The 57,671-nt window shown below is 71.2% G+C and carries 47 protein-coding genes and 2 pseudogenes (2 of these 49 running past the window's edge); 29 read left to right on the top strand and 20 right to left on the bottom strand.

Features of this window, described 5'->3' with window-relative positions; genetic code table 11:
* Together ACFWWR_RS03745 and ACFWWR_RS03750 are read right to left on the bottom strand one after the other, a co-directional pair.
* Nucleotides 1-1,281 carry the 5' portion of a glycoside hydrolase family 3 N-terminal domain-containing protein gene (locus ACFWWR_RS03745; protein WP_383857429.1) on the bottom strand. 969 nt of this gene lie to the left of the window's left edge, so the window shows 1,281 of its 2,250 coding nt (coding positions 1-1,281); the start codon lies at nt 1,279-1,281; its stop codon lies off the left edge, out of view.
* Nucleotides 1,278-2,444 (bottom strand): BadF/BadG/BcrA/BcrD ATPase family protein, encoded by a 1,167-nt coding sequence (locus ACFWWR_RS03750; RefSeq protein ID WP_384301769.1) that lies wholly within the window; start codon nt 2,442-2,444, stop codon nt 1,278-1,280. Before ACFWWR_RS03750 ends, ACFWWR_RS03745 begins: the two co-directional genes overlap by 4 nt.
* An 8-nt stretch (nt 2,445-2,452) precedes the next feature.
* Here ACFWWR_RS03750 and ACFWWR_RS03755 point away from each other — a divergent pair.
* A pseudogene (locus ACFWWR_RS03755) lies at nt 2,453-3,722 on the top strand (glycosyl hydrolase).
* A gap of 8 nt (nt 3,723-3,730) precedes the next feature.
* Here the strand turns inward: ACFWWR_RS03755 and ACFWWR_RS03760 are convergent.
* Both ACFWWR_RS03760 and ACFWWR_RS03765 read right to left on the bottom strand, forming a co-directional pair.
* A complete protein-coding gene (locus ACFWWR_RS03760) occupies nt 3,731-4,549 on the bottom strand; it encodes an IS5 family transposase (protein WP_384301771.1) in 819 nt (272 codons plus the stop codon).
* A 161-nt stretch (nt 4,550-4,710) separates the two neighbouring features.
* A complete protein-coding gene (locus ACFWWR_RS03765) occupies nt 4,711-6,186 on the bottom strand; it encodes a glycoside hydrolase family 3 N-terminal domain-containing protein (RefSeq protein ID WP_384301774.1) in 1,476 nt (491 codons plus the stop codon).
* Between the two features lie 306 nt (nt 6,187-6,492).
* On the opposite strand from ACFWWR_RS03765, the gene ACFWWR_RS03770 reads away from it, so the two are divergent.
* A complete protein-coding gene (locus ACFWWR_RS03770; protein WP_384301776.1) occupies nt 6,493-7,488 on the top strand; it encodes a YbhN family protein in 996 nt (331 codons plus the stop codon).
* A gap of 155 nt (nt 7,489-7,643) precedes the next feature.
* On the opposite strand, the gene ACFWWR_RS03775 is transcribed toward ACFWWR_RS03770, so the two are convergent.
* Nucleotides 7,644-8,705 (bottom strand): glycoside hydrolase family 5 protein, encoded by a 1,062-nt coding sequence (locus ACFWWR_RS03775; RefSeq protein ID WP_383857442.1) that lies wholly within the window; start codon nt 8,703-8,705, stop codon nt 7,644-7,646.
* Between the two features lie 210 nt (nt 8,706-8,915).
* On the opposite strand from ACFWWR_RS03775, the gene ACFWWR_RS03780 reads away from it, so the two are divergent.
* On the top strand, nt 8,916-9,959 hold the full coding sequence (locus ACFWWR_RS03780; RefSeq protein WP_384301778.1) for a LacI family DNA-binding transcriptional regulator: 1,044 nt from the start codon (nt 8,916-8,918) through the stop codon (nt 9,957-9,959).
* Nucleotides 9,960-9,967: 8 nt separating this feature from the next.
* On the opposite strand, the gene msrB is transcribed toward ACFWWR_RS03780, so the two are convergent.
* The 4 genes from msrB to ACFWWR_RS03800 form a co-directional block, all read right to left on the bottom strand.
* Nucleotides 9,968-10,375, bottom strand: coding sequence for a peptide-methionine (R)-S-oxide reductase MsrB (msrB, locus tag ACFWWR_RS03785; protein ID WP_383857448.1), 408 nt, complete (start codon nt 10,373-10,375; stop codon nt 9,968-9,970).
* Nucleotides 10,376-10,389: 14 nt separating this feature from the next.
* On the bottom strand, nt 10,390-11,781 hold the full coding sequence (gene murC, locus ACFWWR_RS03790) for a UDP-N-acetylmuramate--L-alanine ligase (protein ID WP_384301780.1): 1,392 nt from the start codon (nt 11,779-11,781) through the stop codon (nt 10,390-10,392).
* 79 nt (nt 11,782-11,860) lie between these two features.
* Nucleotides 11,861-12,334, bottom strand: a complete 474-nt coding sequence (locus ACFWWR_RS03795; RefSeq protein ID WP_383857454.1) for an indole-3-glycerol phosphate synthase — start codon at nt 12,332-12,334, stop codon at nt 11,861-11,863.
* Between the two features lie 198 nt (nt 12,335-12,532).
* A complete protein-coding gene (locus tag ACFWWR_RS03800) occupies nt 12,533-13,426 on the bottom strand; it encodes a pyrimidine reductase family protein (protein WP_384301782.1) in 894 nt (297 codons plus the stop codon).
* Between the two features lie 174 nt (nt 13,427-13,600).
* Here ACFWWR_RS03800 and zapE point away from each other — a divergent pair, with 174 nt between their 5' ends.
* The 9 genes from zapE to ACFWWR_RS03845 all read left to right on the top strand — a co-directional run bounded on the left by zapE (nt 13,601) and on the right by ACFWWR_RS03845 (nt 23,304).
* The gene (gene zapE / locus ACFWWR_RS03805) at nt 13,601-14,713 is read left to right on the top strand and encodes a cell division protein ZapE (RefSeq protein ID WP_383857459.1); all 1,113 of its coding nucleotides are present in this window, start codon (nt 13,601-13,603) and stop codon (nt 14,711-14,713) included.
* Between the two features lie 195 nt (nt 14,714-14,908).
* Nucleotides 14,909-15,301, top strand: coding sequence for a hypothetical protein (locus ACFWWR_RS03810; RefSeq protein ID WP_383857462.1), 393 nt, complete (start codon nt 14,909-14,911; stop codon nt 15,299-15,301).
* An 81-nt stretch (nt 15,302-15,382) separates the two neighbouring features.
* Nucleotides 15,383-15,961 carry a carbonic anhydrase gene (locus tag ACFWWR_RS03815; protein ID WP_383857465.1) on the top strand — a complete coding sequence of 193 codons (579 nt, stop codon included), beginning with the start codon at nt 15,383-15,385 and terminating at the stop codon, nt 15,959-15,961.
* An 8-nt stretch (nt 15,962-15,969) separates the two neighbouring features.
* The gene (locus ACFWWR_RS03820; protein ID WP_383857467.1) at nt 15,970-17,457 is read left to right on the top strand and encodes a SulP family inorganic anion transporter; all 1,488 of its coding nucleotides are present in this window, start codon (nt 15,970-15,972) and stop codon (nt 17,455-17,457) included.
* 103 nt (nt 17,458-17,560) lie between these two features.
* The gene (locus ACFWWR_RS03825) at nt 17,561-18,361 is read left to right on the top strand and encodes a slipin family protein (protein WP_384301784.1); all 801 of its coding nucleotides are present in this window, start codon (nt 17,561-17,563) and stop codon (nt 18,359-18,361) included.
* A gap of 94 nt (nt 18,362-18,455) precedes the next feature.
* Complete coding sequence (locus ACFWWR_RS03830; RefSeq protein WP_384301786.1) at nt 18,456-19,841, top strand: PhoX family protein; 1,386 nt, start codon at nt 18,456-18,458, stop codon at nt 19,839-19,841.
* Nucleotides 19,842-19,862: 21 nt separating this feature from the next.
* Nucleotides 19,863-20,780, top strand: coding sequence for a PPK2 family polyphosphate kinase (locus ACFWWR_RS03835; protein WP_383857475.1), 918 nt, complete (start codon nt 19,863-19,865; stop codon nt 20,778-20,780).
* A gap of 28 nt (nt 20,781-20,808) precedes the next feature.
* Nucleotides 20,809-22,323, top strand: coding sequence for an FAD-dependent oxidoreductase (locus ACFWWR_RS03840; protein ID WP_383857478.1), 1,515 nt, complete (start codon nt 20,809-20,811; stop codon nt 22,321-22,323).
* Between the two features lie 84 nt (nt 22,324-22,407).
* Complete coding sequence (locus ACFWWR_RS03845) at nt 22,408-23,304, top strand: polysaccharide deacetylase family protein (protein ID WP_384301788.1); 897 nt, start codon at nt 22,408-22,410, stop codon at nt 23,302-23,304.
* On the opposite strand, the gene ACFWWR_RS03850 is transcribed toward ACFWWR_RS03845, so the two are convergent.
* Complete coding sequence (locus tag ACFWWR_RS03850) at nt 23,246-23,425, bottom strand: hypothetical protein (protein ID WP_383857484.1); 180 nt, start codon at nt 23,423-23,425, stop codon at nt 23,246-23,248. The genes ACFWWR_RS03845 and ACFWWR_RS03850 overlap by 59 nt on opposite strands.
* A 44-nt stretch (nt 23,426-23,469) precedes the next feature.
* On the opposite strand from ACFWWR_RS03850, the gene ACFWWR_RS03855 reads away from it, so the two are divergent.
* The 5 genes from ACFWWR_RS03855 (at nt 23,470) to ACFWWR_RS03875 (ending at nt 29,591) form a co-directional block, all read left to right on the top strand.
* The gene (locus ACFWWR_RS03855; RefSeq protein ID WP_383857487.1) at nt 23,470-24,198 is read left to right on the top strand and encodes a peptidyl-tRNA hydrolase; all 729 of its coding nucleotides are present in this window, start codon (nt 23,470-23,472) and stop codon (nt 24,196-24,198) included.
* Between the two features lie 263 nt (nt 24,199-24,461).
* Entirely contained in the window at nt 24,462-25,769 is a 1,308-nt protein-coding gene (locus ACFWWR_RS03860) for a DUF692 domain-containing protein (RefSeq protein ID WP_384301790.1), read from the top strand.
* Between the two features lie 430 nt (nt 25,770-26,199).
* Nucleotides 26,200-26,982: a DUF4142 domain-containing protein gene (locus tag ACFWWR_RS03865; RefSeq protein WP_383857493.1), complete on the top strand. Its 783-nt coding sequence runs from the start codon at nt 26,200-26,202 to the stop codon at nt 26,980-26,982.
* A 96-nt stretch (nt 26,983-27,078) separates the two neighbouring features.
* Nucleotides 27,079-27,852, top strand: a complete 774-nt coding sequence (locus ACFWWR_RS03870; protein ID WP_384301792.1) for a TIGR04222 domain-containing membrane protein — start codon at nt 27,079-27,081, stop codon at nt 27,850-27,852.
* Between the two features lie 119 nt (nt 27,853-27,971).
* Nucleotides 27,972-29,591 (top strand): alpha/beta hydrolase, encoded by a 1,620-nt coding sequence (locus ACFWWR_RS03875; protein WP_384301794.1) that lies wholly within the window; start codon nt 27,972-27,974, stop codon nt 29,589-29,591.
* A gap of 20 nt (nt 29,592-29,611) precedes the next feature.
* Here the strand turns inward: ACFWWR_RS03875 and hemQ are convergent, their stop codons facing one another.
* Nucleotides 29,612-30,343, bottom strand: a complete 732-nt coding sequence (gene hemQ / locus ACFWWR_RS03880) for a hydrogen peroxide-dependent heme synthase (RefSeq protein WP_383857502.1) — start codon at nt 30,341-30,343, stop codon at nt 29,612-29,614.
* 5 nt (nt 30,344-30,348) lie between these two features.
* Complete coding sequence (gene hemG, locus ACFWWR_RS03885; RefSeq protein WP_384301796.1) at nt 30,349-31,950, bottom strand: protoporphyrinogen oxidase; 1,602 nt, start codon at nt 31,948-31,950, stop codon at nt 30,349-30,351.
* A 156-nt stretch (nt 31,951-32,106) separates the two neighbouring features.
* On the opposite strand from hemG, the gene ACFWWR_RS03890 reads away from it, so the two are divergent.
* Together ACFWWR_RS03890 and ACFWWR_RS03895 are read left to right on the top strand one after the other, a co-directional pair.
* Nucleotides 32,107-33,111: a DUF4349 domain-containing protein gene (locus ACFWWR_RS03890; RefSeq protein WP_384301799.1), complete on the top strand. Its 1,005-nt coding sequence runs from the start codon at nt 32,107-32,109 to the stop codon at nt 33,109-33,111.
* A gap of 57 nt (nt 33,112-33,168) precedes the next feature.
* Nucleotides 33,169-34,575 (top strand): annotated as a pseudogene (locus ACFWWR_RS03895) (FAD-dependent oxidoreductase).
* Between the two features lie 22 nt (nt 34,576-34,597).
* On the opposite strand, the gene ACFWWR_RS03900 reads toward ACFWWR_RS03895, so the two are convergent.
* Nucleotides 34,598-34,921, bottom strand: a complete 324-nt coding sequence (locus ACFWWR_RS03900) for a hypothetical protein (RefSeq protein ID WP_383857514.1) — start codon at nt 34,919-34,921, stop codon at nt 34,598-34,600.
* 124 nt (nt 34,922-35,045) lie between these two features.
* On the opposite strand from ACFWWR_RS03900, the gene ACFWWR_RS03905 reads away from it, so the two are divergent.
* Nucleotides 35,046-35,870 carry a rhomboid family intramembrane serine protease gene (locus tag ACFWWR_RS03905; protein WP_383857517.1) on the top strand — a complete coding sequence of 275 codons (825 nt, stop codon included), beginning with the start codon at nt 35,046-35,048 and terminating at the stop codon, nt 35,868-35,870.
* A gap of 12 nt (nt 35,871-35,882) precedes the next feature.
* Here ACFWWR_RS03905 and hemE read toward each other — a convergent pair whose 3' ends face one another.
* On the bottom strand, nt 35,883-36,953 hold the full coding sequence (gene hemE / locus ACFWWR_RS03910) for a uroporphyrinogen decarboxylase (RefSeq protein WP_384301801.1): 1,071 nt from the start codon (nt 36,951-36,953) through the stop codon (nt 35,883-35,885).
* A gap of 107 nt (nt 36,954-37,060) precedes the next feature.
* Here hemE and ACFWWR_RS03915 point away from each other — a divergent pair, with 107 nt between their 5' ends.
* The 3 genes from ACFWWR_RS03915 to ACFWWR_RS03925 all read left to right on the top strand — a co-directional run bounded on the left by ACFWWR_RS03915 (nt 37,061) and on the right by ACFWWR_RS03925 (nt 40,172).
* Nucleotides 37,061-37,729 (top strand): DUF3000 domain-containing protein, encoded by a 669-nt coding sequence (locus ACFWWR_RS03915; protein WP_384301803.1) that lies wholly within the window; start codon nt 37,061-37,063, stop codon nt 37,727-37,729.
* 296 nt (nt 37,730-38,025) lie between these two features.
* Nucleotides 38,026-38,688 (top strand): LuxR C-terminal-related transcriptional regulator, encoded by a 663-nt coding sequence (locus ACFWWR_RS03920; protein WP_383857525.1) that lies wholly within the window; start codon nt 38,026-38,028, stop codon nt 38,686-38,688.
* A gap of 167 nt (nt 38,689-38,855) precedes the next feature.
* A complete protein-coding gene (locus ACFWWR_RS03925; protein ID WP_383857528.1) occupies nt 38,856-40,172 on the top strand; it encodes an HRDC domain-containing protein in 1,317 nt (438 codons plus the stop codon).
* Nucleotides 40,173-40,200: 28 nt separating this feature from the next.
* Here the strand turns inward: ACFWWR_RS03925 and ACFWWR_RS03930 are convergent, their stop codons facing one another.
* From ACFWWR_RS03930 to ACFWWR_RS03940, 3 genes are read right to left on the bottom strand one after another with little or no spacing between them, the layout of a single operon-like run.
* On the bottom strand, nt 40,201-41,031 hold the full coding sequence (locus tag ACFWWR_RS03930; protein ID WP_383857531.1) for a carbohydrate ABC transporter permease: 831 nt from the start codon (nt 41,029-41,031) through the stop codon (nt 40,201-40,203).
* Nucleotides 41,028-41,981, bottom strand: coding sequence for a carbohydrate ABC transporter permease (locus ACFWWR_RS03935; RefSeq protein WP_383857534.1), 954 nt, complete (start codon nt 41,979-41,981; stop codon nt 41,028-41,030). Before ACFWWR_RS03935 ends, ACFWWR_RS03930 begins: the two co-directional genes overlap by 4 nt.
* Complete coding sequence (locus ACFWWR_RS03940; RefSeq protein ID WP_383857537.1) at nt 41,981-43,294, bottom strand: ABC transporter substrate-binding protein; 1,314 nt, start codon at nt 43,292-43,294, stop codon at nt 41,981-41,983. Before ACFWWR_RS03940 ends, ACFWWR_RS03935 begins: the two co-directional genes overlap by 1 nt.
* Nucleotides 43,295-43,463: 169 nt before the next feature.
* On the opposite strand from ACFWWR_RS03940, the gene ACFWWR_RS03945 reads away from it, so the two are divergent.
* The 6 genes from ACFWWR_RS03945 to ACFWWR_RS03970 all read left to right on the top strand — a co-directional run bounded on the left by ACFWWR_RS03945 (nt 43,464) and on the right by ACFWWR_RS03970 (nt 53,403).
* Nucleotides 43,464-45,833, top strand: a complete 2,370-nt coding sequence (locus tag ACFWWR_RS03945) for a glycoside hydrolase family 2 protein (protein WP_384301805.1) — start codon at nt 43,464-43,466, stop codon at nt 45,831-45,833.
* Nucleotides 45,830-46,867 carry a LacI family DNA-binding transcriptional regulator gene (locus tag ACFWWR_RS03950; RefSeq protein WP_383857543.1) on the top strand — a complete coding sequence of 346 codons (1,038 nt, stop codon included), beginning with the start codon at nt 45,830-45,832 and terminating at the stop codon, nt 46,865-46,867. The genes ACFWWR_RS03945 and ACFWWR_RS03950 overlap by 4 nt, the downstream gene beginning before the upstream one ends.
* Before the next feature lie 121 nt (nt 46,868-46,988).
* Complete coding sequence (locus ACFWWR_RS03955; RefSeq protein WP_383857546.1) at nt 46,989-48,215, top strand: thiolase family protein; 1,227 nt, start codon at nt 46,989-46,991, stop codon at nt 48,213-48,215.
* Nucleotides 48,212-50,347 (top strand): 3-hydroxyacyl-CoA dehydrogenase NAD-binding domain-containing protein, encoded by a 2,136-nt coding sequence (locus ACFWWR_RS03960; RefSeq protein ID WP_383857549.1) that lies wholly within the window; start codon nt 48,212-48,214, stop codon nt 50,345-50,347. Before ACFWWR_RS03955 ends, ACFWWR_RS03960 begins: the two co-directional genes overlap by 4 nt.
* A gap of 165 nt (nt 50,348-50,512) precedes the next feature.
* Complete coding sequence (locus ACFWWR_RS03965; protein WP_383857551.1) at nt 50,513-51,949, top strand: cellulose binding domain-containing protein; 1,437 nt, start codon at nt 50,513-50,515, stop codon at nt 51,947-51,949.
* Nucleotides 51,946-53,403, top strand: a complete 1,458-nt coding sequence (locus tag ACFWWR_RS03970; protein WP_383857554.1) for a polysaccharide deacetylase family protein — start codon at nt 51,946-51,948, stop codon at nt 53,401-53,403. The genes ACFWWR_RS03965 and ACFWWR_RS03970 overlap by 4 nt, the downstream gene beginning before the upstream one ends.
* 73 nt (nt 53,404-53,476) lie before the next feature.
* Here ACFWWR_RS03970 and ACFWWR_RS03975 read toward each other — a convergent pair whose 3' ends face one another.
* The 3 genes from ACFWWR_RS03975 to ACFWWR_RS03985 all read right to left on the bottom strand — a co-directional run.
* Nucleotides 53,477-55,207: a glycosyltransferase gene (locus ACFWWR_RS03975; RefSeq protein WP_384301807.1), complete on the bottom strand. Its 1,731-nt coding sequence runs from the start codon at nt 55,205-55,207 to the stop codon at nt 53,477-53,479.
* Nucleotides 55,204-56,475, bottom strand: coding sequence for a nucleotide sugar dehydrogenase (locus ACFWWR_RS03980; protein ID WP_383857559.1), 1,272 nt, complete (start codon nt 56,473-56,475; stop codon nt 55,204-55,206). Before ACFWWR_RS03980 ends, ACFWWR_RS03975 begins: the two co-directional genes overlap by 4 nt.
* A 235-nt stretch (nt 56,476-56,710) precedes the next feature.
* Nucleotides 56,711-57,671, bottom strand: the 3' portion of a protein-coding gene (locus ACFWWR_RS03985) for a hypothetical protein (protein WP_383857561.1). 56 nt of this gene lie beyond the right edge of the window; 961 of the gene's 1,017 nt are visible here — the last part of the coding sequence; the start codon falls outside the window, past its right edge — the gene reads right to left on this strand; its stop codon occupies nt 56,711-56,713.

The raw sequence follows: 57,671 nt of genomic DNA on the forward strand, positions 1-57,671 counted from the left end.
CTGGTGGGCGGTGGTGGCGGATTGGGGTCCGAGGACGGCGATACGGGAGACGTCCGCCGCGACGGGCAGGACACCGCCGTCGTTGTGGAGGAGGGTGACCGCGGCCCCGGCGAGCGTTGTGCTCACCTCCCTGCCGTGGGCCGGGAACTCCGTCGTCCCACCGTCCGGTTCGAACAGCCCCAGACGGAACTTCAGCCGCAGGACGCGTGCGACGGCGGTGTCGAGGACCTCCTCGCTCACCAGCCCCCGCTCGACCGCCTCCTCCAGGTGCGTGAACCCGTCGTCCCACAGGCTCAGGTCCACGCCGGAGTCGAGGGCGAGCGCGCCCGCGGACACGGTGTCGCCGGTGATGCGGGCCAGCCGGTCCACGGCCAGGCCGTCCGCCATGACCAGCCCGTCGAAGCCCCAGCGCTCCCGCAACAGCCCGGTGAGCAGGGCCCGGTTGCCGGAGCAGGGCATGCCGTCGACCTCGTTGTAGGCGGCCATGACGGCGGCGGCCCCGGCGCGGATGCCGGCCCGGGCGGCGGGGAGGTGGATCTCGTGGAGCTCACGGGGACCGAGTTCGGACTCGGCGGAGTTGCGGCCGCCGACGGTGGCCCCCTGTCCGGCGAAGTGCTTGAGGACGACGGGGGCCCGGTCGGCGGCGAAGTACTCGGCTGACTCGCCCTGCATGCCGCGCACGAGGGCCTCCGTGAGGCAGGCCGCCAGGTACGGGTCCTCGCCGAAACACTCCTCGGTGCGGCCCCAGCGCGGGTCCCGGGCGATGTCGAGGGCCGAGACCAGGGCGACGTGCCCGCCACGGGCGCGCAGCTCGGCCGCGGCGTGGGCGGCGACGTGCTCGTACAGCTGGGGGTCCCAGGTGGCGCCGACGGCCAGGTTGACGGGGAGGACCGTGCCGTCGAGCGCCATGTGGCCGTGCGGCATCTCCTCGACGAACAGCGTGGGGATGCCGAGCCGGCTGCGCTCGACGACGTGCCGCTGCACCAGCTCGGCAAGGGCGGCGCCGTCCTCGGCACCGGGTCCGTCGGTGTGGTCGACACCGGACCAGGAGTCGGCGCGCTGGAGCCCGTACAGGGCGCCGAGTCCGGCGAAGCGCTCGGTCTCGGCGTACAGGGCGTCGGTCAGTTCGAAGCCGCCGCCGGGAGTACGGCGGTAGGCGTCCCAGCCGTACATCCGCTGGTTGAGCTGGCCGGCCTTCTCGCGCAGGGTCATCCGGGAGAGCAGGTCGCGGACGCGGGCGTCGACGGGGGCGGCGGGGTCGCGGTAGACCATGTCGTTCATCCGCCGCCGCCACCCTGCACGAGCCGAGCGAGGGCCACGGCACCCCGACAGCCGTCGGCCACCCAGTCGAGCGTCAGACCGAGGGGGGCGAGGCGGCCGGTGAGGAGGGTGGTCAGGGGGCCGTCGGGGCCGAGCAGGCCGCCGGTGGCGACGAGCGGTTCGCCCGGCTGCGGATGCAACGCCCTTACCGTCACGGTCAGTTGGTCGGCCGCCTCGCCGAGGATCGCCTCGGCGACCGCGTCCTTGTCGCGCGCCGCCTCGGCCACCAGCGGGGCCAGCCGGGCGAGCCGGATCGGGGGCTGGGCCATGACGGCCGGGAGCAGGTGCATGCGGTAGGCCTCGCGCTGCGGGCGACTCCAGCCGGCCTCACCACCGAACGGCAGTGGGCCGTCCGGCCCACCGTCGTGAGGCGGGACACGGCCCGGCCCGCCGTCGTGCAGCGGGACACGGCCCGGCCCACCGTCGTGAGGCAGGGCACTGCCCGGCCCGCCACCGTGGGGCAGAACACGGCCCGCCGCGCTGCTGTACGGCAGGACGCCGTCCGGCAGTCCCAGCTTCCGCCCCACGGAGCCGGCCAGAGCCGTCGCGGGCCCCCGCCCGTCCGCCATGCGCAGCGCGGCCCGTACCGCCGTACGCCCGATCCAGAAGCCGCTGCCGTCGTCGCCGAGCAGCCAGCCGTCGCCGTCCACGGTGACCGTGCACCGGCGGTCGGTGATGCGCATCGCGACAGCGCCGGTGCCGGCCACCAGGGCGAGACCGTCGGCCGGGGTGCCGGGTGCGGCGGCGAAGGCGGCCTCGATGTCGCTGCAGATGGTGACCGATGCGGCCGGGATGCCGAGCCGCTGCAGGGCCGCGGTGAGGGCGGTCCGGGCGTTGACGTGCCCCGGGTCGTCCGGGGAGGCCGCGGTAGCGCCCGCGAAACCACCGGCGACGGACACGACCCGGGCGCGCGCCTCCTCCGGCACCGCCCGGGCGACGGCTTCGGCGAGGTGGTCGGTGAGCTGCGGCATCGGGACGGTCAGGGCGTTGCCCGGCCCGGCGGCGCCCTCGCCCAGTGGGCGGCCGTCGGCCGCAGCGGCGAGCACGGCACGCGTGCGGGTGCCACCCGCGTCGAGGCCCACGACGAGTTCGGCGTCCCACTTCTGGTTCAAATCATTGCCCATCACTGACTATGGTGGTTGATACATTCGCGCAGGACAAGCCCCGGACCCGAGGAGGATCCCATCCGTACACTCCGCTTCGGCGTCAACTACACTCCCCGCCGCGGCTGGTTCCACTCGTGGCACGACTTCGACGCCGTGCACACCCGCGAGGACCTGGACCAGATAGCCGGGCTCGGCCTCGACCACGTTCGCGTCTTCCACCTCTGGCCGCTCCTGCAGCCCAACCGCACGCTCATCCGCGGTGCCGCCGTCGACCAGCTGGCGCGGCTCGTCGACCTGGCGGCCGAGGCGGGCCTCGACGTCCTCGTGGACGGCGTCCAGGGCCACTTGTCCAGCTTCGACTTCTACCCGGAGTGGACCCGCAGCTGGCACCACCGCAACGTGTTCACGGACCCGGAGACCATCGAGGCACAGGCCGGACTCCTGCGCACACTGGGCCGCGCCCTGGCCGACCGCCCCAACCTGATCGGCCTCCAGCTCGGCAACGAGCTCAACAACCTGGTCGAGCACAACCCGGTGACGGTGGCGGAGGTCGACCACTACCTCGACACCCTGCTGGCCGCGGCCCGCAAGAGCGTGCGCCCCGGTCACCTGGTCACGCACTCCGCGTACGACGCCGCCTGGTACGGCGACGGCCACCCCTTCACGCCCGAGGCGTCGGCCCACAAGGGGGACCTGACCACCGTCCACCCCTGGGTGTTCTCCGGCGACTGCGCCCGCCGCTACGGCGCCCGCTCGCCGCAGGTGCGGTACCTCGCCGAGTACGGCACGGAACTCGCCACGGCCTACGCCGAGGACTGGACCCGGCCCGTCTGGGTCCAGGAGACGGGCGCGCCCGAGCCGCACATCCCGGCCGCCGACGCCCCGGGGTTCGCGCGGGCGACCGTACGGAACGCTGCCGAGTGCGCGACCCTGTGGGGCGTCACGTGGTGGTGCTCCCACGACGTGGACCGCTCGTTGGCCGACTATCCGGAGCTCGAGTACACCCTGGGGCTGTTCGACTCGGCCGGCCGCCCCAAGCCGATCGCGGACGCCCTCGCCGCCACGGTCGCCGAGCTGCGCGCGCAGCCGCCGTCACCCCGGCCGCGTGAGACGGCCCTGGTCCTGGACTGCACACCGGCCACCCGCTCCGTGTCCGGTCCGGGAGGCGCGTACTTCGAGGCGTGGATGCGGCTGCGTGCGGAGGGGGTGCGCCCGGCGGTGGTGCTGGAGGCGCGGGCGGACGATGCGGAGTACCTGGCGGCGCGGGGGATCAAGGAGGCCGTACGGCTGCCTTAGGGGTCCTTTCAGAATGCTGGGTCCTTGCGGGCGAGGGTCATGCAGTGGGCGAGTTGGAGGAACGCGTCGTGCATGTCGTCTCGGGTTTCCCAGCGGGTTCGTAAGCGGCGGGGGCCGTGGAGCCAGGCGATGGCGGACTCGGCAACCCATCGCACACGGCCCAGGCCAGAGCCGTGTGGCTGACCGCGCCGGGCGATCTTCGGGACGATGCCACGCTCACGCAGACGGCGGCGGTAGATGTCGTGGTCGTAGCCGCGGTCTGCATACAAGGTGCGGGGTTTGCGCCGGGGCCGGCCCCGCTTGCCCCGTACCGGCGGCAGGCCGTCGACCAGCGGCAGGAGCTGGGTGACGTCGTTGCGGTGCCCGCCGGTGTGCGACACCCGCAGCGGGGTGCCGTGCGCGTCGGTCAGCACGTGGTGTTTCGAGCCCGGCCGTGCACGGTCAACCGGACTCGGACCGACTTTTGGGCTGCTTCGCCCCCGCTTGGCTTGCACGTGCGAGGCGTCAACGGTGACGCGGGAGAAGTCCAGGCGGTCCGCCGCCCGCAGCCGGTCGAGCAGCACGCGTTGGAGTTCTTCCCACACCCCGGCCTGCTGCCATTCGGCCAGCCGACGCCAGCAGGTAGGACCGGAACCGAACCCCAACTCCTGCGGCAGGTACTCCCATTGGATTCCGGTATAGAGGACGAACAGCACACCCTGCAGTGTCTTGCGGTCATCGATCCGCTTGCGCCCCGGGTGCCGGAACCGCCGCTCATGCTTCGGCAGCAGCGGCTCGATCACCGCCCACAGCTCGTCACTGACCTCCCACGGCTTCCGCCGTGCCATGGTCACCCCCAAGCAGCACGGGAATACATACCTCTCCACCGTGCCACAAGAAGATCATTCTGCAAGGAACCCTTAGACGTGCCTTGGACGATGTCCTCGTGATGGTCCTGGATGGTTCTCAGGTGAGGACATCGTCCTGGTTCGTACGGCTGTCACGGGCTTCACACCCCCGCCAGCGCCTCCGCGACCGCCCGCAGGTTCACCTTCCCGCGCCCGTACGAGCACAGGGCGTCGCCCTCCGGCAGCCCGGTGGCCACGCGCAGCGCGTCCGGCCGCCGGGTCAGCAGGGCGTCCCGCAGGGCCGCCTGCCAGGGGTGCAGCCCGGCGTCACAGGTGGCGACGGCCAGGGGCAGGTTTCGGGCCAGGCGCACGATCCCGTCGACGAGGGCCGCCGGGTCCGCGGGCTCCCCGGTGACGCACGTGCCCGTGGCGGTCGGGTCGACGGCGCGCAGCTCGGTCAGCAGGTCCTCGCCGCCCCAGTTGAGCGCCGGATGCGGCGGCGGGAACAGGTCGACGACATGCGCGCCACGCACGGGCGCCGGCCCGTTCCGGCTCCGTACGGCCCGGCGTGCCGCCTCCAGCCCCGCCTCCGTGTCCCACCCGGCGACCGCGGTCGCGGGAGCGGCGTACCGCTCGGCGAGCCGGCGCACCCGCCCGGCGGCCTCCCCGACCCGTTCCTCCGCCAGGGTCCCGTCGCCCAGCGCTCCGAGCACGGCGTCCCGGCAGCCCAGCGTGACCTCCAGGTCCGGTACGGCGACGATGACCTGGTCCGCCCCCGCCGCGAGCGCGATCCGCGCCCCGGCCGCCTCGCCGTACCGGTCGGCTATCGCCTTCATCTCCAGCGCGTCGCTGACCAGGACGCCCTCGAAGGCGAGTTCGTGCCGGAGCAGGTCGCCCAGGATGCGGCGGCTGAGGGTGGCGGGGCGGTTGGCGTCCAGCTCCGGGAAGACGACATGCGCGCTCATCAGCATCGGCACCCCGGCGGCGATGGCGGCCCGGAAGGGCGCGAGGTCGAGTTCCTCGCACGGCCGCGGGTCCACGGCCAGGTCGTGGTGGCTGTCGGTCACCGTGCCGCCGTGCCCGGGGAAGTGCTTGGCGCAGGAGGCGATGCCGCGCGCCTCGGTGGCGGCGATCCAGGCCGCCGTGTGGCGGGACACCAGCTCCGGGTCGGTGCCGAAGGCGCGGGTCCGCACGATCGGGTTGTCCGGCAGGCGCTGGACGTCGGCGACGGGCGCGTAGGAGGCGGTGATGCCGAGCGTGGCCAGGTGCCCGGCGAGCGCGTCGGCGCACCGGGCGGTCAGCCCGACGTCGTCGGCGACACCGAGGGCGAAGGAGCCGGGGACCTCGGGGGCGCCGGCGCTCACCAGGTGACCGATGCCGCCGCCCTCGTTGTCGATACCCACGAGGACGTCGGGGCGCAGGGCCCGCAGGGTGTCGGTGAGCCGCCGCACCTGCTCCGCGTCACGCACGTTGCGGGTGAACAGGATGACCCCGCCGAGGCCGCGGTCCACAAGCCGTTTCAGGGTGTCGGGGACGGCCGTGGTGCCGTCGAATCCGGCGACCAGGCAGCGGTGGGCCGCTTCGTCCAGGTCGGCGGGGAGAGCGGTACTGAGGGTCACGCCTTGGGTGGGGCTCACCCAGGAAATCCTCTGGCTCATTCAGCCAAAAGTCAACAGTTGTGCGGCTCATCGATTCAACGTCCCGAGGTGCGGGACTGAGACCCGGACCCACTGGGCAAACTCCCTTCCGACGACCGCAGGCCCACGCCCCTCGGCTCCCGGTCACCACGGCGACACACCGAACGGCAACGTCTCAGCGGTCCCCACGTGCTCGCGCTCTGCTGCTGTCCTGCTCTGCTGCTGTCCCGCCCCTGCATTCGCCTCGGATCCGTCACGCCGCGCGCCGCACCGCGCCGCGCCTGAAGCGGAAGGACGACGTGCGCCGTGTCCCTGCTCCCGCTCGACGGTCCCCCCGGAACGCGCCCCGCGCCCAGCCGCTCCCCCGCCGCCGCGCGCCTCTTCTCCAGGGCCCTGAGCCTGCTCCCGCTCCTGCTGATCGGGGCGTGGGCGGCGTTCGACTGGCCCACCGTGTACGACGGCGCCGCCCGACTGGCCACCGCCGACCCCTGGTGGCTGCTGGCGGCGGTGTTCTTCACCTGCCTCGGCTGGGTGGCCGCCGCGTGCGTACGGCAGGGCGCCCTGCCCGACCGGCTTCCGCCGGGGCTGCTGCTCGCGTCGCAGTTCGCCGCCGGCGCCGCGAACCACGTGCTCCCGGCGAGCGTCGGCGCCCACGCGGTCACCCTGCGTTTCCTGCTGGGCCGGGGCATCCCCCTCCCCCGGGCCGCCGCCTCCCTCGCCCTCTACGCCCTGGTCAGACCGATCGCGAAGACGCTGGTCCTCCTCGCCTTCCTCGCGGCCTCCCCCGATCTGCTGCCGTTGGACCAGCTAGCCCCCGACAAAGGAACGTTGCTGCTGGCCGCCGGGGCCGCGACCCTCGGCCTCGCGGCCCCGGCCCTGCTCGTGGTGGCCGTACCCCAGCTGCGTCGCCCCGCCCTGACCTTCGTCCGCACCGCCCTGACCGACGCGAGGCTCCTCCACACCCGCCCCGCCCGCGTCCTGGCCCTCTGGGGAGGGGCCGCCGCCGCCCCGCTCCTCCAGGCAGGCGTGATCGCCTCGGTCGGCGCCGCCCTCGGCCTGCCGCTGACCTGGACGCAGATCACCCTGGCGTTCCTCGCCGCCGGCGCGGTCGCCGGGGCCGTCCCCGCGCCGGGCGGCATCGGCCCCGTGGACGCGACCCTGGTCTTCGCCATGGCCGCACTCGGAGCACCCCTGAGCCTGGCCACGGCGACCGTCATCGGCTATCGCGTGGTGACGATCTGGCTGCCGCTGATCCCGGGCGCGCTCGTCCTGTCGGCGCTCGTGCATCGCAAGGTCCTGTGAAGCACCCGGGAGCCGGCGAAGCGGCCCGTTGCTCCTGCAGTGTGGCGTCCTGCCGGCGGCCATCTTCTCGACGGGGACCGTGCCGTACTCCCATGAACCGCAGGTGACCCCCGCGGCAGGGTCGCGGGGGTCACCGAGAGCGGGGTCCGGCCCGGTCAGGGCTGCTGGACCGGCTTGCCGCGGCCCCAGGCCCAGGCGAGGCGGTCGGCGCCGGACTGGTTGGTAGTGGCCAGCCAGGGGCGGGCGGGGTCGCCGGTCAGGGTCTGCAGCGAGTAGGTGTCGTCGGTGCGCAGGCCCGGCCAGTAGACGGAGCCCATCTTGAGCTCGCGGAAGGTGTCGGTGACGGCCTGGAGGTAGTTGATGAAGTTGTTGTCCGGAGTCGGCACGTTGTAGTTCAGGCCGGTGGTCATCGGGGATCCGAACTCGTCCGCGACGGTCCGGTTCGCGCAGTCGCCGATGCGCACCTTGAGGTCGGCCACCCACTGGTCGTAGGTCGCGTAGTCCTTCCAGAACCCGTAGTGGTGCAGCGACAGGTAGGTGCCCTTCAGGCGCGGGTCGGCGCACACCGAGGTGACGTGGTCGTTGTAGCCGGCGCCGCTGACGAAGACCCGGTTGCGAGGGACCGACGGGTAGGTCGACAGCCACTTCGCGGCTATGTCGGCCCACTCTGTATCGGTGTAGCCGTGCGGCTCGTTCATCGGCTCGAAGTAGACGCGGCTGTCGTTCTTGTAGGCCTTGACGACGGTGTTCCACATGGGCCAGTAGGTGGCCTCGTCGTCGATGAAGCCGTCCTTCTGGGCGCCCGTGCCCTCCCAGTAGGAGACGATGACCTTGAAGCCCTTGTCCGACGCCGCGTCGATGACTCCGCGATACGACTTCCAGTAGGAGCCGTTGACCGTGTACGGGTTGATGGGCAGCCGCACGGTGTTGGCACCGAGGTTCGCGCGGAACGCGGAGATGATCCGGCTCGCCTTGGTGTAGGTCTGGGCGTACGTGTCGGAGAGCGACAGACCGGACAGGACGACCGGGTCGTCGGCGAAGTTGTCGCGGGGGTCGGCCCAGTTCACGCCCTTGAACTGGGTCGTGTCGGTCTTCGGCGCGGCGGCGGAGGCGGGGCTTCCGGCGAGGGTGGTGCCGCTGATCGCGGCGATGGCGACCGCGACGAAGGCGGTACGCAGCCGGGGCGTGAAGCGAGCTCTGGTGGGGGTCTTGCGCATCGACGTGCCCTTTCAGGATCACAGAAGTTTACGTAAACATGCACGGCAACAATGGGGGGCCGACTCTCGGGGTGGGGGATCCCGGGGCGATGTTTACGTAAACTTGGCGGCGCCGGAATCGTGACATCCACCCCAGCGGCCGTCAAGGTTTCCCACACGTAACATCCGATGCGTCGGGCAACAGGCGGACCCGCGTCGAAGGAGGCACCAGTGGTGGAACGGGGCGGCTCGGGCGTGCCCGGCGGGCGCCGCAAGCAGCGCGTCTCCATGGCCGATGTCGCCAAGCTGGCGGGCGTCTCCTCCCAGACGGTCTCGCGGGTCTCCAACGGCCATCCCGGAGTGATCCCCTCGACCCGGGAGCAGGTGCTCGCCGCGATGCGCGAGCTGGGCTACCGGCCCAACAGCGCCGCACGCGCCCTGCGCTACGGCCAGTTCAACACCATCGGCGTGATCCTCTTCAGCCTGTCCTCGACGGGCAACAGCCGTACCGTGGAGGCGATCGCCACACACGCCGCGGCGGAGGGCTACGCGATCACCCTGATACCCATCGACGTGCCGACCCAGGACAACGTGCTGGGCGCCTTCACGCGCATGGGCGAGCTGGCCGTCGACGCCGTCGTCGTCATCATGGAGATCCATCTGCTCGACGCCGCCACCGTCCAACTCCCGCCCGGCGTCCATGTCGTGGTCGTGGACTCGGACGCCGGGGACCGCTACGGCGTGGTCGACACGGACCAGGCCGACGGCGCGCGGAAAGCCGTGCGGCACCTGCTGGAGCTGGGTCATCGGACCGTATGGCATGTGACGGGCCCCGAGACCTCGTTCGCGGGCCAGCGCCGGAGCCAGGCCTGGCGCACCGTCCTGGAGGAGGCCGGGCGCCCGGTGCCGCCGCCCCTGCACGGCGACTGGACGGCCGAGTCCGGCTACACGGCCGGTCTCGTGCTCGCCGAAGAACCCGACTGCACCGCGGTGTTCGCCGCCAACGACCAGATGGCCCTGGGTCTGCTGCGCGCCTTCCACGAACGCGGCCGCTCCGTCCCCGAGGACGTCAGCGTCGTCGGCTTCGACGACATCCCCGACGCGGCGTTCTTCGTCCCGCCCCTCACCACCGTCCACCAGGACTTCGCCGAGGTGGGCCGCCGCTGCGTGCAGGGCGTCCTCCGCCAGATCCGCACGCACGGCGACCCGGAGGCCGGAACCGACCTCGTCCCGACGAGTCTGGTCGTCAGGAGCAGCACGGCAGCGCCGCGCTGACCGTCAGGTCACTCCCCCTCGGGGGTCAGCCGCAGCGAGATCGAGTTGATGCAGTACCGCTGGTCGGTGGGGGTCGGGTAGCCCTCCCCCTCGAACACGTGCCCGAGATGCGAGCCGCACCGCGCACACCGCACCTCGGTCCGCACCATCCCGTGGGACCGGTCCTGGACGAGCTCCACCGCGTCCGAGTCGCGCGGGTCGTAGAAGCTCGGCCAGCCGCAGTGCGACTCGAACTTCGTGGTGGAGGTGAAGAGTTCGGCGCCGCAGGCCCGGCAGGAGTAGACACCCTCGGTCTTGGTGTCGGTGTACTCACCGACGAAGGCCGGCTCCGTACCGGCCTGCCGCAGCACGGCGTACTCCGACGGGGTCAGCTCCGCGCGCCACTGCTCGTCCGGCTTCTCGACGTCGTACGACATGTCGGCCAACCCCTCTACTTCTGTGCGAGACGGTCCAGGATCCGCGGGCCGAGGTCCGTCACGTCACCCGCGCCCATGGTGAGAACGAGATCACCGGGCTTCGCCATTCCCGCGACGACCTCCGGCACCGTGCCCTTGTCCTGGACCGGCGTCACGTCCGCGCCCGCGGCCCGCGCCGCCTCGATGATCAGCTCGCTCGTGATGCCCGGGATCGGGTCCTCACGGGCCGGGTAGATGTCCAGGACCACCGACGCGTCGGCCAGGGACAGCGACTGGCCCATCTCCTTGCCGAGCTCCTGCGTCCGGGAGAAGAGGTGGGGCTGGAAGACGACCAGGATGCGGGCGTCACCGGCCGCCGCGCGCATCGCCTCCAGGTCCGCCGTCATCTCCGTCGGGTGATGGGCGTAGGAGTCGATGACCTGGACGCCCGCCGCCTCGCCCTTCAGCTGCAGGCGTCGCTTCACACCGGTGTACGCGGCCAGCGCCGCGGCCAGCTCGGCGGCCGGGACACCCAGCGCCACGCCCGCCGCGAGCGCGGCCACCGCGTTGTGCGCGTAGTGACGGCCGGGGACGGAGACCGTGAAGGTGAGCTCCTCGCCGTCCAGGAGGACGCTGACCTCGCTCTTCAGCCCCTGCGCCGTCACGGACAGCACGCGTACGTCGGCGTCCTCGGACTCGCCGTACGTCACCGTCCGCGCCGACCCGGCCAGCCGCCGCGTCAGCTCCCGCGCGCCCTCGTGGTCCGCCGTGATCACCAGCGTGCCACCAGGCACGATCCTGCCCGCGAACGTCTCGAAGGACTCGTAGATCTCCTCCATGGACGCGTAGTTGGCGTGGTGGTCGAGCTCGACGTTCAGGACGATGGCGACCTCGGGCGCGTACTTGTGGAAGCTGCGGTCCGACTCGTCCGCCTCGGCCACGAAGATCTCGCCGCCGCCGTGCAGGGCGTTGGAGCCGGGCGCGTCCAGGTCGCCGCCGATCGCGTACGACGGCTGCAGGCCCAGCTCGCTCAGCGACACGGCCAGCATCGACGTGGTCGTGGTCTTGCCGTGTGTGCCCGCGACCGCGATCGGACGCAGACCGTCCATCAGCCGGGCCAGGGCGTCCGAACGGTGGACGACCGGAATGCCCAGCTCGGCCGCCCGGGCCAGCTCCGGGTTGTCGGCCCGGATCGCCGACGAGACGACGACACAGGTCGCGTCGTCGGCCAGGTGCTCCGCCGCGTGCCCGATGTGCACGCTCGCGCCCAGTGCGCGCAGCGCCTCGGCGGTCGCGGACTCCTTGGCGTCACTGCCCGCCACCTTCGCCCCGCGCTGCGCGAGGATCTTGGCGATCCCCGACATTCCGGCGCCGCCGATGCCGATGAAGTGCGGTCGGTCCATGGCGGGGGGAAGGCCGGGTGCCATGCGTGTCTCCTGGGGTGGTGCGGCGAACATTCAGGTACCGCAAACTTTATGGCACCCGCCATGGGCCCCGGGCGGGACGTCAGGCCTTGCTGTGCGAGAACAGCTTGAGCACTGGTACCCCCACCTTGTGCCGCGCCCGCGAGGCCCAGTCCCGGTGGAAGAACTCCTCCACGTAGTGGGGATCGGTCAGCACGATCACCTCGTCCGCGTCGATCTCGCCGACCAGCGACTTGAGCGCGTCCAGCGGATGGTTCACGATCAGCCGGCCCTCCGCCTCGCTGCCGGCCGCCCTCAGGGCCCGCAGTGACACGTCGAGGGCCTGCTCCCCGAACCCCCTCGCCTCGTCGCCCTCCGGCACCTCCCGCTCCCGGGCGGCCTCGTCGAGCTCGCCGAGCGCGACGTCGTCGATGGCCCTCAGCAGCCGGTCCGCCTGGTCGCCGCGCGGCTGCAGCAGGACGTGGAAGGCGACCGTCTCGTCGCCGTGCAGGGTGGTGACGAACTCCACGTCGGCGGACGTGAGGGCCTTCTCGATCATCAAAACGCTTGTGAACACCAGGCGCCCCTTCTCCTTGGAGGGCCGAGCGCCCTCTCTCCTCCGTGGGCCGTGCAGGCCCTGCGGAAACCATCCTGCCCCGAGATCGCACGGGTACTGCCCGTTTCAGTGTGCCCTTCGAAAGCTAAACGGAACGGGATATTCCACCGATGTCGGAACCAGCGGTTCCGGTCGAACCCGTTTCCGGAGCGGCCGGGCTCAGGACCGCCGGTAGCGGCTGAAGAGGAAACCCTCCTCCTCCAGCAGGGACACCAGCGCGAACCGCTGCGGGACCGCCACCGCCGGCCCGCCGGCGATGCGCTGCGCGTCCCCCGCGGTGAGCATCGGGGCCACGGTCAGACAGAGCTCGTCGAGCACCCCGGCGGCCACCAACTGGCCGAGCAGCCGCGGGCCGCCCTCCGTGAGCAGCCGGGTGTGACCGAGCTCCGCGAGGGCCCGCACGGCACGGGCGGGCTCGACTCCGACGCCGTCACCGGCGAAGACCACCCGGGCACCCGCCTTCTGGGCCGCCGCGATCCGGTCCGGGGCCGCCGCGGCGCCCGTGAGGATCAGGGTGGGCACCAGGGGCGAGGTGAACAGCGGAAGGGTGAAGTCCAGGTTCAGGCTCGCGCTGACCACCGCGATCGCGGGGACGGGTGCCTGCCCGGCCGCCTCCCGCATCTCAGCGAACTCGTCACGCGCGCGTGCGGGCCGGTACCCCTCCTGGCGTACCGTTTCCGCGCCGGCGATCACCACGTCCGCGAGGGCCCGCAGGGTGCCGAAGATCCGCATGTCGCCGGCGCCGGAAATGGGCTGCGACCGTCCGTCGTGATGGCCGGCCCCGTCGAGCGTGGAGACCATGTTGGCCCGCAGCCAGGCCCCCGGCCCACCGGACCCGGCCCCGGCCGCGCCCGCGGGCCCGAGCTCGGGATACGCGTAGGCGGCGGCCAGCTCGGCCAGGCTCCACTCCCGGTCCACGAGGTGAGCGCGTCCGACTCCACCGGCGCCCTCACCCCCAGAGCCCTCAGGAACACCCCCCACCCCCTCCCCACCAGGAGCCTCACCCGGGGTCCGGGCCACTGTTTCGTCGGTCACAGGGAACAGGCGTCGCATGCCTTGCAGTCTGGCACGGGCCCCGGATCCTGCCCGGCCCTGCCCGCCCGGACCAGCCAGGCGGGACCCGCCCCGAGTCGCGAGGTCCGGCACGCCCCCGCCCGCCCCAGCCACCTCGGCACCGTCCACCCCGGTCCGTCCGGACCCGTCTGACAGGCCCTAGCATGGGTGACCGTGCCTACCTCCCCCGCCGCGTCCGGATTCGGCCCCATAGCCGACGCCGCCCCGCTGTCCCTGTGTGACCGTGAGCCTCATGTCCCCGCGGACCGGCTGGTCGCCGAGATGGTGCCGCCGCCGCGGTTCGACTCGGTGCGTTTCGGGACGTACATCCCGGACCCGAACCAGCCCAGCCAGACCGAGGCCGTGCGGGTCCTCGAGGGCTTCGCCGCCGGGCTCGGCGGGGCGCACGCCTCCGGTGCCGGCAAGGTGCGGCGCGGCTTCTTGGGCTTCGGGAGGAGCAAGGCCCCGCAGACCCCGTCCGGCCCCCGTGGCGTCTACCTCGACGGCGGCTACGGCGTCGGCAAGACGCACCTGCTCGCCTCCCTCTGGCACGCCACCCCGGCCGAGCCGGAGCTCAAGGCGTTCGGCACCTTCGTGGAGCTGACGAACCTGGTCGGCGCCCTCGGCTTCCAGAAGACGGTCCAGACCCTTTCCGGTCACCGCCTGCTGTGCATCGACGAGTTCGAGCTGGACGATCCGGGCGACACCGTCCTCGTCTCCACCCTGCTCGGCAAACTCGTGGACGCGGGCGTCGCCCTCGCCGCCACCTCCAACACCCTGCCGGGCAAGCTCGGCGAGGGCCGGTTCGCCTCGGCCGACTTCTTTCGCGAGATCCAGGGCCTGTCCGCGCACTTCCGATCCCTGCGCATCGACGGCGAGGACTACCGCCACCGCGGTCTGCCCGAGGCACCGGCGCCGTTCACCGACGAGCAGGTCACCCGGGCCGCGCACCGCACACCGGGCGCCTCGCTCGACGGCTTCCCGCAACTCCTGGCCCATCTCGCCCGCGTCCACCCCAGTCGCTACGGCGCCCTGACCGACGACCTGAAGGCGGTCTGCCTCACCGACGTCCGGCCGGTTCCCGACCAGTCGACGGCCCTCAGGCTCGTCGTGCTCGCCGACCGGCTCTACGACCGCGAAGTCCCGGTCCTGGCCTCGGGGCTGCCCTTCGACCGGCTGTTCAGCGAGGAGATGCTGAACGGGGGCTACCGCAAGAAGTACTTCCGGGCGATCTCCCGCCTCACCGCGCTGGCCCGGGACGCCAAAAGCCTGGTCGAGCCCGCCTAGAGCCTGCTCTAGCCCACCAACTCATCAAGATCAAGAGTCGGTTCACGCCAACCACCCCGCAGGCTTCAGCCTCTCTTCAGGTCGAAACGATAAGTTAACCCTGCAAACAACTTTGCAGGGTTAATGTGTTTCTTGACCAGTCATTGACCAACCGTTGGTACGGACTAGAGATGTGAACTACCTGGAGGGGGGCGCATGTTCCGAGGTACGACGGTACGGAACATGGTGGCGATGCTCGCCGCCGTCCTGCTCGCCCTCCAGTTCTTCGCTCCCACCGCATCCTTCGCATCCGCGCACACGATCCGTCATGCAGAGGCCAAAGCTCAGCTCGGAACCAAGCCCTACGGCAAGGCGCTGCGCGACGAGTCCGCCACACACCGGCAGTGCGACCCCGCCGGGGACCCGACCGGTCCCCTGCGCAGCCGTGACCGGCACCGCGCCGTCGACTTCGCCCCCGCGGGGCCTGAACGCCCGCTACTGGCTCAGGATCCGGCGGCCGTACGCACATCTGTCGTACCCGGTGCCTTCCGGCTGTCGAGATCCTCGACAGCCCATTCCCCGGCCGCACTTCAGGTCTTCCGCTGCTGACAGCGGAGCGGTTCTCTCTCCCCCCCCACATCTGTCATGTAAGCCCGACGCGCCCCGGCGCGCCAGGAGGAGTCACCACACATGCAGCCCCTCATCGACAACGCCCGCACGTTCGGACAGCGCCCTGAGGAGTTCGCCAGGCTGGCCGAAGGCCAGTCTCCGCAGGTCCTGTTCATCACCTGCTCCGATTCCCGGGTCGTCCCGGCACTGATCACGGGCGCCCGCCCCGGTGAGCTCTTCGAGCTGCGCACCGCGGGCAACATCGTCCCGCCGTACGCCTCCGAGCACCCCACCAGCGAGGCGGCCACCATCGAGTACGCGGTGGAGGTGCTCGGCGTCACCGACATCGTGGTCTGCGGGCACTCGCACTGCGGCGCCGTCGGCGCCCTGGTCCGCGGCGACGACCTGACCGCCGTACCGGCCGTGCGCGACTGGCTCACACACGCCGCCCCGCGCCCCGCGGGCGCGGCCGAGGATCCGACCGTGGCCGAGGGCGTGCAGAGTCACGTCCTGACGCAGGTACTGCGGCTGCGCTCGTACCCGTTCATCGACAAGAAGCTGACGGACGGTGAACTGTCGCTGCACGCCTGGTACTACGAGGTGCACACCGGGTGCGTCCTGACCCACGACGCGTCCTCCGACGCCTTCCGGGCGCTGTGAGGCCCGCCATGGAACAGCGAAGCAGGTTCCCTCATCTGCGGCAGGACTTCGCCGCCTCCCTCGTCGTCTTCCTCGTCGCCCTCCCGCTGTGCGTCGGCGTGGCCGTCGCCTCCGGGGTCCCGGCCGAGCTGGGGCTTGTCACCGGCATCGTCGGCGGCATCGTCACCGGCCTGATGCGGGGCAGCAGCCTCCAGGTCTCCGGACCGGCCGCCGGTCTGACGGTGCTGGTCTTCGAGGCCGTCCAGGAGTACGGCCTTCCCGGGCTCGGGGTCATCGTCCTCGCGACCGGTCTGCTCCAGATCCTCATGGGCGCCCTGAAGCTGGGGCGCTACTTCCGGGCCATCTCGGTCTCCGTGGTCGAGGGCATGCTGGCCGGCATCGGGCTCGTCCTGATCGCCGGACAGCTGTACTCCGTCACCAACGCCAAGGCCCCGGCCTCCGGCCTCGGCAAGATAGCCGGACTGCCCGGCGCCCTCGCCGACGCCGTCCAGAGCACCGCGGCGCTGGCCTCGCTCGGCCTCGGCGCGGGCACCATCGCCGTGCTCGTGCTGTGGAAGCGGATGCCGAAGCAGCTGCGCACGGTCCCCGGACCGCTCGCCGCCGTCGGCCTCGCGACCCTCGCCGCCCTGGTGTTCTCGCTGCCGGTCGCCACCGTCGAGGTGAAGGGGCTGCTGGGGTCCATCCAGCCGCCGTCGATGGACGCCTTCGGCGGCCTCGCGAGCGTCGGCCTGATCTCCACGATCGTCGCGTTCACCCTGATCGCGTCCGCCGAGTCGCTGTTCAGCGCGGCGGCCGTGGACCGGCTGCACGACGGTCCGCGCACCGAGTACGACAAGGAACTGGTGGCGCAGGGCACCGGCAACGCGATCTGCGGTGTGCTCGGCGCGCTGCCGATGACCGCGGTGATCGTGCGCAGCGCGGCGAACGTGCAGGCCGGTGCGAAGACGAAGGCGTCCCGCGTCATGCACGGCGTCTGGCTGCTGCTGTTCGCGGCGCTGCTGCCGTCGGTCCTCGCCTACATCCCGATCCCGGCCCTGGCGGGCATCCTGGTGCACGCCGGCGCCAAGCTCATCCCCGTCCGGCAGATCGTGTCGCTGTGGCGCGAACACCGCGGCGAGGCACTGATCCTGGTCGTCACCGCCGTGTCGATCGTCGCGGTCAGCATGTTCGAGGGTGTGCTCATCGGTCTCGCGCTGGCGATCGTCAAGACCGCCTGGGAGGCCTCGCACATCAAGCTGGAGGTCATCGACAAGGGCGCGGGGCCGGTCCAGGCGTACCTGTCGGGCAACGCGACCTTCCTCAGGCTGCCGAAGATCCTCGACAGTCTGGAGGCGCTGCCCCAGGACCGTCCGGTCGAGCTGGACCTGTCCGGGCTGCACCACCTCGACCACGCCTGCCGTACGGCACTGGAGAACTGGGCCGAGCGGCACAGCGCGGTCGGCACGGAACCGGTGCGGATGACGACGCCGGAGCCGGTGAAGGTCACCGCCTCGTAAGCACGCCCGGTGCCTGGTCCGGGGCCGGCCATGGCCCCGGACCAGGCACCGGGCATATCGTTGCAGGAGCAGACAGAGAGGACCTCTCGACGAGGAGGTCGGGATGCTCCAGGAACTGTTGACGGCGGCCGTCGCAGCCGGTTCGGCGGGGGTCGTCTACATCGCCACGGCGGCGCGGGTCGTCAAGCAGTACGAGCGCGGGGTGGTCTTCCGGCTCGGGCGGCTCGCCGGAGACGTGCGGCCGCCGGGCTTCACCCTGGTGATCCCGTTCGTGGACCGGCTGCACAAGGTGAACATGCAGATCGTCACGTTGCCGGTGCCGGCCCAGGAGGGCATCACCCGGGACAACGTGACGGTACGCGTGGACGCCGTCGTCTACTTCAAGGTGGTCGACGCCGCTCACGCGCTCGTCCGGGTCGAGGACTACCGGTTCGCGGTCTCGCAGATGGCGCAGACCTCGCTGCGGTCCATCATCGGCAAGAGCGACCTGGACGACCTGCTGTCCAACCGCGAAAAGCTCAACCAGGGCCTGGAGTTGATGATCGACAGCCCGGCCGTGGAGTGGGGCGTCACCATCGACCGGGTCGAGATCAAGGACGTCTCGCTGCCCGAGACCATGAAGCGCTCCATGGCCCGGCAGGCCGAGGCCGACCGGGAGCGGCGGGCCCGGATCATCAACGCGGACGCCGAGCTCCAGGCGTCGAAGAAGCTGGCCGAGGCCGCCGGGGTGATGTCGGAGCAGCCCGCCGCGCTGCAACTGCGGCTGCTCCAGACGGTGGTCGCGGTCGCCGCCGAGAAGAACTCGACGCTGGTGCTGCCGTTCCCGGTGGAGCTGCTGCGCTTCCTGGAAAGGGCACAGCAGGCGCCGCCCGAGCAGTCGATCCAGAGGCCGCCGGAGACGTGACACGTTCTACGCGCGTGGTTCCCGCGGCCGTCGGTTGGTGATAGACACGGCGGGGTCACAGGTTCCTGTCCGCCAGCAGGAAGGTCGTCCCCCCATGTCCGAGACCGCTGCCACTTCCACGACACGTCGTCAGTTGCTCGCCCGTACGGGCGTCCTGGGCGTCTCGATCGCCTTCGCCGGAAACCTCTCCGAACTCTTCACGGGCACCGCCGCCGCGCAGTCCCTGGGCCACACCGGCTACGGCCCGCTCGTCCCCGACCCGAAGGGTCTGCTCGACCTGCCGAAAGGTTTCCGCTACCAGGTCCTGTCCCGCGAGGGCGACCCGCTGCGCTCCGGAGAGGGCAAGGTCCCCTCCAACCACGACGGAATGTCGGCCTTCGCGGGCAGACACCGCCAGGTCCATCTGGTCCGCAACCACGAGAACCGCAACACCGCCGCGCTCGCCGTCCCGACGGTCAGGGGCCTGACGTACGACCCGGCCGGCAAGGGCGGCTGTACGGCCCTGACCCTGGACTCCCGCAACAGGGTGCTGTCCGAGCGGGTCGCGATCGCCGGCACGGCCGTCAACTGCGCGGGCGGGCCGACCCCCTGGGGCACCTGGCTGACCTGCGAGGAGACCGAGGACAAGGCGGGCACCAACGGCTACACCAAGGACCACGGCTTCATCTTCGAGGTCCATCCCGCCGATCCGCTCCGCTCCGGCGCCGTGCCGCTGACCGCGATGGGCCGCTTCCAGCACGAGGCGATCGCCGTCGACCCGAAGCGGGGCATCGTCTACGAGACCGAGGACGCCTTCCTCAAGCCGTTCGGCCTCTTCTACCGCTTCCTGCCCGAGAAGCCGCTGGGCGGCCTCGGTTCGCTGCGCGCGGGCGGCCGGCTCCAGGCGATGCGCGTGCCCGGCGTACCCGACCTGTCCTCCATCCAGGAGACGGGCGCCTGCTTCGACGGCGTCGAGTGGGTGGACGTACCGGATCCGCTCGCCGCCGAAACCCCCATCCGGCTCCAGGACTTCGGCCCGAAGGGCATCACGCACGCGCAGAAGCTGGAGGGCTGTTACTGGGGCGGTCGGTCGGTGTACTTCGTGTCGTCGTTCGCGCGCAGCGCGGACGGTTCGGCGGCCGACCACTTCGGGCAGATCTGGCGCTACGACCCGTCCGAGCGCCGCCTGACCCTCGTGATCGTCTTCGGTCCCGACACGGACATCCAGCTCCCCGGCGAGTCCCCGGACAACATCTGTCTCGCCCCCAGCGGCGGCCTGATGGTCTGCGAGGACGGCAACGGCGCCCAGCACGTCTACGGCGTCACGCGACGCGGCGAGGTCTACCCGATGGCCCGCGGCCGCCAGAACATCGGCACGCCCGAGGAACCCGAATGGGGCGAGTTCGCCGGAGTGACCTTCTCCCCGGACGGCGAGACGATGTACGTCAACTGCTACACACCCGGGACGACGTTCGCGGTGACGGGCCCGTGGCGTAGGTAGCCGGAGCGGAAGGGGTGCCCCGTGGCCGAGAAGGACTCCCGGCGGAAGTCGCACAAGGGAAAGAAGGCCGGTCTCCGTGAGCTGCTGCGCGTGCCGGGCGGCGAGCGGGTCGATCTGTCCTCCTACGACACCCGTTCCGTCCCTCTCGGCCCCGGGGACAGGACCGCGGGCCAAGTGGCCACCACCCGAATGGGCGAACACCTCGCCGACCTGCAGGAACGCCTGTGGGCGGCGAGCACCGCGGGCGACCGGCGACGGGTGCTGCTGGTTCTGCAGGGCATGGACACCAGCGGCAAGGGCGGCACGATCAAGCACGTCATCGGCTTCTGCAACCCGTCGGGCTGCCGTGTCCGGGCGTTTCAGGCGCCCACCCCCGAGGAGCGGGCACACCCCTTCCTGTGGCGCATCAAGAAGGCCCTCCCGCACCCCGGTGAGCTGGGCATCTTCGACCGCTCCCTCCCCCACGCTCGACTTCGCTCGCGCGGGGGGACCCCCATCGAGGACGTCCTGATCGCCCGCGTCCGCGAGCTCGTCCCGCGCGACGAGATCAACCGCCGCTACGACGAGATCAACCAGTTCGAGAAGTCCCTCGCCGACGACGGCGTGACGGTGATCAAGTGCTTCCTGCACATCTCCCACGACGAGCAGCGGCGCCGTCTGCTCCAACGCCTGGACCGGCCGGACAAGCACTGGAAGTTCGACCCGTCGGACATCGACGACCGCGCGCTGTGGCCCGCGTACCAGGAGGCATACGGGATGGCCCTGGAGCTCTGCTCGACGCCGTACGCCCCCTGGTACGTGATCCCGTCGGACCGCAAGTGGTACCGGAACTGGGCGGTGGGCCGGCTGCTCCTGGAGCATCTTCGGGAGCTGGACCCGCAGTATCCGAAGGCCGACTTCGACGTGGCGCAGACCCGTCGGCGGCTGCTCGCGCAGTGAACCGCGCCGGACGGGGTACCCGGCCCGCATGACCGAGAACCCGCATGTCAGCGGCTCGTACTGGCTTGAGACCGCGCCGGGCCCGGACCGCCCCGCACTCGCGGGAGACCTGGACGTCGACGTGGCCGTGATCGGCGCCGGAATCGCCGGGCTGAGCACGGCGTGGGAGCTGGCACGGGCCGGGCGGCGCGTGGCGCTGCTGGAGGCCGACCGGGTGGCGGCCGGCGTCACCGGGCACACCACCGCCAAGATCACCGCCCTGCACACCCTGATCTACGACAAGCTGCGCCGCACCCGCGGCCCCGAGGGGGCACGGCTGTACGCCCGCTCGCAGTCCGAGGCGATCGAGCGCGCCGCGGAGATCGCGGACGAGCTCGGCGTCGACTGCGACTGGGAACGCCGGAGCGCGTACACGTACGCCTGCGACACGGCCCGCGTCGAGGAACTGCGGGCCGAGGCCGAGGCCGCGCGGGAGGCCGGGCTGCCGGCGTCGTTCGTGACGGAGACCGGGCTGCCGTTCCCCGTGGCGGGCGCGGTGAAGGTCACCGGGCAGGCGCAGTTCCACCCCCGCAAGTACCTGCTGGCCCTCGCCGACGACCTGGTCGCCCGAGGCGGTCAGGTGTACGAGCACACGACGGTCGTAGGCCTGGAGGAGGGCGAGCCGTGCCGGCTGAACACCGACACGGGGGCACGGGTGAGGGCCCGGGACGTCGTGGTCGCCACCCACTACCCGGTCTTCGACCGTGCCCTGCTGTTCACCCGGCTCTCCCCGCGCCGCGAGCTGGTCGTCGCCGGGACCATGCGCGCCGACCGGGATCCGGACGGCATGTACATCACGCCGGACGAGGGCACGCGGTCGGTCCGTACGGCGCCGCACGGCGAGGACCGGCTGCTCGTCGTCACCGGGGAACACTTCAAGCCCGGCACCGGTGACACCCGCGCCCGCTTCCAGCACCTGGCCGACTGGGCCGCCGGCCACTTCCCCGACGTCACCCTCACGCATGCCTGGGCCACCCAGGACAACGACCCCACGGACACGGTCCCGCTCGTCGGCCCGATGCACCCCGGTGCGCACCACACCTACGTCGCCACCGGTTTCGGCGGCTGGGGCATGAGCGGCGGGATCATGGCGGGCCGCCTCCTCACTGCACTGATCACCGGCCAGGAGTGCGCATGGGGCGAGCTGTACGACCCGCGCCGACTGCGTTCGACCGTCCGCGAGGCCCCGTCGTTCCTGAAGCACCAGGCGCAGGTCGCCCGCCACTTCGTCGGTGACCGGCTGCGGCCCCAGCCGCCGGTCGAGGCGCTGCCGCCCGGCGAGGGCGCGGTCGTCCGCACCGACGGCGGCCGGCTGGCGGTGTACCGGGACGAGGGCGGTCATCTGCACGCCGTCTCCCCGCGCTGCACCCACATGGGCTGCCTCGTCGCGTTCAACGCCGCCGAACGCGCGTGGGAGTGCCCCTGCCACGGCTCGCGCTTCGACACGGACGGCAAGGTGGTCCAGGGACCGGCGACGCGGCCGTTGGAGCAGCGTGACATCTGACCGGGACTCCGGGCGGGGCGCTGTGCGGGTGACACGCCAGCGCCGCTGACGCCCAAAGAAGAGTGATCACCATACTTTCGTACGGTGATCACTCTCGTACGACGCGTCACCGCCGTCTGTGCCCTGGGCGCCGCCCTCTCCGCCTGCGGCACCCCGCAGGTGTCCGAGGCCCCCGGCCCCGCCCCCTCGGCGGCCCCCTCGGCCGCTCCCTCCCGGCCCCCGACGCTGGCCCCCGGCCCGGCCGGTCTGACCCCCGTGTTCGAGAACGGTCCGCGCCGCACCTCGGACAAGACCGTCGCGCTCACCTTCGACGCCGACATGACGGCCGGGCAGGGGCCCCGGGCGGCGGCGGGCGAGCGGTTCGACAATCCGCGGCTGATCTCGACGCTGCGCGCGCTGGACGTGCCGGCCACGGTGTTCATGACGGGCAGGTGGGCCGAGGAGTACCCCGTCCAGGCCCGCTCCATCGGCCGGGACCCGCTCTTCGAGGTCGCCAACCACTCGTACAGCCACTACGCCTTCACCGACGACTGCTACGGGCTGCCGACCGTCTCCGAGAACCGGATGCGCGCGGACGTGGAGCGCGCGTACGCCGCGTTCCGCAGGGCCGGGGTGCCGGACCCCATGCCGTACTTCCGCTTTCCCGGCGGGTGCTACGACCGGCGGGCCCTGAAGGCGCTGACGCCGGTCGGCATCACGGCCGTGCAGTGGGACGTGGTCAGCGGGGACGCGTTCGCCACCGACGCGGACGCCGTGGCCCGGCAGGTGCTCGAGGGGGTGCGGCCGGGGTCGGTCGTCGTCATGCACTGCACGCGCAGCGCGGCCCCGACGACCGAGCGGGCCGTGCGTGCGGTCGTGCCCGAGCTGCGGAAGCGGGGGTACCGGTTCGTGAAGGTGTCCGAGCTGATCGGGGACGCGGCGCTCACCCCGAGCAGGCGGTCCGCTCGGCCTCCTGCCACTCGCACACCGGGCACAAGGTGATCCCCTTGTACGACTCCGCGTACTCCGTGGGCTTCTGGCACAGCACGCACTCCGCGTACGGCGGCCCGTCCGCCTTCGGCGGCGCCGTGGCCTCGCGGATCGTGCAGTAGTCCTCGGTCATACGCCCAGCGTAGGTTCCCCCGTCCGGGTTGGCAGACTGTACGGGTGAGCAACGAGTCGACGTCCGAAAACGAGAACCCCTTCCGGTCCGAGCCCGGCACCCGCGACAGCGCGCAGCAGTACGTGCTGCCGCTCGTCGTCCGTATCGAGCGAGGCGCCCCTCCGGCGCGAACCGACGCTCTGGAGACCGCCGCCCGCGCCGTGCTCGTCATGCTCGGCGACGAGCGGTCCCTCGGGGACGGGGAATGGGCGCAGGCGATCCGCTCATGGCAGGACGCCCGGATCCGCAAGGTCGTGCGACGGGCCCGGGGAGCCGAGTGGCGACGTGCCGAGGCACTGCCCGGTGTCACCGTCACCGGCAGGACCGCGGAGGTGCGGGTCTTCCCTCCCGTGCCGTTGGACGGCTGGCCCAAGGACCTCGCCCGGCTCCAGGTCTCCGGCACCGATCTCGACGACCCGGAACCCCCGGTGGCGGCGGACGCGGGAGCACCCGTGCTGTGGATGAACCCGGACCTGGACATGTCGGCGGGCAAGGCGATGGCACAGGCCGGACACGGTGCCCAACTCGCCTGGTGGGAGCTGTCGGAGGAGGAGCGGGCGGGATGGCGCGACGCGGGTTTCCCGCTGGCCGTGCGGACCGCGGACCCCGGCCGCTGGGTCGAACTGACCACGAGCGGGCTGCCGTTGGTGCGGGACGCGGGGTTCACCGAGATCGCGCCCGGGCTGACGGTCGCGGTCGAGGGACACGACCGCGTCGGCGCCCTGCGGCACTGACCCCCTCGCTTACGGCAACGAGGCGGCCTCCGGGACCCCGTGCGGGGTTGGTTCCGGAGGCCGGCGTGTGCTCGCGTCCGGTGCGTTTCGTGTGCCGCGTCCGGTGCGTTCGTGTGCCGGGACGCATGGCCGAGGCCGGTCCCGAACCTCAAATGTTGCTCTGAAGGAGCGTGCGAAGGGGTTCGGGTCCGTGTGGCGGGGCCATACCCCCGTCACGCCCGAGGGGCGGCACCGCGGAGCCGGAGGAAGCCGAGGAGGGGACCATGAAGCGACTGGGAACGGGCATCGGTTGGCGGCCCGAGATCGCGGACGCCGTGGAGCGCATGCCCGGCATCGACTGGGTCGAGTTCGTGGCCGAGAACGTGTGCCCCGGGCACCTCCCCGACTCACTGCTGCGGCTGCGCGAGCGCGGGGTCACGGTGATCCCGCACGGCGTCTCGCTCGGCCTCGGCGGCGCGGACCGCCCCGACGAGGGCCGGCTGACGGCCCTCGCCGAGCGCGCCCAGGCACTGGGCTCGCCCCTGGTCACCGAGCACATCGCGTTCGTCCGGGCGGGCGGGCCGCTGACGGCGTCCCCTCGCCTGGAGGCCGGCCACCTGCTGCCCGTGCCGCGCACCCGGGACGCCCTCGACGTCCTGTGCGAGAACGTCCGTATCGCCCAGGACGCGCTGCCGGTGCCGCTCGCCGTCGAGAACATCGCCGCGCTCATCTCGTGGCCCGGCGAGGAGATGACCGAGGGACAGTTCCTGTACGAACTGGCCGACCGTACCGGCGTACGCCTGCTGATCGACGTGGCGAACCTGCACACCAACCACGTCAACCGCGGCGAGGACCCGGCCGAGGCGCTCGCCGAGCTGCCTCTGGAGGCCATCGCGTACGTCCATGTCGCCGGCGGCTTCGAACGTGACGGCGTCTGGCACGACAGCCACGCCCACCCCGTCCCGCGTCCGGTCCTGGACATCCTGACCGACCTCGCGTCCCGGGTGTCCCCGCCCGGGGTTCTCCTGGAGCGGGACGAGAACTTCCCCGAACCGGCGGAGCTGGAGGGCGAGTTGGGGGCCATACGGGAGGCCCTGGAGAAGGGCGGCGCGCAGTCCGCGCCCGCCCGGACGCCCTCCGCCCGCGCCCTGTCCGCGCAGGCCCCGGCCGCCGACGACCTCACCCGCCAGCGCCTCGCCCTCGCCCAGACGGCACTGCTGTCCGCGCTGGTCGCGGGGACCCCCGTACCGGAAGGCTTCGACCGGGTACGGCTGGGCGTACAGGCCCGGGCCCTCGCCGGAAAGCGGGCGGACGTCGTGGCCAAGGTCGCCCCCGAGCTCCCCGAGATCCTCGGCACGGCCTACCGTTCCGCCTTCCTCGCCTACGCCCCCGGCCACCCCATGACCGGCGGCTACCGCCGTGACGCCCTGGACTTCGCCGAGCACCTGCTGCTCGCCGGGCGCCCGGAGGACACGGCGGCACGGCGGGCCCTGCGGGAGTGGTGGCTGGAACGGTCGGGACCGGCCCCGCGCTCGCACCGCCCGACGGTACGGCTGGCCCGAGCCACGCGCCGGGTACTGCTCCGACGCTGAACGCACACCCTGCCGACGCGTCACTCCACAAGCAACCCGGGCCGCTGACCCCCGGGCAATCGTGCCGCCAGTGCGGCACGGGTGGGCGCGGGCGGCACCCCGCCGCGGGCCGGGCTGCGCACCCCACCCCCCTCAGCCACAGCGTCGGCCAACCGGTCGACCGGCCTACGCCACGCCCCGCCCCCCGACTAAGCGCACCCCCCACCCCCGACTGTGCCGGGGTTAACACCCGTGCCGGCACCCCGGCCGACACGCCCGATTCCCACACCCTTCGCCCCGATATGCCCCCCGACCCCTCTCCCCCATTAACCCCGCATCGCCCCCGAAACAACCATTCGCCCCCGTACGGCGGTTGACGTAGACCCCGAAGTAACATGTCAACCCCGCACCTGAAACCCACTAGCGTGCGGTGCCGCAAGCAGGAGGCACCATGCGACCCCGACCCCCCGTCAACGGCAGAGGCATCTTCACCGGCACCGGGCTCATCATCACCGGCCTGACCGCGACCCTCGTGGCGCTGATCTTCCCGATCTGGTCGTACGCCGACCGTTCCGGGACGGGGCTGGACGTGCTGAACGCCCAGACCGTGTCGACGAAGTACGGACCCTTGTCCGCTCTCGACCGCGAGTTCATCACGAAGGTCCGGCTGGCCGGCCTGTGGGAGCTGCCCGCGGGACAGCAGGCGCAGCAGAAGGGCACCACCCCGGCCGTGAAGACGGCGGGACAGCACCTCATCGAGGGGCACATGTTCCTGGACGAACGCGTCCGTGACGTCGCGGGCAAGCTCGGCCTCGAACTGCCCAACGAGCCCAACGAGCAGCAGAGGCAGTGGCTCACGACCCTGACCGCGGCGCAGGGCGTGGCCTACGACCGGGACTTCGCCAACATCCTGCGACTGGCGCACGGCAAGGTGTTCTCGGTCGTCGCCCAGGTACGCGCCAGCACCCGCAACTCCCTCGTCCGCGCCCTCGCCGACGACGCGAACACGACCGTGCTGGACCACATCAAGGTCCTCGAGGCCACCGGTTACGTCGACTTCGACGCCCTCGCCCAGGACATGGCCGCCGGAGCCGCTCCTCCGCTCACCAACTCACCGGCCCCACCCGGCCCGACGGCCGAACCGAGCCCGGCGATCCCGGTGACCCCACCGGCCTCCCCGAGTTATGCGCTCCCCCCGCCCGCCACCAGCCCCCCGCCTTCCGTGGATCAGTGACCGCACATCCCCCGGAACATCACATACCGGCAACGCTCGGTCCGCATGGTGAATAAGGCATGGCGCTACCCGGAGCCGGTCGCATAGAAAATCCACATGTTCTGGGTCCTTCTTCTGCTGCTGGCCTGGGCCGCCGCCGGCACGGCGTGTACGCGACTGTGCCTGGCCGCCGTACACGCGGCGGCCGTCGACGCGGACACGGGCCGGGCACACGATCTGACGCTGTACGAGGCCGCGTTCCTGTCCGGCGGTCCGCGGCGGGTCGCCGATCTGACCCTCGTCTCCATGGCACGCCAGCGGCGGCTGCTGCTCGCGCACACCGGCTGGGCGACCGTCGTCGACCCGCGCGGGCGGGACGACATCGAGCGGTCGGTGATAGGGGCGATCGGGCCGGAGGGGCAGTCGCTCCTCGCGCCGGTACGCGCCACCGCCGCCGCCACGGACGCGGTACGCGGCGTCGCCGACCGGCTGGTCAGCGCGGGGCTCGCCGTGCCCGACGGCGCCCGGGCGGGGGTCGCGGCGGGGGTCCGTCAGGTACGGCTGGCCGCGGTGGCCGTCGTCGCGTTGGGCGCGACCGCGCTGTTGACGCCGGCTCAGTCGGACATGCCGCGGCACCTGGTCGCCCTCTGGTTCGGGCTCCCTCTCGCCCTCACCCTCAGCTGCCTCGCCATCGCGCGGATCGAGGTCCACCCCTACTCGCGCTGGGCCTCCCCGGCCGGCCAGCGCCTCCTCGGCGCGCTGACCAGGCGCACCCGCGGGGACGACCGTACGGATCTCACCTCCGTCGCCGTCCACGGCATCCGCGCGATCGGCGAACCGGACCTGCGCGCCGCCTTCGCTCACGGCGAGCAGCACCACTGGCGCGCATAGCCCGTTCCGAGGGGGCGCACGGAGGCATTGGGCCCGACACCGGCCGGGCGGTGCTTGCCTTCGCCGACAACCGAACGAAACATCCCTTTTGTTGCTGTTGTGCACCGAAGGGATACGCGATGAGAGCCCCCGCCCTCTACTCGGCCGCCGGGACCTTGCTCCTGACCACGCTCGCCGCCGCGCCGGCCGACAGCGTCCGGACCGTGCCGGGCGCGGCCGAGGTGCGCGGGACCGCGGTGGCCGCCGCACGGGCCCGGGTCGCGGGCATCGACTTCGGTACCTGCCCCGAGGCGGAGAACCTGCCCGACGGCATGCGGTGCGGCACGGTGTCCGTCCCGCTCGACTACGCGCGTCCCGACGGCAAGCAGATCAGACTGACCGTCAGCCGGGCCCCGGCCACCCAGAAGGATCCGCACAACAGCAAACGCCTGCTACCCAGGCAGGGCGCCCTCGTCTACAACCCGGGCGGGCCGGGCGCCTCCGGCATGGCCTTCCCCCTGATCGGCGTGCTCCCCGAGTGGAAGCGGCTCGCGGCGGTGTACGACTTCGTCGGCTACGCCCCGCGCGGGGTGGGCCGTTCCGCGCCGCTGTCGTGCAAGGACCCGGGGACGTTCTTCAAGGCGCCCTCGCAGGCGCCGACGCACCCCTCGGAGTCGTACAAGAGGGAGCGCATCGCGCAGGCGAAGGCGTACGCGCGCGGCTGCGCCGAGCGGGCGGGCGACTCACTTCGGCACTACACCTCCCTCAACAACGCCCGTGACCTGGACGTGCTGCGGGCCGCGCTGGGCGAGGAGAAGCTGACGTTCATGGGCGCGTCGTACGGCACCTACTTCGGGGCGCTGTACGCGACGCTGTTCCCCTCGCACGTACGGCGGATGGTGTTCGACTCGGCGGTGAACCCGGACCCCGAGCAGATCTGGTACCGCAACAACCTCGACCAGTCGGCCGCGTTCGAGGGGCGCTGGGAGGACCTGCGGGAGTGGATCGCCAAGCACGACGACGTGTACGGGCTCGGCGACACCTCCGAGGAGGTGCTGCGCAGTTACGAGAAGGCGCGGGCGCGGCTGGCCGCGAAGCCGGCGGGCGGCAAGGTCGGGCCGGGGCAGCTGCAGGGGGCGTTCCTGTCGGCCGGGTACTACGACGACTACTGGCCGCGCCGCGCGCAGGCGCTGTCGGCCTACCTGAAGGGCGACCCGAAGCCGCTGATCCAGCAGGCCGGTCCGCGTCCGGCGGCGGCGGCCGAGGCGGAGAACTCGAAGGCGGTCTACACGGCCGTCGAGTGCAACGACGCGCGCTGGCCGACCGAGTGGCGGGTGTGGGACCGGGACAACACGCGGCTCGCGCGCGTGGCGCCGTTCGAGACCTGGGACAACGTGTGGATGAACCTGCCGTGCGCCTATTGGCCGGCGCCCCGGCAGCGGCCCCTCGACGTGCGGACCGGGCCGGGTGAGCTGCCGCCGACACTGATCCTGGCCGCCGAGCGGGACGCGGCCACGCCGTACGGCGGCGCCGTGGAGTTGCACCGGCGGCTGTCGGGCTCGGTCCTGGTGACCGAGCGGGACGCCGGTACGCACGGCGTCGCGGGCGGGCCGAACCCCTGCGTCAACGGCCATGTGGACGCGTATCTGCTGGAGGGCCGGCTCCCGGCGCGGCGCGCGGCCTGCGGACCCCGTCCGGAACCGAGGCCGACGGCGGCCGGCGCCCGAAAGGTGCCGGCCGCCGAGCCCGCCTCACGCTGAGCGCCAAGCCGTCGCACCGATCAGGCGAGGCCGGCGACCAGCTCGCCGATGTCCTTGCGACGGCCCGTGTAGAACGGCACCTCCTCGCGGACGTGCATCCGCGCCTCGGAGGCGCGCAGGTGGCGCATGAGGTCGACGATGCGGTACAGCTCGTCGGCCTCGAAGGCCAGGAGCCACTCGTAGTCGCCGAGGGAGAACGAGGCGACCGTGTTGGCGCGCACGTCCGGGTAACCACGGGCCATCTTGCCGTGGTCGGCGAGCATGCGGCGGCGGTCCTCGTCGGGCAGCAGGTACCAGTCGTACGAGCGCACGAACGGGTAGACGCTGATGTAGTTGCGCGGCGTCTCGTCGGCGAGGAACGCCGGGATGTGCGAGCGGTTGAACTCGGCGGGGCGGTGCAGCGCCATGTTCGACCACACCGGCTCCAGCGCGCGGCCCAGCCTGGTGCGGCGGAAGAGGTTGTACGCCTCCTGGAGCTGGTCGCTGGTCTCCGCGTGCCACCAGATCATGAGGTCGGCGTCGGCGCGCAGGCCCGAGACGTCGTAGGTGCCGCGGATCGTCACGTCCTTGGCGGCGAGCTGGTCGAACAGCTCCTGGACCTCGTCGGCGTAGCCCGCGCGGTCCTCGGGGAGCACGTCCTTCAGCTTGAAGACGGACCACAGCGTGTAGCGGATGACCTCGTTCAGGTCCTTGGCCAGCTTGCCCTTGTTCGGGATCCTGGCCGAGTCGGTGGTGGGGGCGTCGTCACTCATGGTCCTTATTCTCCCGCTCCTCCGTGCAGACTCTGCACCGGGTTGGCGGTGAGCTCCTGCACACCTCGCAGGTCACCCTGGATCTGGTCGACGGCGGCGTAGGCGCTCGCGATGCACGCCGGGATGCCGACACCGTCGTACACCGCGCCGCACACCGCGAGGCCCGGGAGCTTGCCGACGTGCTCGCGGATGCGGGCCACGCGCGCGTGGTGGCCGACGGGATACTGCGGCAGGCCGTCGTTCCATCGGGTGACGCGGGTGGCGACGGGGGTGGCGTCCAGTCCGGTGGCCGCTCGCAGGTCCTGCCGCGAGACCTCGACCAGGTCGGTGTCCTCACGCTGGAGGATCTCCGTCTCGCCGTACCTCCCGACGGAGGTGCGCAGGACGAGCAGGTCCGGGTTCTCGTCGGCGATCCAGCCCCACTTCTGGGAGGCGAAGGTCGACGCCTTGATGGTGCGCCCGTCCACGGGCGGCACCAGGAAGCCGCTGCCTTCGGGCAGGGTGCTGCCGGAGCGGCGGTAGGCGAGGGTGACCAGCGCCATGGAGGCGTACTCGACGGCGGTGAGCTCGGCGGCGGCCGCGGGGGACTCGGTGCGCAGGAGCGCGCCTGCGGCCGGGGCGGGCACGGCGATGACGACGGCGTCCGCGTACAGCGCACGGTCACCGGCGAGGACACGCCAGGTCGCGGAGGGCTGTGAGAGCGGACCGTCGGCAGGGTGCGGTCCGGCCGCATGGCCCGTCGGCTCGTCTCCCGCGTGCGCGGCACCGGCCCCGCCGTCCGCCGAGCGGCCGCGGCCGAAGGCTCGCGGCTCGCCCGCGCCTTGCGACCCGGGCTGCCCCACCCTGCGCAGTTCCTGCACCGGCATCCCGGTCAGGATCTCGCCGCCTCGCTCGCGCACCGACTCCGCCACAGCGAGCGGCAGGCTCCCCACTCCCCCCTCGATGCCCATGAACACCGGGCCGGTCTGCTGGTTCGCGGCGGCCTTGGCCTGGATCTCGCGGACCGCCTCCGTCAGGGAGTCGTGCGTCTGCGCGGCCTGGAAGAGCTGCGGGACCGCCGAGCGCATCGAGATGCGGTACGCGTCGCCCGCGTAGACCCCGCCGAGCAGCGGCTCGACGAGGCGGTCGACGACCTCGCGGCCCAGCCGCGCCGCCACGTACTCCCCGACCGCCACGTCGTCGCCGACCTCCGTGCGGGGCAGGTCGGCGTCGCGCTCGATGCGCGCGAGGCCCTCGTCGGACAGCACGCCGGTCAGGGTGGCGGCGGTGCCGGGGACGCCCATGACGTGTCCCTTGGGCATGGGGCGCAGGGCGCCGCGGGTCCACAGGGAGGCGGTCGCGGTGGCGGGCGGCTGGAGGCGGTCGGTGAGGCCGATCTCGCGGGCGAGGGCGACGGCCTCGGGGCGGCGGGCGAGCATCGACTCGGCGCCGAGGTCGACGCGGGCGCCCGCGACCTCGCCGGGCAGCAGCTTGCCGCCGACCCGGTCGGACGCCTCCAGCACGGTCACGCGCGCGCCGCGCAGCAACAGCCGGTGGGCCGCGGCCAGCCCCGCGATTCCGGCTCCGATGACGACGACATGCCCGGTACCCGTGCCCGTTGTGCTCATGTGCCCACTTTCTCAGACCGCACTGACACGCCGACGGCGACCCGGTGTCCTTCACGAGTCCCCACCGTGACCGCATCGGGACCGTTTCCCGCCAACGTTCGGGCCGGGTCCGGCGTCGAAGGAACGTCAGTCGTCACAACCCCGGGGGTAGCCCAGATGCACACACGACGTTCCGTACGACCCGTCCAGGCCCTGGCCGGGATCCTGCTGGCCGCGGGCCTGGTGCTGACCGGCTGCGGCGGTGCCGACTCCAGCGATTCCGGTGCCGGCACGACCAAGGACGAGGCCGCCGCGCAGAGCGACGCGAAGGCGGACGCCCCTGGCGCCGCCGCGGACAGCGCGCGCGGCGACAGCGACGCGGGCGGCGCCAAGGCGACCGCCCCGCCCAAGATCTCCACGAACCACATCATCCGCACCGCCTCTCTGACCGTGCAGGTGAAGGACGTGCCGAAGTCCCTCGACGAGGCCCGCACCACCACCGAGAACGCGGGCGGTTACGTCGGCAACGAGACCACTTCCCGGGACGAGGAGGGCAACGAGCAGACACATGTGGTGCTGCGCGTGCCGGTCGACAGGTATGAGGAGGTCCTCGCCGACCTGGAGGGTTCGGGCAAGCTGCTGGAACGCACGGCGAAGGCGCAGGACGTCACCGACCAGGTCGTCGACGTGCAGAGCCGCATCACCTCGCAGCGCGCGAGCGTGGCGCGGATCCGCGAGCTGATGGACCGGGCCACCCGGCTGAGCGACGTGGTGACGCTGGAGGGCGAGCTGAGCACCCGCCAGGCCGACCTGGAGTCGCTGCTCGCAAGGCAGGCGTCCCTCAAGGACCGTGCCGGCCTGGCCACCATCACCCTGAACCTGTCCGAGACGCCGGTGGAGAAGGCCGCGAAGGAGGACGAGGATCCCGGGGTCGTCGACGCGCTGACGGGCGGCTGGGACGCGTTCGTCACGATGCTGCGCTGGATCGTGGTGGCGATCGCCGCGGTGCTTCCGTTCGTGGCGGTCACCGTGCTGCTCGTCCTCGTGTGGCTGCGTCTCGTACGGCCCCGTCTGCGGCGTCGGCCGGCCACGGTGCCCGCCATGCCCTCGGTGGGCCCACTGCCGACGGCCAGGACCGCGCCGGAGCCCACCCGCCCTCGGGAGGGCGGCGAGGAGGACTGATCCGGTCCGAGGAGAGCTGAGGGGCACTGAAATGCCCTGCGCACGTAGCGTGTTCGCATGAGCATGAGCACAGCGAGCGGTGGGACGGGCCGTGCGGCCGAGCGTCTGGTGGTGATCGGCGGCGACGCCGCGGGCATGTCCGCGGCGGCCCAGGCCCGTCGCAATTAGGGCCCCGACCAGGTGGAGATAGTGGGCGACGAGCGCGGGGCCATAACGTCCTACTCGGCGTGCGGCATTCCGTACTGGGTGGGCGGCGACGTCACCGAGCGGGACCGCCTGATCGCCCGCACGCCCGAGGAGCACCGGGCCCGCGACATCGACCTGCGGATGCGCACCGAGGTCACGGAGATCGACGTCGAGCGGCGGCGGGTACGCGCGCGTGACCTTGATTCCGGGGCCGAGTCCTGGACCTCGTACGACAAACTCGTGATCGCGACCGGCGCCCGCCCGATCCGCCCGGACATGCCGGGCACCGACGCGCCCGGTGTCCACGGCGTCCAGACCCTCGACGACGGGCAGGCGCTCCTGGACACGCTGGCACGCACGCGTGGCCGACGCGCGGTGGTCGTCGGCGCGGGTTACATCGGCGTCGAGATGGCCGAGGCGCTCATCAACCGCGGCTACGAGGTGACGGTCGTCAACCGTGGCAAGGAGCCGATGTCCACGCTCGACCCGGACATGGGCCGCCTGGTGCACGAGGCGATGGAGGGCATGGGCATCACCATGGTCAACGACGCCGCGGTGACCAAGCTGCTGACGGGTGACGACGGTCGCGTGCGGGCGGTGGTCACGGACGACGCCGAGTACCCGGCGGACGTGGTCGTGCTCGGCATCGGCGTACGCCCCGAGACGGAGCTCGCGAAGGCCGCCGGGCTGCCGCTCGGGACGCACAACGGGCTGCTGACCGACCTGGCGATGCGGGTGCGCGGGCACGAGAACATCTGGGCCGGCGGCGACTGCGTCGAGGTCCTCGACCTGGTCTCCGGCCAGGAACGGCACATCGCCCTGGGCACCCACGCCAACAAGCACGGCCAGGTCATCGGCACCAACGCCGGCGGCGGCTACGCCACCTTCCCCGGCGTCGTCGGCACGGCGGTCAGCAGGGTCTGCGACCTGGAGATCGCCCGCACCGGCCTGCGCGAGAAGGACGCGCGCAGGGTGGGTCTGCAGTTCGTGTCGGTCACCGTGGAGTCGACCAGCCGCGCGGGCTACTACCCGGGTGCCTCCTCCATGACGGTGAAGATGCTCGCCGAGCGCCGCACGGGGCGGCTGCTCGGCGTGCAGATCGTGGGCAGGGAGGGGGCGGGCAAGCGGGTCGACATCGCCGCGGTGGCCCTGACGGCCGGTATGACGGTGGAACAGATGACGGCCCTGGACCTGGGCTATGCGCCGCCGTTCTCGCCGGTGTGGGACCCGGTGCTGGTTGCGGCCCGCAAGGCCGTGGTGAAAGTGCGGGCCTCCTGAAGTACTGCTGCCCGCGGGACCTTTACGCCGACCCGTTGATCCGCTCGATGGCCTGCCGGGCCTGATCGGCCGGCGGCCGCGGCGGCAACGACGACACGGACGCACTCGTACTCGTCACGGCCGCGGGCTGCTCCCCCGCCGGCCTCGCGTGCGCGGCGGCCCGTGCGGACCGCAGCCGGTTGCTCACCGCCTCGTCCAGGGTCACCGGTCGCTGCATCTGGGAGGCCAGCCGGCCGGCCTCCTGGCCGAGCCGGGCCACGTCCTCCCACGGCAGGCGCACCACCAGGGAGATCTCGGCCTCGCCGTCCGGCAGGGCGTGCATCGGAGGAGTAACTCGGTCGTTCATCGCCTGTTCCTCACGTCGTCCCCGCGAGCGCCTTCCCCGTGCCGCGGGCGGTTGTGGAGACATACGCACCCGCGGTGGGCGGCGTTCACCGGTTCGCCGTCCGCATCGGGGGCACTACTTCCTTGTGGTCATCCCCGTCCATGACGTGAACCCTGCGCGTCGCACCCCCGTGGTGACGTATGCGCTGATCGCCGCGAGCGTCCTCGTGTTCCTGTTCATGCCGGGCCTCGCCGGTTCCGTGGCCGGGGACGGCAGCCTGGCCCAGCTGTGCCACCTCCAGGCGTTCCTGGATCATTACGCGGCGGTGCCACAGGAGTTGATCCACCATCAGCTGCCGCGGGTGGTGCCGACGGGCGACGTCGGCGTGGGCCCGCAGGGCGCGGGCTGCGTGGTGGGCCCGCCCAGTTACGACAAGTCCCCCGAGCTGTCCGTCCTGACGGCGATGTTCCTGCACGGCGGCTGGCTGCACCTGCTGGGCAACATGCTCTTCCTGCTGATCTTCGGCAACAACATCGAGGACCGCATGGGGCACGTGCGGTTCGCGCTCTTCTACGTCGTGTGCGGCTACGCGGCGTCGTACGGCTTCGCGCTCCTCAACGCCGACTCGGCCGACCCGCTGATCGGCGCTTCGGGGGCGATCGCCGGGGTCCTGGGCGCCTATCTCGTGCTGTACCCGAAGGCCAGGGTGTGGGTGCTCGTCCCGTTCCTGGTCTTCCTGCCGCTCAGGCTGCCGGCGTGGCTGGTGCTGGGGTTCTGGTTCGTGCTGCAGGCCGTGTACTCGTCCGGCGAGGGGGTGTCCGCCGCCGGGACGGTGGCGTACGCGGCGCACATCGTCGGCTTCCTCGCGGGCATGCTGCTCGCCTGGCCGCTCAAGCCGGGCACGCCCCCGCCACCGGAACCGCGCGGTCTGCTCTTCGGCAGGCGGGCACGGCCCCGGCACACCTGGTGAGACCGGGCCGGTTCAGCGGGCGGTCTGCGTGTGGACGTACTCGACGAGGCGGGTCAGCGCGTCCGGGTCGGTGGACGGCATGACGCCGTGCCCGAGGTTGAAGACATGGCCCTCGAGACCGGCCGCCGCGTCCAGGACCTCGCGGGTCTTGGTTTCGACGGCCTCGGTGCCGGCGAACAGGACGGTCGGGTCGAGGTTGCCCTGGAGCGCCTTGCCGGGGCCGATCCGGCGGACGGCCTCGTCGAGCGGGACGCGCCAGTCGACGCCGACGACATCCGCGCCGGCCTCGCCCATGAGCCTGAGCAGTTCGCCGGTGCCGACACCGAAGTGGATGCGCGGGACGCCGTACCCCTCGACCGCCCGGAACACCTTGGCGGAGGCGGGCAGCACCGAGTGGCGGTAGTCCGCGGGGGCCAGCGCGCCGGCCCAGGAGTCGAAGAGCTGGACGGCCGAGGCGCCGGCCTCGATCTGCACCTTGAGGAAGGCGGCCGTGATGTCCGCGAGGCGGTCCAGCAGGTCGGCCCACAGCTCGGGGTCGCCGTACATCATCGCCTTGGCGTTCTCGTACGTGCGCGACGGGCCGCCCTCGACGAGGTAGCTCGCGAGGGTGAAGGGCGCGCCGGCGAATCCGATGAGCGGGGTGGCGCCGAGCTCGCGGGTCAGCAGGCCGATCGCCTCGGTGACGTACGAGACGTCCTCGGGGGTCAGGTCACGCAGCTGGGCGAGGTCCTCGCGGGTGCGGATCGGGCGCTCGACGACCGGGCCGACGCCGGGCTTGATGTCGAGGTCGATGCCGATGGCCTTGAGCGGGACGACGATGTCGCTGAAGTAGATCGCCGCGTCCACGTTGTGCCGCCGCACCGGCTGGAGGGTGATCTCGGTGACCAGTTCGGGCCGCATGCAGGACTCGAGCATCCCGATGCCCTCGCGGACCTTGCGGTACTCCGGCAGGGAGCGCCCGGCCTGCCGCATGAACCACACGGGGGTGTGGGGTACGGGCTCGCGCCGGCAGGCCTTGAGGAAGGCGGACTCGTACGTGGCTGTCGGCTGCTGCGGCGTGGCGGGGCTCTCGTTGGCACTCACGGGGCAAGTCTCGCACGGCACCGCAGGGGCCCCGGACGGCAACCCCGACACCGGACAACAGGGTGTCCTCCCTGCACGAGGCCCCCGTTCCCCTTAATCTTCCCCGCATGGCTGCGGCTCAGGGACGACTGTCGGACGGCGCTGACGGAATGGACGACGCGAAGGAGGACGACCTGCATACGAGCGGGACGGATCCGCTGCCCTTCCGGGCGGCCGTCGACGCGCTCAGGGCCGCCCGACTGCGGCCACAGGTCGAGGTCGAGGCGACGCGCGCACCGCAGCGGCTCGCACCCTACGCGTACGCCCTGGAGGCGGCGGTCGTCGACGGCGAGGAGGACCTGGCCGACGGCCGGCTGGTGCTGCTGCACGACCCGGCCGGGCACGACGCGTGGCGGGGCACCTTCCGGCTGGTGACGCTGGTGCGTGCGGAGCTGGAGCCGGAGATGGCGGCCGATCCGCTGCTGCCCGACGTGTGCTGGTCCTGGCTCACCGGTGCGCTCACGGCGCGCGGCCTGGCGTTCGGCGAGCCGAGCGGCACCGTCACCCGCGCGAGCTCCCACTACTTCGGCGGCCTGTCCGAACGGCCGTCCGCCTCCCAGATCGAGATCCGCGCCTCCTGGACGCCCCGCGAGGGCCTGGGCGGCGTTCCGGACACGGGGGGGCACCTGGCCTCCTGGTGCGACCTGCTCGCCCAGATCGCGGGCCTGCCGCCGGCCGGGCCGGGCGACGCGTCGGTGGTCACACTGCCGCAGCGGCGCGGCCCGCAGTCGCGCTGACCCCTCCGGACCCCGACCCCTGACCCGGGCCCGTAGCCCAGACCCGTAGCCCAGCCCTGTACCCGTTCTCGTATCCGTCGGCGGATCGTCGGCGCATTTTTGGTAATCACTTTGTCGATACGGCCACTTTCGACCGCGTATCGACACAGACCGAAGCCGTTCGATCTTCGAATGATCGATCGCGTGTCCGAATTGCACGGATTGTTACTCACTAGATCGTGATCATTCTCTAAAGGCAAACGGGTTTGATGCCGAAGACGACTGTGACCTGCCCCGTCCCCCACCCAGGAGGCCTGGTGTCCGTTCTCCTCGAGCAGCCCGCAAGCCTGGTCGCCTACCGCCCGAACAAGCCGACCGCCATGGTCGTCGTGGCCGACCCGCGCGTCCGCTCCACCGTCACCCGCCACCTGTGGGCGCTCGGTGTGCGCGACGTCATCGAGGCCTCGTCCATCGCGGAGGCTCGTCCCCGCATCGGCAACCCCCGCGACATCTGCGTCGCCGACGTCCACCTGCCCGACGGCTCCGGCCTCACCCTCCTGTCGGAGACCCGCGCCGCGGGCTGGCCCAACGGCCTCGCCCTCTCCGCCGCCGACGACATCGGCGCCGTACGCAACGCCCTGGCCGGCGGCGTCAAGGGCTACGTCGTCACCGGCACCCGCACCAATGTCGGGCTCCCCACCCGGCCGGGTGTCGCCCCCATCGGATCCGCCGCCGCCCGTATGCACCGCCGCCCCCCGGGTGCCCCGAGTCACCCGGGTGGCTACCGCGAATTGTCCGGCCGCGAGGTCGAGGTGCTGCGACTGGTCGCGGAGGGCCAGTCCAACAAGGCGATCGGCGTCTCGATGGGCCTGTCCGCCCTGACCGTCAAGAGCCACCTCGCCCGCATCGCCCGCAAGCTCGGCACCGGAGACCGCGCCGGCATGGTCGCCGTGGCCCTGCGGACCGGCATCATCCACTGACCCCCGCCCTTCACAGCCGTGAACCGGATCGACCGCCGATCCGCTGCCACCCACCCACCCGTCGTGAACCGGATCTTTCACCGAGCTGACTGGTTTACGACCCTCAGGCGCCCGTCGACGGAACGGTCCGTCGGGGGGCGCCGTCCATACACAGATACCCTTGACATGTGACCGACGCCCAAGACACCGCAGCAGACAGCACACTGCGAACCACCGGAGGCGCCCCTCCGGACGACGGCGGATCTTCTGCTACGGAGGCGCCGAACCCCGACCCGGGCCCTGACCCGGGTCCCGAGCCGATCCCTTTGCTCGAGCCGCGCGAAGGCATCCCGCCCGTCGTCGCCGACGCCGACGCGCTCGCCGAGGTGATCGCCGCCTTCGCCGCCGGCTCCGGCCCCGTCGCCGTGGACGCCGAGCGGGCGTCCGGCTACCGCTACGGCCAGCGCGCCTACCTCGTGCAGCTGCGCCGCGAGGGCGCGGGAACGGCCCTGATCGACCCCGTGGCCTGTCCCGACCTCTCCGGTCTCGGCGAGGCCCTGTCGGGCGTCGAGTGGGTGCTGCACGCGGCCACCCAGGACCTGCCGTGTCTCCGCGAAATAGGCATGGTCCCCACGGAGCTGTTCGACACCGAGCTGGCCGGCCGGATCGCCGGGTTCCCCCGGGTGGGACTCGGCGCGATGGTCGAGGGCGTCCTGGGCTTCGTCCTGGAGAAGGGCCACTCGGCCGTCGACTGGTCCACCCGCCCGCTCCCCGAGCCGTGGCTGCGGTACGCCGCCCTGGACGTGGAACTGCTCGTCGACCTGCGGGACGCGCTGGAGAAGGAGCTCGACCGGCAGGGCAAGCTGGAGTGGGCCCGCCAGGAGTTCGACGCGATCGCCTCGGCCCCGCCGCCGGAGCCCCGCAAGGACCCGTGGCGGCGGACGTCCGGCATGCACAAGGTGCGCCGGCGGCGGCAGCTGGCCGTCGTCCGGGAGCTGTGGCAGACCCGGGACCGGATCGCCCAGCGGCGGGACGTGTCGCCGGGCAAGGTGCTCGGCGACGCGGCCATCGTGGAGGCCGCGCTCTCCCTTCCGGCCGACGCGCAGGCGCTCGCCGCCCTGAACGGGTTCGGGCATCGGATGGGACGGCGGCAGCTGGAGCAGTGGCAGGCCGCGGTGGACCGGGCCAAGTCCCTTCCCGACGCGCAGTTGCCGCAGCCGGGGCAGGCCGTGACGGGGCCGCCGCCGCCGCGGGCCTGGGCCGACAAGGATCCGGAGGCTGCCGCGCGGCTGTCGGCGGCGCGCGCCGCGGTGTCCGCGCTCGCCGAGGCGCTCAACATGCCGCAGGAGAATCTGATCACGCCGGACACGGTCCGGCGCGTCTGCTGGGAGCCGCCGGCGGTTGTCAGCGCCGAGTCCGTGGCGACTGCGCTCACGGGGTTCGGGGCGCGGGCCTGGCAGGTCGAGCAGGTGACGCCGGTGCTTGTGGCCGCGTTGTCCGCGTAGCCGCCGTGGGCTGTCCCTGGAGAGCGCCTCACCTGGTCGCACCTCGCATGAAGCCGTTGTAGATGAACCTCTGCAGGCTCAGGAAGACGATCAGGGTCGGCAGGATCACCAGGACCGCTCCCGCCGATATCACCTCCCAGTGGGCGCCGTAGGGGCCGCGGAAGCGGAACAGCGACGTCGAGATCACGCCAAGATCTTCGGAGGGCATATAGAGGAAGGGGATGTAGAAGTCGTTGTAGACGGTGATCCCCTTCACGATGACGACCGTCGCGATCGCGGGCCTGAGCAGCGGGAAGATGATCTTCCGGTAGATCGTGAAGGCGTTGGCGCCCTCCAGGCGGGCCGATTCGTCGAGGGAGATCGGGATGGATCGTACGAACTGCAGGAAGATGTAGATCGAGACGATGTCCGTACCCATGTAGAGCGCGATCGGCGCCCACAGGGAGTCGAACATGCCGAAGCTGTTGACGATCTGGAAGGTCGCCACCTGGGTGGTCACCCCGGGGACCAGCGCGGCGATCAGGAAGAGCGCGACCACCAGCTTCTTGAAGCGGAAGGTGAAGCGGTCGATGGCGTAGGCGGTCATCGAGCCGATGAGGACCGTGCCCCCGATGGCGACGATCAGGATGATCGCCGTGTTGGTGAACGCCGTGAGCATGTGGCCGTCCTGGAAGGCCGTCACGTAGTTGTGGAAGTTGAACAGGCTGTCGGGCAGCGAGAGCGCGCCGCTGCCGTTCGCCATCTCCTTCGAGGACTTGAGGGAGGTCAGCAGCACCACGCCGAGCGGGAGCAGGACGACCGCCGTGGCGGCGATCAGCGAGAGGTACACGAGCGTGCGGGCCACACTGCGGCGCGTCATGCGAGGTCCACCCTGTCGTCGGGGACGAGGCGGCGCTGCACCCAGGTCACCAGCAGGATGATCAGCAGCAGCACGACCGCGGCTGCCGAGGCGAGCCCTGTCTTGTTGAAGCGGAAGGCCAGGTTCAGCGTCTGGATCACGAAGGTCTCGGTGCCGGTCGCCCCGCCGGTCATGATGTACGGGATCTCGAAGGCCGACAGCGAGCCGGAGATGGACAGGATCACCATCAGGGTGAGGACCGGCTTGATGCCGGGCGCGATGATGTAGCGGAACTGGTGCCAGCGGTTCGCGCCGTCCAGTTCGGCCGCCTCGTAGAGCTCCCCGGGGACGGACTGGATCGCGCCGAGGAACAGCACGAAGTTCAGGCCCAGGTAGCGCCAGATGGAGACGCCGGCCAGGGAGGTGTTGGCGGAGACCGGCGTGCCGAGCCAGGCGTGGTCCGTGTCGTGGCCGAAGAGGGACAGGACCGAGTCGAGGGTGCCGCCGTCCTGGAAGAAGTAGAGGAAGACGAAACCAATCGCGACCCCGTTGATCAGGTACGGGAAGAAGAGCACGCCCTTGAAGAAGTTCCGGAAGCGGACGTTGAAGCTGAGGATCGTCGCGAAGTAGAGCGCGGCGACGATCTGGACGGCGGAGGCGGCGAGGTAGTAGCCGCTGACGAAGAAGACCCGGAAGAGGTCCTCCCTGGTGAAGATCTCCGTGTAGTTGTCGGTGCCCGTGTAGCGCAGTTCGGGGCTCACGCCGTCCCAGTCGGTGAAGCTGTACGCGACCATGTTGGCGATCGGCGCGTAGGTGAAGGTGACCAGCAGGGCGATCGGGGCGATCAGGAAGAGCCAGGGCGTCACTCCGCGCCACACGCGCGCCCTGCGTGGTGCGGGGGCCGGGGCGGGGGCGGCGTGGGCCGCCCCCGGGGCGGCCTTCACGGCCGCCTTCTCGGTGGTGTCCGTCATCAGGACCCCAGCGTCCGCTGCGTCTCGGTCCAGCGCTTGCTGAGATCGGCGAAGAAGTCGTCCAGGCTGCCCTTCTTGGCGCCGCGGGCGAGGTCCACGAGGTTCTGGCGGTACTCGGGGGCGTAGATGCCGACTTCGGACTGGTTGTCGATCTGCTTGACCCGGGCTCCCGCGCTGTCGTCCAGCTCGATGAGCTTCACGCCCTCGTCCTCGTACGGCTTCAGCACCTCGGGCAGCGGTGCGTCCTTGAGGGGCGAGATGGCCAGGTTGTCCTTGTCGTAGCCGGACTTGTCGGTGAACCAGTCGATCCAGGCGCGGGCGGCCGGCTTGTTCTTGGAGTGGACGTTGACGGCCTGGTTGTAGTCGGGTGCGATCACCGCGCAGAACTTGCCGTCCACCTGGGACGGGAAGGGCATGAACCCGATGTCGTCGGGGCTGGCCCCGGCCTGCCGGGCGGCGTCCTGGAACTGGATGATCGCCCAGGTGCCGAGCCACTGCGTGGCGAGCTCGCCCTTCGCCAGCCGGGGCTTGGACTCCTCCCAGTTGGTGGTGGTCGGGTCCTTCTCGATCAGCTTCTGGCGCACGGTGTCGTACAGGAGTTTGTCGCCGACGCGCAGGTCGGCGCCCTCGGCCCACGGGTCGCCCTCGGCGAGCTTCGTCGAGGCCTGGGCGTCGCAGCTGACCGAGCCGTTGACGGACGTCCACTGCGACAGCGGCCACTGGGCGGCGAAGTTGGTGTAGTACGGCACCGCGTCCGTCTTGGACTTGATCGCCTTGAGGCCGGTCAGGAACTCGGCCGGGGTGGTGGGCCATTCGGTGACGCCGGCCTCCTGCCAGACCTTCTTGTTGTAGAGGAAGCCGGGGATCACGCCGATCGGGCTCTGGCCGTAGACCTTGCCGCCGACGGTGGTGTAGTCGGTGAACAGGTACTTCTTGCTGCGTTCCGCCTCGGTGCCGAGCGAGGCGAAGAACCTCGGGTAGTCGTCCTTCTTGATGACCGCGGGGATCATCAGCACATCGCCGTAGTTCTCCGTGTTCATACGGATCTTGACTTCGGTCTCGTAGTTCGTGAGGGCCTCGAACTCGACCTTGACCTTCGGATACGTCTTGTTGAACTCGGCGGCGTACTTCTTCATCGTGCCGTCGGTGACGAGATCGGTGCGCTGGGTGAGGACCTTGATGGTTCCGGTGACCTTCGACGGGTCGTCGGGCGCCTTGGCGTCGGCGCCCTTCGAGGTGCCTCCGGTACCCGTGCAGCCGGGGACCAGCAGGGCGGCTCCCGCGACCATGGCGAGGATGTGACGGCGGTTCATGTGCATCAGCTCCGTTCTAGGGACGTTCCAGGGACGGAAGAGCACGTGCGGGTTGGTGGGTTGGCTGATTCGGCACTCTGTCAGCGCTTTCTTAACCGGTAAAGTCTCTATTTCGCCAAGGCTGCGACGATGTGAACGCCTGCTCGACTGAAACGGTTTAGGAGTGCGGATGCTGGAGGCCACACCGCTCACCGAGGGCTGGACCCTGAAGCACGAGGGGAATGCCCTCCCGGCCTCGGTGCCGGGCTGTGTGCACACCGATCTGCTGGCCGCCGGGGTGATCCCGGATCCCCTGCTCGGGCTGGGCGAGACCGAGGTCGCGTGGGTGGGGCGGCGGGAGTGGACGTACGAGACGGAGCTCGCGGCGACGAACGGGCACGAGCAGACCGACCTCGTCTTCGACGGCCTGGACACCGCCGCCGAGATCCTGCTCGACGGCCGCCTCCTCGGCCGGACACGGAACATGCACCGCTCGTACCGCTTCGACGTGACCGGGCTCGGCGGCCGGCTGTCGGTGCGGTTCGTCTCCGCGTACGCCGAGGCGGAGGCGGTGCGCGGGAAGCTGGGCGAGCGGCCCGCCGCCTACGCCGAGCCCTACCAGTACCTCCGCAAGATGGCCTGCTCCTTCGGCTGGGACTGGGGTCCGACCCTGGTGACGGCCGGGATCTGGCGGCCGGTCCGGCTGGAGCGGTGGTCGACGGCCAGAGTCGCGCGCGTGCGGCCCCTGGTGACCGTCGAGGACGGCCTGGGACGGGTCGAGTTGCGGGTGGACGTCGAGCGGTCCCGGGTCGAGGCCGAGCTCTGGGTGGAGGCGACGGTCGGCGGGGTGCGGGCGCGCGCCAGGATCGACGGGACGGAGGGAGTCGTACGGCTGGAGGTGCCCGACGTGCGGTTGTGGTGGCCGCACGGGTACGGCGAACAGCACCTGTACGACATCGAGTTGGCGCTCGTGCACGAGGACCGCACGCTGGACGCGTGGCGGCGCCGGATCGGCTTCCGGACCGTCGAGCTGGACCGGCGGCCCGACGCGCACGGCACCGGGTTCACCTTCGTGGTCAACGGCGAGCGGCTCTTCGCGCGGGGCGTGAACTGGATCCCGGACGACGTGTTCCCGTCCCGGATCGGCCGGGACCGGTACCGGGAGCGGCTGCGGCAGGCGGCCGACGCCGGCGTGGACCTCGTGCGGGTGTGGGGCGGCGGGATCTACGAGAGCGAGGACTTCTACGACGCCTGCGACGAGTTCGGACTGCTCGTCTGGCAGGACTTCCCCTTCGCGTGCGCGGCCTACCCGGAGGAGCAGCCGCTGCGGGGTGAGGTCGAGGCGGAGGCGCGCGAGAACGTCGTACGGCTGATGCCGCATCCCTCGCTGGTGCTGTGGAACGGCAACAACGAGAACCTGTGGGGGTTCCGGGACTGGGGCTGGGAGGAACGGCTGGCCGGGGGCTCCTGGGGCGAGGGGTACTACCTGGGCGTACTTCCGCGTGTGGTGGCCGAGTTGGACCCGACGCGGCCGTACACGGCGGGCAGCCCGTGGTCCGGGTCGTGGGAGCACCATCCGAACGATCCGGCGCACGGCACCCACCACTCGTGGGACGTGTGGAACCGGGAGGACTACGCCGACTACCGCCTCCATGTGCCGCGCTTCGTCGCGGAGTTCGGCTGGCAGGCACCGCCCGCCCACGCCACGCTGCGGCGGGCGCTGCCGGGCGAGGAACTGGCGTCCGACTCCCCCGGCATGCTGCACCACCAGAAGGCGGACGACGGCAACGGCAAGCTGGAACGGGGCCTGGCACGTCATTTCGCCGTGCCCGAAGGGGACTTCGACCGCTGGCACTACCTCACGCAGGTCAACCAGGCGCGTGCGGTCGCCGCCGGGATCGAGCACTGGCGGTCGCACTGGCCGGTGTGCGCGGGCACGGTGGTCTGGCAGCTCAACGACTGCTGGCCGGTCACCTCGTGGGCGGCGATCGACGGGGACGGGCGCGAGAAGCCGCTGTACCACGAGCTGCGGCGGGTGTACGCGGACCGGCTGCTCACCCTTCAAGTGCGGGAGCCGGGGCTGGTGTCGGCCGCCGTGAACCAGTCGGCCGAGGAGTGGACGGGCACGCTGGTGCTGCGCCGGATGTCCGTCGAGGGTGGCGTGATCGGTTCGGCCCGGGTGGAGTTCGGCGCCGGGCGGCGGTCCGTCGCCGACCTCGGGGTTCCGCGCGAGCTGGAGCCCGTCGGGCCCAAGGAGTTCCTGGTCGCGGACGCGGACGGGCTGCGCGCCGTGTACTTCCCGGTGCCGGATCGCGAAGTGCCGTATCCGCACCCCGAGTTCGAGGTCGCCCTCGTGCCGGGCGGGATCGAGGTGACGGCCCACACCCTCGTACGGGACCTGCTGCTCCAGGCCGACCGGCTGGACCCGGCGGCACGGGCCGACCGGGGGCTGGTCACGTTGCTGCCCGGCGAACGGGTCACCATCGGGGTGCGCGGCTGGCAGACTCCGGATGCCGAGAAGGCGCGTTCAGCCCTGTACTGCATGGAGCCCGGCCGATGACGGCAACGCCGACCCCCCGCGTCACCATCAAGGACGTCGCCGCGCGCGCCGGCGTGTCCAAGGGTGCCGTGTCCCTCGCCTTCAACCACAAGCCGGGGCTGGCGGAGGCGACGCGGGACCGGATCTTCCGGGCCGCGCGGGAGCTGGGGTGGGCGCCGAGTCCGACCGCGCGGACGCTGGCCGGCTCGCGGGTGGACGTGGTGGGGCTGGCGATCTGCCGGCCGGCCCGGCTGCTCGGGATCGAACCCTTCTACATGGAGTTCGTGTCGGGGGTGGAGAGCGTCCTGACCGAACATTCCTGCTCGCTGCTGCTGCGACTCGTCCGCAGTCTGGAGGAGGAGGTCGGGCTGCAGGAGTCCTGGTGGCGCGGGCGGCAGATCGGCGGGTCGATCCTCGTGGACTTCCGCGCGGACGACCCCCGGGTGGCGGCGGTCGAGCGGCTCGGGATGCCGGTGGTCGCGGTCGGGCATCCGTCGCTGACCGGCAGCCTCACCTCGGTGTGGACCGAGGACGCCACCGCCGTGACGGAGGCGGTGCGGTACCTCGCCGCGCTCGGGCACCGGCGGATCGCCCGGGTGGGGGGCGCGGCGGCCCTCGGACACACCTCCATGCGTTCCGCCGCCTTCGACGAGGCGGCCCGCGCCCTGGAGCTGGCCGGGGCCTGGCAGGTGGCCACGGACTACTCCGGGGAGGCGGGGGCCCGGGCGACACGTTCGCTGCTGACGGCGGCGGCCCCGGACCGGCCGACGGCCATCGTGTACGACAACGACATCATGGCGGTGGCGGGACTGTCGGTGGCGGCGGAGATGGGCCTGAGCGTGCCGGACGACGTCTCACTGCTCGCCTGGGACGATTCGCAGCTGTGCCGGATCACGCATCCGCCCCTCTCGGCGATGAGCCACGACGTGCACGGATTCGGGGCGGAGGCGGCGCGGACGCTGTTCGGGGTGATCACGGGAGAGGGTCCGGGGTCGCATCCGGTGCCGACTCCGGTGCTTACGCCGCGGGGGTCCACGGCTCCGCCGAAGGTGTGACGTTCACCGCTTGGGGCGGGGGGACTGGGCAGCCTGGTTACCCACAAGTAGCATGGGTCCTGAGCGCGCGCTCAGCGCATCGCAGCAGTAGAGCCGTCCCGCACCCTGGAGGAGAGCCATCGTGCCTCGTACCGTCAGGGACGTCGTCTTCGTAGACGGCGTCCGTACCCCGTTCGGCAAGGCGGGCCCGAAGGGCATCTACCACGAGACCCGTGCCGACGACCTCGTCGTGAAGGCGATCCGGGAGCTGCTGCGCCGCAACCCCGGTCTCGACCCGAAGAAGATCGACGAGGTCGCCATCGCGGCGACCACGCAGATCGGCGACCAGGGCCTGACGCTGGGCCGCACGGCCGGAATCCTGGCCGGGCTGCCGCAGTCCGTCCCCGGCTACTCGATCGACCGCATGTGCGCCGGTGCGCTGACGGCCGTCACGGCCACCGCGGGCTCCATCGCCTTCGGTGCCTACGACGCCGTCATCGCCGGTGGTGTCGAGCACATGGGCCGCCACCCCATGGGCGAGGGCGTGGACCCGAACCCGCGATTCGTCAGCGAGAAGCTGGTCGACGAGTCCGCCCTGTTCATGGGCATGACCGCCGAGAACCTGCACGACCGCTACCCCACCATCACCAAGCAGCGCGCCGACGAGTACGCGGTGCGTTCGCAGGAGAAGGCCGCCAAGGCGTACGCCAACGGCAAGATCCAGCAGGACCTGGTGCCGGTCTCGGTGCGCCGCACCAACGCGGAGGCCGGTGAGACGGGCTGGGGCCTGGTCACCGCCGACGAGCCGATGCGCCCGGGGACCACCCTGGAGAACCTCTCCGGTCTGAAGACCCCGTTCCGTGTGCACGGCCGGGTCACCGCCGGCAACGCGGCCGGTCTGAACGACGGCGCCACCGCGTCGATCATCGCCAGCGAGGACTTCGCCCGCGAGCACGACCTGCCGGTGAAGATGCGCCTGGTCTCGTACGCCTTCGCGGGCGTCGAGCCGGAGGTCATGGGCTACGGCCCGATCCCGGCCACCGAGAAGGCCCTCGCCAAGGCGGGCCTGTCGATCGAGGACATCAACCTCTTCGAGATCAACGAGGCCTTCGCGGTCCAGGTGCTCGCCTTCCTGGAGCACTACGGAATCGCCGACGACGACGCGCGCGTCAACCAGTACGGCGGCGCGATCGCCTACGGTCACCCGCTGGCCTCCTCCGGCGTCCGTCTGATGACGCAGCTGGCCCGCCAGTTCGAGGAGCAGCCGGAGGTCCGCTACGGCCTCACCACCATGTGCGTCGGCTTCGGCATGGGCGCCACGGTGATCTGGGAGAACCCGCACCACAAGGACGCCGGAGGCGACAAGTGAGCACCACTGAACTCCTCAAGGGAGCGGCCGAGCTGTTCCCCGACGAGGTCGTGACGTCCGCGCACGTACGCCACCTCGACCTGCCCTTCGGTGCGGGCCGGTTCGCCCTCGTCACCCTCGACAACGGCTTCGACCACACCAAGCCGACCACCTTCGGCCCGCAGTCCCTCGCGAACCTGAACACCGCGATCGACCAGGTCGAGAAGGAGGCCGCGGCCGGCGAGATCGTCGGCATCGGCATCACCGGCAAGCCGTTCATCTTCGCGGTCGGCGCCGACCTCAAGGGCGTCGAACTCCTCAAGGAGCACAAGGACGCGCTCGCGATCGGCAAGGGCGGCCACGAGGTCTTCAAGCGGCTGTCCGGTCTCGCGGTCCCGACCTTCGCGTACTACAACGGCGCGGCCATGGGCGGCGGCGTCGAGGTCGGCCTGCACTGCAAGTACCGCACGGTGTCGAAGGCGATCGCGGCCTTCTCGCTCCCCGAGGTCTTCCTCGGTCTGGTACCCGGCTGGGGCGGCTGCACGATCCTGCCGAACCTGATCGGTGCCGACAAGGCCGTCTCGGTGATCATCGAGAACTCGCTCAACCAGAACAAGCAGCTCAAGGGGCAGCAGGTCTACGAGCTCGGGATCGCCGACGCGATCTTCGAGGGCGCGGACTTCCTGGAGCAGTCGCTGCTGTGGACGGCCGCCGTCCTCAAGGGCGAGATCGTCATCGAGCGCCCGGTGATCGACCGCGGCGAGGCCTGGGACCAGGCCGTCGCCAAGGGCCGCTTCATCGCGGACGGCAAGGTGCACGGTGCCGCTCCGGCCGCCTACCGCGCCCTCGACATCATCGCCGCCGCCAAGAACGGCGACCTCCAGCAGGGCTACGACGCCGAGGACGAGGCCCTCGCCGACCTGATCATGGGCGGCGAACTGCGCTCCGGCATCTACGCGTTCAACCTGGTCCAGAAGCGCGCCAAGCGCCCGGCCGGCGCGCCGGACAAGTCGCTGGCCCGCCCGGTCACCAAGGTCGGTGTCGTCGGCGCCGGTCTGATGGCCTCGCAGCTCGCCCTGCTGTTCCTGCGCCGCCTGGAGGTGCCGGTCGTGCTGACCGACATCGACCAGGAGCGCGTCGACAAGGGTGTGGGCTACGTCCACGCCGAGATCGACAAGCTGCTCGGCAAGGGCCGTATCAACCAGGACAAGGCCAACCGCCTCAAGGCGCTGGTCTCCGGTGTGCTGGACAAGGCCGAGGGCTTCTCCGACGCGGACTTCATCATCGAGGCCGTGTTCGAGGAGATCGGTGTCAAGCAGCAGGTGTTCGCGGAGGTCGAGGCGGTCGCCCCGGCGCACGCGATCCTCGCCACCAACACCTCCTCGCTGTCGGTCACCGAGATGGCGTCGAAGCTGAAGAACCCCGAGCGGGTCGTCGGCTTCCACTTCTTCAACCCGGTCGCGATCCTCCCGCTGCTGGAGATCGTCCGCGGCGAGCAGACCGACGACGCCTCCCTCGCCACGGCGTTCGGTGTCGCCAAGAAGCTGAAGAAGACGGCGGTTCTGGTGAAGGACGCCCCGGCGTTCGTCGTGAACCGCATCCTCACCCGCTTCATGGGCGAGATCCAGAACGTCATCGACGAGGGCACGCCGGTCGAGGTCGCCGAGAAGGCCGTCGAGCCGCTCGGGCTGCCGATGTCCCCGCTGGTGCTCCTGGAGCTGGTCGGTCCCGCGATCGGTCTGCACGTCTCCGAGACCCTCAACCGGGCCTTCCCGGACCGCTTCACGGTCTCCCCGAACCTCGCGGCCGTGGTCAAGGCGGGCAAGCGCGGCTTCTACGTCTACTCCGCAGAGAACGGGTTCAAGCCGGAGCTGGACCCCGAGGTCGCCGCGCTGCTCAAGCAGGGCGACACCGTGCTGACCGAGGGGCAGGTCCGTGACCGCGTCCTGGACGCGGTGGCGCAGGAGATCGGGCTCATGCTCGACGAGGGCGTCGTCGCCGAGGCCCAGGACATCGACCTCTGCCTGATCACCGGCGCCGGCTGGCCCTTCCACCTGGGCGGCATCACGCCGTACCTGGACCGTGAGGGCGTCTCCGAGCGAGTGAACGGGAAGCCGTTCCTGGCTCCGGGCGTGGCGAGCGTCCCGGCGTAACGCGTTACCCCTGAGGGGGGTGGGGTGCACGGTAACGATCCGTGCGCTCCGCCCCCCTTTCACATGCCTCTGCAGATAGGATCCTCACACAATCCGACCACTTGTTTACATTGCACGGACGGTTCTGACCCACGAGCCGATCGGTGTAGCGCGAAGGAGCCTTCCGTGGCGTCAACCCGCCGCCGTACCCCCCGACGTCGGGTTTGGCCCAAGATCAAGCTGCTCCTCCTGGTGTGTGTGGTCGCCGCCGGTGCCACGGCGCTGTATCCCGTCTGGAAGGCCGCGAACCCCGAGCCGCCGGAGCTCGTCCTCCGGTACCGGACCGAGACGCCGGCCACCGCGGCGGCGGCCGAGCCGTCCCTCGAGATCCTCAACGAGTCGAAGAAGCCGCTGCCGCTGAGCGATGTGACGCTCCGGTACTACTTCACCGCGGACACGAACTCCTCGTACGCCTACAACTGCGTCCAGGCCGCCGTCGGCTGCTCGAACATCGCCGGAACGGTGACGAAGCTCGACAAGTCCGCCGAGAAGGCCGACCACTACCTGGAACTGCGGTTCACCGAGGACGCGGGCACCCTGGAGCCGGGCGCCAACAGCAAGGGCATCGACGTCCAGCTGTACCGCACCGACCACGAGAAGCTGACGCAGTCCAACGACCGCTCCTTCGACGCCGAGAAGACGACCTACAAGGAGTCGAAGACGGTCACCGCGTACAAGCGGGGCGTCCTCGCCTGGGGTGACGAGCCGAACGGCGGCGACGACAAGCAGGCCTCGGCGAAGGCGTCCGCAGCGCCCGCTCCGGTGCCGGCCGCCCCCGCGGGCGTGCTGTTCGACAACTTCCACTACGTCGGCGCCAAGGACCCCGCGCTGTTCAAGCACGGCTGGCTGGTGCGCTCCAGCAAGGGCGGCCCGGGCATCGACGACACCTGGACGACCGACGGGGTCACCTTCCCCGCCGGAAAGGACGCCCTCGGCGACGGCCAGGTGCTCAACCTGCGCGCCGCCACCGACGGCACCAAGTCCGGCACCGAGCAGGCGAGCCTCGGCACCGCGAGCCGCGAGTTCCGCGAGGGCACCTACGCCGCCCGGATCCACTTCTCCGACGATCCCACCGACGGCGAGGGCGGCGACCACGTCAACCAGACCTTCTACACCATCGGCGGCAGCGGGAAGACGTACAGCGAGCTCGACAACGAGTACCTGCCCAACGGCGGTTGGGGCCGGCTCGGCCCCAAGCTCGACACCGTCAGCTGGTACGACCACGAGAAGAACGACCGCGTCTACAACACGACGAACAAGAGCCTGGCCGGCTGGCACACCATGATGATCACGGTCAAGGGCGACGTGGTGACCTACCGCATGGACGGCAAGAAGCTCTTCAGCAGCACCGGCAAGTACGCCCCGCGCGCGGGCATGTCCATCAACTTCAACCACTGGTTCGTCGACCTGCCGTTCAAGGGTGACCGCGCCTGGGACATGCAGGTGGACTGGCTGTACTACAACGCCAAGGACGTCCTGTCCGTCAAGGACGTCGATGCCGCCGTCAAGGAATACAGCGACAACGGCATGAACTACTTCGACACCGTCCAGGAGACTCGTTGAGGAAAGAGCAACCCCGTGTCTGGTCCCGTCCGCTGAGCCGGCGCTCCGCGCTGCTCATGGGCGGCACGGGAGGCGTCGCGATGGCAGGCACCGGTGCGTGGGTGGGCAGGGTGGCGGCCCAGCCGGCGGCCGCCCCTGTCGAGGCAGCCATCGGCGGCCTCACCACGCCCCCGTCCTACGCCCCGTCGGGGCGCCGGCCCAAGTACCGCCGGGCCACCTGGTCCCAGCAGTTCCAGGCCGGACACGGCTGGACTCCGGGAGGCACGGGCACCGCGTCGGCCGAGGCGAACGACACGACCGCCTTCGTGCGCGGGACACAGTCGGTGCGGGTCACCACCAACGGCACCGGCAAGCAGTCCTACGTCCGCAAGACCGGTATGACCGCGCAGAACCTGACCGGCAAGATGATCAGGCTCGTCCTGCGGGTCGAGGACGTGACCAACCTGTCCAAGCTGGTCTTCTACCTGGGCAGCGGCTCCCTCGCGAACCACTTCTCCTGGACCCTGCACGCCCATTCGACGACGGCGGCCAACTACGTCCAGTCCGGGGAGTGGGTGACGGTCCACCTGCAGTGGGCCGACGTCACCAGTGCGGCCGGAACGTACTCCATCTCCGCCTCCGGCACACCGTCCACCAAGACCGGCTTCACCGACATGTCGTTCGCCGTGTACGACAACGCGGGCGGGCCGGTGACCTACCGGCTGCAGGCCGTCGAGCTGATACCGGACACCGTCTCGGTCTTCCCGAAGGGCGTCGTCTCGATCACCTTCGACGACTCCCACAAGTCGATCCACGACCTGGCCCGGCCGGTGATGGACCAGTTCGGCTACTCGGGCACGGTCTACAACATCGCCGACGCCATCGGCACGGGCAGCTTCCTGACGATCGACCAGATGCGCTCGATGCAGAACTTCTCGGGCTGGGAGATGGCAGGCCACTCCTATGCGAACGCCACCCACACCGCCAGCTATCCCAAGCTGACCGCGGAACAGGCGGACGACGACTTCCGCAAGCTGCGCGAGTGGATGGTGGGCAACGGCTTCACCAGCGAGCATTTCGCCTACCCGCACGGGGCGTTCCAGAAGACGACGGACGGCGTTCCGGTGGACCAGATCGCCAGCCGGCACTTCACCACGGCCCGGTCGATCATCTCCGAGACGATCGAGTCCTTCGCCCCGGCGATGCCGTACCGCCTCAAGGCGCTGACCGGCATCAACGACGGTACGGGCATCGGTGGTACGGCGCTCACGAAGGTGACGGGCGCGGGAGGCCGGCTCGACCGCTGTGCCAACAGCAGTGACTGGCTCATCCTGTGCCTGCACAAGGTCGTCGAGGGCGCTCCGGCGACCAGCACGGAGATCGGCAAGGCCGGTCTCACCGCGCTGATGCAGGCGATCGACGACCGAGGCATCCCGGTACTCACGGTCGAGGAGGCGATGGCCTCCTACACATGAGGCACGCCGACGAGTGAACAAGAAGGAGGGGCGGCCATGTGGCCGCCCCTCCTTCTGCTCGCGTGCGTGGGGCCTACCAGCCCTGCCCGTTCCCCTGGCCGTTGCCCTGCTGCCAGGAGGGGTCCGCATAGCCGCTCTGGTGCTGGTGGGGGTCGTAGCCCTGCTGCTGGTACGGATCCTGGTGCCCGCCCTGCCACTGCTGCTGTCCGGCCGGTGCCGGCGTCCCCCAGGTGACGGCCTGCTGGGGCACGTGCGCGTGCTGCTCGTCGTAGCCGGGCAGCGGCTGCGGCTGGGTGGGGATGGGGCCGGACGGGCGGGGCCGGGTGCGCAGCGCCACGCCTTCGAGACGCATCAGCTGGAGCGTCTCGGTGACCTTCTTGTCGGAGTACGGATCCTCTTCCTCGAAGATCTCCGTCACGTCGGCCTCGTGGTCGCCGGCCACGGACACCTCGACGCCGCCCTGGCGGGTGCCCCAACTGCCCTTGTGCAGCGTGAACAGGGCGTAGAACCTGAGCGGGGTCAGCAGGGTCAGCTGGATCACGCCGTAGATCGGCGCGAGCAGGAACATGCCGAACCGCTTGATGAAGCCCATGCCACGGCGCGGGAAGTCGAGGTACCGCACGTTGCGGAGGTACCCCATGAGGACCATGAAGATCAGGTAGTCGCCGATGTGGTTGACGAACTGGTCGGGCTTGATGATCGGCAGGATGACCATCGAGTAGAACATCGCCGAGCCGAAGACCAGCCACAGCGCCAGTTCCATGCAGGTCAGCCAGAAGGCGGGCCGGTACTTCTTCTGGTGCCGGAAGGCCCACAGGGACTCGCGGAAGAAGGACTTGTTCCAGCGGACCTGCTGGCGCAGGAAGTGCGGCAGCTTCTCGGGGACGGCCGTGTAGCCGACGGCGGTCTCCTGGAAGACGACCTGGCCTTCCATCAGGCAGTAGTTGGTCATGCGGCGGTCGTCGCCGAAGACGGCCGGCTTGCCCAGGAACTGCTGGTTGAGGAAGTCCGGCAGGTACTTGCGCACCAGCGTGCCGCGGTACGCGGACAGCGCGCCGCAGCAGCACAGGACCGACTTCAGACGCGAGTACGCGGCCCGCTCGAAGAGGAACGAGTTGCCGTAGCGCAGGTCCTGCAGGCGCGTGAAGATGTTGCTGTCGTGATTGAGCGCCAGGACCATGCCGGTGGAGGCCATGATCTTCTCGTCGGCCAGCGGCAGCAGCAGTTCACGGACGGTGTCCCTGGACAGGACGGTGTCCGAGTCGACGCACAGGAAGATGTCGGAGTACGGGGCGGCCTCGAAGCCGAGCGCCAGGGCCTCGCGCTTGCCCTTGTTCTCGGGCTGCACGCTGACCGTGTACTTGACGCCCCTGGCCTCGAACTCCCGGCGGATCTTCTTCGCCGTCCTGATGCCGGAGTCGTTGGCGCTGGCGTCGTCGATGATGTGGATCTCGTTGGGCAGGCGGCTCTGCGCGAGGAGGCTGCGCATGCCCTGCTCGAACATCACCGGGTCCTCGTTGTAGATCGGGATGACCGCGGTGACCCAGGCGTTCTCCAGGTACTCCAGCTCCTCCCGCCCGGCCTTGGCCGGACGGTAGAAGAGGGCGCCGAACATCTTCAGGGCCAGCAGACCCATGGCACCCATCGAGTACAGGTGCAGGGAGCCGGCGTCGAGCCTCGTCGCGATCAGCGCGGCGAGGGCCAGGAAGACGAAGTACGAGACCTTCAGGTGCCGGCGTTTGCGGTGGCCCCGGTGGCCGTCCGAGTCGACGGCTCCGGCTATGTACGTGTCTTCGGAAGTCACAGCTTGACCACCCGCGGGTGGTCGGCGGACTTGCCCCGGGTGTCGAAGAGCGCGCGGGCGCGGTCGGCGAGCTCACCCAGGTCGATCTCGCGGTGCGGCTGGAGCAGGATGGTGAGGTCGGCGGACTCGGCCGCGGCGAGGTAGTCGTCCGCCCGCTCGACGCTCGCGCCGCCGACCTTCCAGTCCTCGACGCGCGGGTCGAAGTAGACGAGTTCGGCACCGCGCGTCAGGAGGTTCTCCGCGACGGCCAGCGCCGGGCTCTCGCGCTGGTCGGAGATGTCCGGCTTGTACGTCACGCCGAGGAGCAGGACGCGGGAGCCGCGGACCGCCTTGCCCTGGTCGTTGAGCATGTCGGCCGCGCGGTTGACGACGTGCACGGGCATGCGCTGGTTGATCTCCTGCGCCAGCTCCACGAAGCGGAACGGGATGCCGAGCGAACGCACCTTGTACGACAGGTAGTTGGGGTCGATCGGGATGCAGTGACCGCCGACGCCCGGGCCCGGGTAGAAGGGCGCGAAGCCGAACGGCTTGGTGGAGGCGCAGCGGATCGCGTCCCAGAGGTCGACGCCGATCTCACGGCAGAACATCGACATCTCGTTGACGAGGGCGATGTTGACGTGCCGGTAGGTGTTCTCCAGGAGCTTGGCCATCTCGGCCTCGCGGGTGCCCTTGGCCTCGACGACGCGGTTCACGAAACGCTCGTAGAGGGCGCGGGCGGCCTTGGTGCAGTCCGCGGTGATGCCGCCGACCACCTTGGGCGTGTTCTCCAGGCCGAAGGTGGGGTTGCCCGGGTCGATGCGCTCCGGGGAGAAGGCGAGGTGGAAGTCCGTGCCGACGCGCAGTCCACCGGCCTCCAGGCGCGGGCGGACGACCTCGTCGGTGGTGCCGGGGTACGTCGTCGACTCCAGCACCACGAGCGTGCCGGGTCGCAGGTGCGCGGCGATGTCGTCCACGGCGGCGTGCACCGCGCCGAGGTCGGGGGCGCCGTGGTCGGTGAGCGGGGTCGGGACACAGACGACGACCGCGGCGGCGTCGGCGATGACCTCGGCCCGGTCGACCGCCTCGAAGCCCTGGTCGAGCATGGCGCCGACCTCTGCGTCGGTGATGTCGTCCACGTGTGAACGGCCGGCGTTCAGTCCGTCGACGACCCGTCGGCTGCGGTCGAGACCCACCACCTTCAAGCCCGCGCCGGCGGCGGAACGGGCCAGCGGCAGCCCCACGTAACCGAGTCCGACAACGACAAGATCCACCGTGGAGGATCTGCTCACGACAACATTCCCAACCCCGTTTTACCGGCCGCTCGGGCCGGGTGCCGGTGCTACGTCGGTCTCCCGAAAAATTCGAACAAACGCAGGGAGGCTAGCAAGCATTTTCACTTCTTCACCACAGCTTCTTAAAGTGCCCCTCGTCACGCGCGCATCCATACAACCCTCTGTGTGTTTCATGTGTCTCTGGTCCCTGATTGTGTCAAGCGTCATGGGCCAAGGGCCGTCGGACCTGTGGTCAGACCTGCCGCCAGGCCTCCAGCGCGAGGCCCGGCTCGTCCTTGCGGCGGGTGAGAAGCAGCTGGCCGCTCGCCGGGGAGAGCGTGGCCGCGACGACCCGGTCGTCCTCGTCGACGGCCAGCGACACCTCGGCGTCCGCGGGGAGTTGGGGCCCGGACTCGGTCCACCAGGCGCCCGCCGACTCCTGTTCGGTGGGATACGCGGCGAAGGCCACCCGGCCGCTCGCGGAGCGCTGGGCGAGCAAAGTGCAGTCGTGGCCGTCGAGTTGACAGCGGACGGCGGAGACCGGGCCGGGGCCGGCGGAGGCGAGGAGCGTGACCGGCTTGGCGCCGGGGCGCCAGGCGCACAGGTCGCCGGAGGTGTCGGCGAAGAAGAGGGTGGTGCTCTCCGGGGAGGTGGCGAGGGCGCGCAGGGTGCCCTGACGGACCGGGACCTCGATCGCCTCCTCCAGGACCGGCTGGGCGCCGGGCTGCTCCTGACGCCAGTGCAGGATGCCGCCGGGGGCCGCCGCGTACAGCTCGACGCGTCCGGACTCCCCCGTCACGGCCGCCAACTCCTCTTGTACGTCACTCCCCTTGAGGTCGCGCCAGGGGTCCCAGCCGCCCTTCTCCTTCTGGACGGCCAGGCTCACGCCGCCGCTCTTGTTCCGTACGAAGACGTGGGCGCGGCCCTGGGCGTCGACCGCGACGGCGGGCGTGCCGGTGCGGGCGCCCTTCTTGTCGGGGTGCCCGATCGGCATCCAGTCGAGGGCGGCGAGGCGGGGCCGGAAGTGCGTGGAGTGCACCAGGCCGGACTCACCGGACGCGGTGGGCCGCCAGGAGACCAGGTGGGCGTATCCGTCGGTGCCCTGGCCGATCGCGAGCACGGGGTGCAGCTTCTGGTCGCCGCCCACCTTGCGGGCGGGTTCCCACGGGCCGCCGGGCCCGCGCTCCGCCCGGCACCGGACGACGTCACCCGCG

The organism is Streptomyces sp. NPDC058678, assembly GCF_042714835.1.
Lineage (GTDB): Bacteria > Actinomycetota > Actinomycetes > Streptomycetales > Streptomycetaceae > Streptomyces.

Bases quoted from the DNA above. Each gene is read 5' to 3' on its own strand.
- ACFWWR_RS03890 (WP_384301799.1), top strand. From the start codon at position 32,107: ATGCACACACGACGTTCCGTACGACCCGTCCAGGCCCTGGCCGGGATC.
- ACFWWR_RS03860 (WP_384301790.1), top strand. From the start codon at position 24,462: ATGAAGCGACTGGGAACGGGCATCGGTTGGCGGCCCGAGATCGCGGAC.
- ACFWWR_RS03930 (WP_383857531.1), bottom strand. From the start codon at position 41,031: ATGACGCGCCGCAGTGTGGCCCGCACGCTCGTGTACCTCTCGCTGATC.
- hemG (WP_384301796.1), bottom strand. From the start codon at position 31,950: ATGAGCACAACGGGCACGGGTACCGGGCATGTCGTCGTCATCGGAGCC.
- ACFWWR_RS03810 (WP_383857462.1), top strand. From the start codon at position 14,909: ATGTTCCGAGGTACGACGGTACGGAACATGGTGGCGATGCTCGCCGCC.
- ACFWWR_RS03875 (WP_384301794.1), top strand. From the start codon at position 27,972: ATGAGAGCCCCCGCCCTCTACTCGGCCGCCGGGACCTTGCTCCTGACC.
- murC (WP_384301780.1), bottom strand. From the start codon at position 11,781: ATGGCACCCGGCCTTCCCCCCGCCATGGACCGACCGCACTTCATCGGC.
- ACFWWR_RS03750 (WP_384301769.1), bottom strand. From the start codon at position 2,444: ATGGGCAATGATTTGAACCAGAAGTGGGACGCCGAACTCGTCGTGGGC.
- ACFWWR_RS03940 (WP_383857537.1), bottom strand. From the start codon at position 43,294: ATGAACCGCCGTCACATCCTCGCCATGGTCGCGGGAGCCGCCCTGCTG.
- ACFWWR_RS03760 (WP_384301771.1), bottom strand. From the start codon at position 4,549: ATGGCACGGCGGAAGCCGTGGGAGGTCAGTGACGAGCTGTGGGCGGTG.
- ACFWWR_RS03800 (WP_384301782.1), bottom strand. From the start codon at position 13,426: ATGCGACGCCTGTTCCCTGTGACCGACGAAACAGTGGCCCGGACCCCG.
- ACFWWR_RS03865 (WP_383857493.1), top strand. From the start codon at position 26,200: ATGCGACCCCGACCCCCCGTCAACGGCAGAGGCATCTTCACCGGCACC.
- ACFWWR_RS03825 (WP_384301784.1), top strand. From the start codon at position 17,561: ATGCTCCAGGAACTGTTGACGGCGGCCGTCGCAGCCGGTTCGGCGGGG.
- ACFWWR_RS03830 (WP_384301786.1), top strand. From the start codon at position 18,456: ATGTCCGAGACCGCTGCCACTTCCACGACACGTCGTCAGTTGCTCGCC.
- ACFWWR_RS03945 (WP_384301805.1), top strand. From the start codon at position 43,464: ATGCTGGAGGCCACACCGCTCACCGAGGGCTGGACCCTGAAGCACGAG.
- ACFWWR_RS03775 (WP_383857442.1), bottom strand. From the start codon at position 8,705: ATGCGCAAGACCCCCACCAGAGCTCGCTTCACGCCCCGGCTGCGTACC.
- ACFWWR_RS03935 (WP_383857534.1), bottom strand. From the start codon at position 41,981: ATGACGGACACCACCGAGAAGGCGGCCGTGAAGGCCGCCCCGGGGGCG.
- ACFWWR_RS03820 (WP_383857467.1), top strand. From the start codon at position 15,970: ATGGAACAGCGAAGCAGGTTCCCTCATCTGCGGCAGGACTTCGCCGCC.
- hemQ (WP_383857502.1), bottom strand. From the start codon at position 30,343: ATGAGTGACGACGCCCCCACCACCGACTCGGCCAGGATCCCGAACAAG.
- ACFWWR_RS03900 (WP_383857514.1), bottom strand. From the start codon at position 34,921: ATGAACGACCGAGTTACTCCTCCGATGCACGCCCTGCCGGACGGCGAG.
- ACFWWR_RS03870 (WP_384301792.1), top strand. From the start codon at position 27,079: ATGTTCTGGGTCCTTCTTCTGCTGCTGGCCTGGGCCGCCGCCGGCACG.
- ACFWWR_RS03950 (WP_383857543.1), top strand. From the start codon at position 45,830: ATGACGGCAACGCCGACCCCCCGCGTCACCATCAAGGACGTCGCCGCG.
- ACFWWR_RS03915 (WP_384301803.1), top strand. From the start codon at position 37,061: ATGGCTGCGGCTCAGGGACGACTGTCGGACGGCGCTGACGGAATGGAC.
- ACFWWR_RS03850 (WP_383857484.1), bottom strand. From the start codon at position 23,425: ATGACCGAGGACTACTGCACGATCCGCGAGGCCACGGCGCCGCCGAAG.
- ACFWWR_RS03815 (WP_383857465.1), top strand. From the start codon at position 15,383: ATGCAGCCCCTCATCGACAACGCCCGCACGTTCGGACAGCGCCCTGAG.
- ACFWWR_RS03840 (WP_383857478.1), top strand. From the start codon at position 20,809: ATGACCGAGAACCCGCATGTCAGCGGCTCGTACTGGCTTGAGACCGCG.
- msrB (WP_383857448.1), bottom strand. From the start codon at position 10,375: ATGTCGTACGACGTCGAGAAGCCGGACGAGCAGTGGCGCGCGGAGCTG.